This window comes from Blastomonas natatoria (genome assembly GCF_003201955.1).
Taxonomy (GTDB): Bacteria; Pseudomonadota; Alphaproteobacteria; order Sphingomonadales; family Sphingomonadaceae; genus Blastomonas; species Blastomonas natatoria.
Genome location: NZ_QJJM01000001.1, coordinates 165,981 through 221,939 on the forward strand (window position 1 = coordinate 165,981; position 55,959 = coordinate 221,939).

General features: G+C 64.3%; 55 protein-coding genes and 1 tRNA gene (2 of these 56 running past the window's edge). 37 read left to right on the plus strand and 19 right to left on the minus strand.

Annotation, left to right across the window (positions count from 1 at the left end; all coding sequences use genetic code 11):
* The 4 genes from C7451_RS00880 to C7451_RS00895 all read left to right on the plus strand — a co-directional run.
* Positions 1-871 carry the 3' end of an acyl-CoA dehydrogenase C-terminal domain-containing protein gene (locus C7451_RS00880; RefSeq protein WP_110297092.1) on the plus strand. It extends 932 nt beyond the left edge of the window, so 871 of the gene's 1,803 nt are visible here — the last part of the coding sequence; its start codon lies off the left edge, out of view; it ends in the stop codon at positions 869-871.
* 314 nt (positions 872-1,185) lie between these two features.
* On the plus strand, positions 1,186-1,461 hold the full coding sequence (locus tag C7451_RS00885) for a hypothetical protein (RefSeq protein ID WP_110297093.1): 276 nt from the start codon (positions 1,186-1,188) through the stop codon (positions 1,459-1,461).
* A 268-nt stretch (positions 1,462-1,729) separates the two neighbouring features.
* Complete coding sequence (locus tag C7451_RS00890; RefSeq protein WP_110297094.1) at positions 1,730-3,247, plus strand: methyl-accepting chemotaxis protein; 1,518 nt, start codon at positions 1,730-1,732, stop codon at positions 3,245-3,247.
* Between the two features lie 122 nt (positions 3,248-3,369).
* The gene (locus tag C7451_RS00895) at positions 3,370-4,590 is read left to right on the plus strand and encodes a GNAT family N-acetyltransferase (protein WP_110297095.1); all 1,221 of its coding nucleotides are present in this window, start codon (positions 3,370-3,372) and stop codon (positions 4,588-4,590) included.
* 16 nt (positions 4,591-4,606) lie between these two features.
* Here the strand turns inward: C7451_RS00895 and C7451_RS00900 are convergent, their stop codons facing one another.
* The 3 genes from C7451_RS00900 to C7451_RS00910 form a co-directional block, all read right to left on the minus strand.
* Positions 4,607-7,027 carry a YbcC family protein gene (locus tag C7451_RS00900; protein WP_208625120.1) on the minus strand — a complete coding sequence of 807 codons (2,421 nt, stop codon included), beginning with the start codon at positions 7,025-7,027 and terminating at the stop codon, positions 4,607-4,609.
* A 34-nt stretch (positions 7,028-7,061) separates the two neighbouring features.
* Positions 7,062-8,621 (minus strand): proton-conducting transporter transmembrane domain-containing protein, encoded by a 1,560-nt coding sequence (locus C7451_RS00905; protein ID WP_110297097.1) that lies wholly within the window; start codon positions 8,619-8,621, stop codon positions 7,062-7,064.
* A 113-nt stretch (positions 8,622-8,734) separates the two neighbouring features.
* The gene (locus C7451_RS00910; RefSeq protein WP_341866605.1) at positions 8,735-9,616 is read right to left on the minus strand and encodes a LysR family transcriptional regulator; all 882 of its coding nucleotides are present in this window, start codon (positions 9,614-9,616) and stop codon (positions 8,735-8,737) included.
* Between the two features lie 121 nt (positions 9,617-9,737).
* Here C7451_RS00910 and C7451_RS00915 point away from each other — a divergent pair, with 121 nt between their 5' ends.
* The 3 genes from C7451_RS00915 to C7451_RS00925 all read left to right on the plus strand — a co-directional run bounded on the left by C7451_RS00915 (position 9,738) and on the right by C7451_RS00925 (position 13,166).
* Positions 9,738-10,940, plus strand: coding sequence for a hypothetical protein (locus C7451_RS00915; RefSeq protein ID WP_110297098.1), 1,203 nt, complete (start codon positions 9,738-9,740; stop codon positions 10,938-10,940).
* A gap of 1 nt (position 10,941) precedes the next feature.
* On the plus strand, positions 10,942-11,322 hold the full coding sequence (locus C7451_RS00920; protein ID WP_110297099.1) for an ArsR/SmtB family transcription factor: 381 nt from the start codon (positions 10,942-10,944) through the stop codon (positions 11,320-11,322).
* Between the two features lie 164 nt (positions 11,323-11,486).
* Positions 11,487-13,166 carry a M20/M25/M40 family metallo-hydrolase gene (locus C7451_RS00925; RefSeq protein WP_110297100.1) on the plus strand — a complete coding sequence of 560 codons (1,680 nt, stop codon included), beginning with the start codon at positions 11,487-11,489 and terminating at the stop codon, positions 13,164-13,166.
* 12 nt (positions 13,167-13,178) lie between these two features.
* Here C7451_RS00925 and C7451_RS00930 read toward each other — a convergent pair whose 3' ends face one another.
* From C7451_RS00930 to C7451_RS19885, 5 genes are all read right to left on the minus strand, one after another.
* A complete protein-coding gene (locus C7451_RS00930) occupies positions 13,179-13,961 on the minus strand; it encodes an EAL domain-containing protein (protein WP_110297101.1) in 783 nt (260 codons plus the stop codon).
* A gap of 162 nt (positions 13,962-14,123) precedes the next feature.
* Entirely contained in the window at positions 14,124-14,756 is a 633-nt protein-coding gene (locus tag C7451_RS00935; RefSeq protein WP_110297102.1) for a Rossmann-fold NAD(P)-binding domain-containing protein, read from the minus strand.
* An 82-nt stretch (positions 14,757-14,838) separates the two neighbouring features.
* Positions 14,839-14,914: transfer RNA gene (locus tag C7451_RS00940), tRNA-Ala, on the minus strand.
* 130 nt (positions 14,915-15,044) lie between these two features.
* A complete protein-coding gene (locus tag C7451_RS00945; protein WP_110297103.1) occupies positions 15,045-15,359 on the minus strand; it encodes a TIGR02300 family protein in 315 nt (104 codons plus the stop codon).
* Positions 15,360-15,375: 16 nt separating this feature from the next.
* A complete protein-coding gene (locus C7451_RS19885; protein WP_167398385.1) occupies positions 15,376-15,540 on the minus strand; it encodes a hypothetical protein in 165 nt (54 codons plus the stop codon).
* An 8-nt stretch (positions 15,541-15,548) separates the two neighbouring features.
* On the opposite strand from C7451_RS19885, the gene aroA reads away from it, so the two are divergent.
* The 5 genes from aroA (at position 15,549) to C7451_RS00970 (ending at position 20,983) form a co-directional block, all read left to right on the plus strand.
* Positions 15,549-16,895 carry a 3-phosphoshikimate 1-carboxyvinyltransferase gene (gene aroA, locus C7451_RS00950; RefSeq protein WP_110297104.1) on the plus strand — a complete coding sequence of 449 codons (1,347 nt, stop codon included), beginning with the start codon at positions 15,549-15,551 and terminating at the stop codon, positions 16,893-16,895.
* On the plus strand, positions 16,892-17,833 hold the full coding sequence (bla, locus tag C7451_RS00955) for a subclass B3 metallo-beta-lactamase (protein ID WP_208625110.1): 942 nt from the start codon (positions 16,892-16,894) through the stop codon (positions 17,831-17,833). The genes aroA and bla overlap by 4 nt, the downstream gene beginning before the upstream one ends.
* Positions 17,830-18,471 carry a (d)CMP kinase gene (locus C7451_RS00960; protein ID WP_110297105.1) on the plus strand — a complete coding sequence of 214 codons (642 nt, stop codon included), beginning with the start codon at positions 17,830-17,832 and terminating at the stop codon, positions 18,469-18,471. Before bla ends, C7451_RS00960 begins: the two co-directional genes overlap by 4 nt.
* A 202-nt stretch (positions 18,472-18,673) precedes the next feature.
* Positions 18,674-20,386 (plus strand): 30S ribosomal protein S1, encoded by a 1,713-nt coding sequence (gene rpsA, locus C7451_RS00965; RefSeq protein ID WP_110297106.1) that lies wholly within the window; start codon positions 18,674-18,676, stop codon positions 20,384-20,386.
* A 315-nt stretch (positions 20,387-20,701) separates the two neighbouring features.
* Positions 20,702-20,983, plus strand: coding sequence for an integration host factor subunit beta (locus tag C7451_RS00970; protein ID WP_110297107.1), 282 nt, complete (start codon positions 20,702-20,704; stop codon positions 20,981-20,983).
* 420 nt (positions 20,984-21,403) lie between these two features.
* On the opposite strand, the gene C7451_RS00980 is transcribed toward C7451_RS00970, so the two are convergent.
* Positions 21,404-23,326, minus strand: coding sequence for a GGDEF domain-containing protein (locus C7451_RS00980; RefSeq protein WP_110297108.1), 1,923 nt, complete (start codon positions 23,324-23,326; stop codon positions 21,404-21,406).
* Positions 23,327-23,532: 206 nt separating this feature from the next.
* Here C7451_RS00980 and C7451_RS00985 point away from each other — a divergent pair, with 206 nt between their 5' ends.
* Together C7451_RS00985 and C7451_RS00990 are read left to right on the plus strand one after the other, a co-directional pair.
* Complete coding sequence (locus C7451_RS00985; protein WP_110297109.1) at positions 23,533-24,084, plus strand: hypothetical protein; 552 nt, start codon at positions 23,533-23,535, stop codon at positions 24,082-24,084.
* A 4-nt stretch (positions 24,085-24,088) separates the two neighbouring features.
* Complete coding sequence (locus C7451_RS00990) at positions 24,089-24,796, plus strand: COG3904 family protein (RefSeq protein WP_244181470.1); 708 nt, start codon at positions 24,089-24,091, stop codon at positions 24,794-24,796.
* Between the two features lie 15 nt (positions 24,797-24,811).
* On the opposite strand, the gene C7451_RS00995 is transcribed toward C7451_RS00990, so the two are convergent.
* Positions 24,812-25,666 (minus strand): class I SAM-dependent methyltransferase, encoded by an 855-nt coding sequence (locus C7451_RS00995; RefSeq protein WP_110297110.1) that lies wholly within the window; start codon positions 25,664-25,666, stop codon positions 24,812-24,814.
* 155 nt (positions 25,667-25,821) lie between these two features.
* Between C7451_RS00995 and C7451_RS01000 the strand changes: the two genes are divergently transcribed.
* Complete coding sequence (locus C7451_RS01000; RefSeq protein WP_110297111.1) at positions 25,822-26,055, plus strand: toxin-antitoxin system, antitoxin component, Xre family protein; 234 nt, start codon at positions 25,822-25,824, stop codon at positions 26,053-26,055.
* Positions 26,056-26,169: 114 nt separating this feature from the next.
* Here the strand turns inward: C7451_RS01000 and C7451_RS01005 are convergent, their stop codons facing one another.
* The 4 genes from C7451_RS01005 to C7451_RS01020 all read right to left on the minus strand — a co-directional run bounded on the left by C7451_RS01005 (position 26,170) and on the right by C7451_RS01020 (position 33,056).
* Positions 26,170-27,309, minus strand: a complete 1,140-nt coding sequence (locus tag C7451_RS01005) for a DUF4236 domain-containing protein (RefSeq protein WP_110297112.1) — start codon at positions 27,307-27,309, stop codon at positions 26,170-26,172.
* A gap of 179 nt (positions 27,310-27,488) precedes the next feature.
* Positions 27,489-30,761, minus strand: coding sequence for an error-prone DNA polymerase (locus tag C7451_RS01010; RefSeq protein ID WP_244181472.1), 3,273 nt, complete (start codon positions 30,759-30,761; stop codon positions 27,489-27,491).
* Positions 30,758-32,329: a Y-family DNA polymerase gene (locus tag C7451_RS01015; RefSeq protein WP_110297114.1), complete on the minus strand. Its 1,572-nt coding sequence runs from the start codon at positions 32,327-32,329 to the stop codon at positions 30,758-30,760. Before C7451_RS01015 ends, C7451_RS01010 begins: the two co-directional genes overlap by 4 nt.
* The gene (locus tag C7451_RS01020; protein ID WP_110297115.1) at positions 32,232-33,056 is read right to left on the minus strand and encodes an ImuA family protein; all 825 of its coding nucleotides are present in this window, start codon (positions 33,054-33,056) and stop codon (positions 32,232-32,234) included. Before C7451_RS01020 ends, C7451_RS01015 begins: the two co-directional genes overlap by 98 nt.
* Before the next feature lie 142 nt (positions 33,057-33,198).
* Between C7451_RS01020 and C7451_RS01025 the strand changes: the two genes are divergently transcribed.
* Positions 33,199-34,584, plus strand: coding sequence for a protein arginine N-methyltransferase (locus C7451_RS01025; RefSeq protein ID WP_110297116.1), 1,386 nt, complete (start codon positions 33,199-33,201; stop codon positions 34,582-34,584).
* Positions 34,585-34,927: 343 nt separating this feature from the next.
* Positions 34,928-35,167, plus strand: coding sequence for a hypothetical protein (locus C7451_RS01030; protein ID WP_146215264.1), 240 nt, complete (start codon positions 34,928-34,930; stop codon positions 35,165-35,167).
* Between the two features lie 65 nt (positions 35,168-35,232).
* Here C7451_RS01030 and C7451_RS01035 read toward each other — a convergent pair whose 3' ends face one another.
* Positions 35,233-35,835 (minus strand): HNH endonuclease, encoded by a 603-nt coding sequence (locus C7451_RS01035; protein ID WP_110297118.1) that lies wholly within the window; start codon positions 35,833-35,835, stop codon positions 35,233-35,235.
* Between the two features lie 196 nt (positions 35,836-36,031).
* On the opposite strand from C7451_RS01035, the gene gluQRS reads away from it, so the two are divergent.
* The 5 genes from gluQRS to egtD all read left to right on the plus strand — a co-directional run bounded on the left by gluQRS (position 36,032) and on the right by egtD (position 40,123).
* Positions 36,032-36,895: a tRNA glutamyl-Q(34) synthetase GluQRS gene (gene gluQRS, locus C7451_RS01040; protein WP_110297119.1), complete on the plus strand. Its 864-nt coding sequence runs from the start codon at positions 36,032-36,034 to the stop codon at positions 36,893-36,895.
* Entirely contained in the window at positions 36,892-37,113 is a 222-nt protein-coding gene (locus C7451_RS01045; RefSeq protein ID WP_060977271.1) for a hypothetical protein, read from the plus strand. Before gluQRS ends, C7451_RS01045 begins: the two co-directional genes overlap by 4 nt.
* A 25-nt stretch (positions 37,114-37,138) precedes the next feature.
* Positions 37,139-37,702, plus strand: coding sequence for a cob(I)yrinic acid a,c-diamide adenosyltransferase (locus tag C7451_RS01050; protein WP_110297120.1), 564 nt, complete (start codon positions 37,139-37,141; stop codon positions 37,700-37,702).
* Positions 37,703-37,833: 131 nt separating this feature from the next.
* Complete coding sequence (gene egtB, locus C7451_RS01055) at positions 37,834-39,114, plus strand: ergothioneine biosynthesis protein EgtB (protein ID WP_110297121.1); 1,281 nt, start codon at positions 37,834-37,836, stop codon at positions 39,112-39,114.
* Positions 39,115-39,139: 25 nt separating this feature from the next.
* Positions 39,140-40,123 (plus strand): L-histidine N(alpha)-methyltransferase, encoded by a 984-nt coding sequence (egtD, locus tag C7451_RS01060; protein WP_110297122.1) that lies wholly within the window; start codon positions 39,140-39,142, stop codon positions 40,121-40,123.
* Between the two features lie 13 nt (positions 40,124-40,136).
* Here egtD and C7451_RS01065 read toward each other — a convergent pair whose 3' ends face one another.
* Positions 40,137-41,558 (minus strand): M20/M25/M40 family metallo-hydrolase, encoded by a 1,422-nt coding sequence (locus C7451_RS01065; RefSeq protein WP_110297409.1) that lies wholly within the window; start codon positions 41,556-41,558, stop codon positions 40,137-40,139.
* Between the two features lie 91 nt (positions 41,559-41,649).
* Here C7451_RS01065 and ispG point away from each other — a divergent pair, with 91 nt between their 5' ends.
* The 6 genes from ispG to C7451_RS20365 are packed head-to-tail and all read left to right on the plus strand — an operon-like array spanning position 41,650 to position 44,531.
* Positions 41,650-42,801 (plus strand): flavodoxin-dependent (E)-4-hydroxy-3-methylbut-2-enyl-diphosphate synthase, encoded by a 1,152-nt coding sequence (gene ispG, locus C7451_RS01070; RefSeq protein WP_110297123.1) that lies wholly within the window; start codon positions 41,650-41,652, stop codon positions 42,799-42,801.
* Positions 42,802-42,804: 3 nt separating this feature from the next.
* Entirely contained in the window at positions 42,805-43,128 is a 324-nt protein-coding gene (locus C7451_RS01075; RefSeq protein WP_110297124.1) for a DMT family transporter, read from the plus strand.
* 11 nt (positions 43,129-43,139) lie between these two features.
* Complete coding sequence (locus C7451_RS01080; protein ID WP_110297410.1) at positions 43,140-43,619, plus strand: GNAT family N-acetyltransferase; 480 nt, start codon at positions 43,140-43,142, stop codon at positions 43,617-43,619.
* Positions 43,620-43,679: 60 nt separating this feature from the next.
* Positions 43,680-43,970 (plus strand): AbrB/MazE/SpoVT family DNA-binding domain-containing protein, encoded by a 291-nt coding sequence (locus C7451_RS01085; RefSeq protein WP_110297125.1) that lies wholly within the window; start codon positions 43,680-43,682, stop codon positions 43,968-43,970.
* Positions 43,967-44,347, plus strand: a complete 381-nt coding sequence (locus tag C7451_RS01090; protein WP_110297126.1) for a type II toxin-antitoxin system VapC family toxin — start codon at positions 43,967-43,969, stop codon at positions 44,345-44,347. Before C7451_RS01085 ends, C7451_RS01090 begins: the two co-directional genes overlap by 4 nt.
* A 52-nt stretch (positions 44,348-44,399) precedes the next feature.
* Positions 44,400-44,531, plus strand: coding sequence for a hypothetical protein (locus C7451_RS20365; protein ID WP_279629479.1), 132 nt, complete (start codon positions 44,400-44,402; stop codon positions 44,529-44,531).
* On the opposite strand, the gene C7451_RS01095 is transcribed toward C7451_RS20365, so the two are convergent.
* Both C7451_RS01095 and C7451_RS01100 read right to left on the minus strand, forming a co-directional pair.
* Positions 44,513-45,268 (minus strand): ParA family protein, encoded by a 756-nt coding sequence (locus C7451_RS01095; protein ID WP_110297127.1) that lies wholly within the window; start codon positions 45,266-45,268, stop codon positions 44,513-44,515. The two genes, C7451_RS20365 and C7451_RS01095, sit on opposite strands and share 19 nt — an antisense overlap.
* Position 45,269: 1 nt before the next feature.
* Positions 45,270-46,319 (minus strand): alpha/beta fold hydrolase, encoded by a 1,050-nt coding sequence (locus tag C7451_RS01100; protein WP_167398387.1) that lies wholly within the window; start codon positions 46,317-46,319, stop codon positions 45,270-45,272.
* 255 nt (positions 46,320-46,574) lie between these two features.
* Here C7451_RS01100 and C7451_RS01105 point away from each other — a divergent pair, with 255 nt between their 5' ends.
* Positions 46,575-48,722, plus strand: coding sequence for a TonB-dependent receptor (locus C7451_RS01105; RefSeq protein ID WP_244181474.1), 2,148 nt, complete (start codon positions 46,575-46,577; stop codon positions 48,720-48,722).
* Between the two features lie 27 nt (positions 48,723-48,749).
* On the opposite strand, the gene C7451_RS01110 is transcribed toward C7451_RS01105, so the two are convergent.
* Positions 48,750-49,568 (minus strand): universal stress protein, encoded by an 819-nt coding sequence (locus C7451_RS01110; protein ID WP_110297129.1) that lies wholly within the window; start codon positions 49,566-49,568, stop codon positions 48,750-48,752.
* 183 nt (positions 49,569-49,751) lie between these two features.
* Here C7451_RS01110 and C7451_RS01115 point away from each other — a divergent pair, with 183 nt between their 5' ends.
* The 8 genes from C7451_RS01115 to C7451_RS01150 all read left to right on the plus strand — a co-directional run.
* Positions 49,752-50,459 carry a CoA transferase subunit A gene (locus C7451_RS01115; protein ID WP_110297130.1) on the plus strand — a complete coding sequence of 236 codons (708 nt, stop codon included), beginning with the start codon at positions 49,752-49,754 and terminating at the stop codon, positions 50,457-50,459.
* A gap of 2 nt (positions 50,460-50,461) precedes the next feature.
* Positions 50,462-51,355, plus strand: a complete 894-nt coding sequence (locus C7451_RS01120) for an HAD family acid phosphatase (protein WP_110297131.1) — start codon at positions 50,462-50,464, stop codon at positions 51,353-51,355.
* Positions 51,352-51,804, plus strand: coding sequence for a hypothetical protein (locus C7451_RS01125; protein ID WP_208625111.1), 453 nt, complete (start codon positions 51,352-51,354; stop codon positions 51,802-51,804). Before C7451_RS01120 ends, C7451_RS01125 begins: the two co-directional genes overlap by 4 nt.
* On the plus strand, positions 51,804-52,454 hold the full coding sequence (locus tag C7451_RS01130) for a 3-oxoacid CoA-transferase subunit B (RefSeq protein WP_110297132.1): 651 nt from the start codon (positions 51,804-51,806) through the stop codon (positions 52,452-52,454). Before C7451_RS01125 ends, C7451_RS01130 begins: the two co-directional genes overlap by 1 nt.
* 7 nt (positions 52,455-52,461) lie before the next feature.
* Complete coding sequence (locus C7451_RS01135) at positions 52,462-53,367, plus strand: alpha/beta hydrolase (protein ID WP_110297133.1); 906 nt, start codon at positions 52,462-52,464, stop codon at positions 53,365-53,367.
* Entirely contained in the window at positions 53,367-54,053 is a 687-nt protein-coding gene (locus tag C7451_RS01140; RefSeq protein ID WP_110297134.1) for a glutathione S-transferase family protein, read from the plus strand. The genes C7451_RS01135 and C7451_RS01140 overlap by 1 nt, the downstream gene beginning before the upstream one ends.
* Positions 54,050-55,039: an NAD-dependent epimerase/dehydratase family protein gene (locus C7451_RS01145; protein WP_110297135.1), complete on the plus strand. Its 990-nt coding sequence runs from the start codon at positions 54,050-54,052 to the stop codon at positions 55,037-55,039. The genes C7451_RS01140 and C7451_RS01145 overlap by 4 nt, the downstream gene beginning before the upstream one ends.
* A gap of 143 nt (positions 55,040-55,182) precedes the next feature.
* Positions 55,183-55,959 carry the 5' portion of a serine hydrolase domain-containing protein gene (locus C7451_RS01150; protein ID WP_110297136.1) on the plus strand. Its footprint extends 534 nt past the window's final position, so 777 of the gene's 1,311 nt are visible here — the first part of the coding sequence; it begins with the start codon at positions 55,183-55,185; the stop codon falls past the right edge of the window.

Consider the following 55,959-nt stretch of genomic DNA (forward strand, 5'->3'; position numbering starts at 1 on the left):
CCAGAACGCCGTGCAGTACGCTGGCGACCGTCGCCAGGGCCGTGCGCTCACCGGTGCGCAGGATGCGAATGAAAAGGCCGACACGCTGTTCGTGCATCCCGATGTCCGCCGCATGCTGATGGAAGCCAAGGCGATCAACGAGGGTCTGCGCGCGCTGATCCTGTGGGGCGGCCTGCAGGTCGATCTGACGCACAAGGCGCAGACCGAGGAAGAGCGCGTTGCGGCGGATGACATCATCAGCCTGCTGACCCCGGTCATCAAGGGCTATGGCACCGACAAGGGCTATGAGATCGCCACCAACATGCAGCAGATCTATGGCGGCCATGGTTATATCGCCGAATGGGGGATGGAACAGTATGTGCGCGATGCGCGCATCGCCATGATCTATGAAGGCACCAACGGCGTGCAGGCGATGGACCTGGTCGGCCGCAAGCTGGCGCAGAACGGCGGTCGGGCGGTGCAGACCTTCTTCGCCATCCTCGACAGCGAATGCGCCGATGCCAAGGCTGACGAGCGCCTCGCCGATTTCGCCGGGCGTCTGGAAAAGGCGGCTGGCGAGCTCAAGGCTGCGACCATGTGGTTCATGCAGAACGGCATGATGAACCCCAACCATGTAGGGGCCGGCGCACACAGCTACATGCACATCATGGGCATCGTTGCGCTGGGCCTGATGTGGCTGCGCATGATGCGCGCCTCGATCGCTGCGCTGGAAGCTGGCAGCGGGAATGCGGTGTTCTACGAGACCAAGCTCAAGACCGCGCGCTATTTCGCCGAGCGGATTATGCCCGATGCCGGCGCGTTGCGTCGCAAGATCGAGGCAGGATCGGACGCGATCATGGCGCTGGAGCCGGAGCTTTTTGCCGCTGCCTGACGCGCTAGCCGCAATGCCAGATTGAAAAAGGGCGCCTTTTCGCGAGGAAAGGCGCCCTTTTCATGTCGATTTGCGACGAACGGAAAGACAAGTTCGTCGCTGGATTCGCGCTGCTTGTCGCTCGCTCCTCTGTCGACTTGCGGTATCATGAATTCATGGTGCGACAACTTGAGGGAACACAGCGATGCGCAAGTTGTCGGCTGGAAAGATACCGGAACAGGGTGGGCACATGCTCGTTGATGGTTCGGAGCAGCAAGACAACTCCAACGACATATCCCGAAACGGGATATCGCAAGACATTAGGAGTAAGATCCATGAAGAACTCGATTATCGGAACCCTGATCGCCGCAGGCGCACTGGCCGCAACCCCGGCCTTCGCGCAGGAAGCCATGCCCGAAACCCCCACGACAGATGCTCCGGCAGCAGAGGCACCGGCCACTGCGGAGCAGGCGCCGCCGGCGACCCTGGACTCCAATGGTGACGGCACCATGGATGCGTGGGATCGCAACAACGACGGCAAGGCTGACGCCTGGGACACCGATGGCGACGGCAAGCCGGACAAGGCCGATCCGATGGAAGCCGCCGAATAACACAGCCCCAAGGGTCGCACAGGAAGGCCGGGAGAGCGTTCTCCCGGCCTTTTTCAATATCTGCAAGATTTTGAAGGCTTGCCAGCGTCCTTGTTGGCGGTGTAAACAGCATAGCCTGCTCGAGACTGTCAACTCAGGCTGACAGATAGTGCGTTAAAGCTTGCTTGCCACCATTCTTGGGCTTTTTTGTTCGGCTTCAACGTCTGATTAACTTCGACATACTATTGCACAGCCTAAGTGTTGTTTACCTTTTTTAGGAGAAAAGGAAATGCAGACGGGCTTGCAGGAGAGACTTGAGTTTTACGAACTGGACCACACAGACAGTTCCACCTTCCGCAGGGTGAAGCGGTCGCTCGGTCGGCACGTCAACCGCGCACTCGAGAAATTCTATCGCAAGGTGGGCGGCATTTCCGAACTCAAGGGCTTTTTCAGCGACAGCTCGCGCCTGCAATACGCCAAGAACGCGCAGCACAGCCACTGGATGAAAATCTTCGGTGACGGCCTTACCGACGATTACATGAAGCGCGCTGTCGGCGTCGGGCAGGTCCATGCCCGGATCGGACTGGAGCCTAAATGGTATGTCGGCGGCTATGCCCTGATCCTCGAAGAGATGATCCACGGCATGATCTCGCCCGGCTATCTGCGCTTCATGCCCGGCAGGCGCAAGCTGGCCAAGGACGTTGCGGCCCTGGTCAAGGTTTCGCTTCTCGACATCGATGTCGCGCTTTCAACCTATTTCGTCGACGCCGAGGAAAAGGTGCGTGGCGTTGTGCTCGGTCAGATGGGCAGCGCGCTCAAGCGCATGGCCGAAGGCGACCTGACCACCCAGATGAGCGGGCTGCCGCCCGAATATGCGCAGGTCGAGAAGGATTTCAACGCCGCCACGGCCGCGCTGCGCGAGACGCTGCTGGCGGTGAGTTCCAGCGTCAGCGTGATCTCCTCGGGCAGCGGCGAAATCCGCACCGGCGCCGACGACCTGGCCTCCCGCACCGAAGAGCAGGCTGCCTCGCTGGAGGAAACCGCAGCCGCGATGCGCGCTGCCACCGAAATGGTGCAGGAAACCACCCGCAGCGCTGTCGCCGTCAATGCCGAAATGGCCAAGATGCAGGCCGAGGCCACCGAAGGCGGGGTGATCGTGGGCAAGGCCGTCAGCGCCATGGATTCGATCGAGAAATCGTCGAGCGAGATCGGCAAGATCATCACCGTGATCGATGGCATTGCGTTCCAGACCAACCTGCTGGCACTCAATGCCGGGGTGGAAGCGGCTCGCGCGGGCGATGCCGGCAAGGGCTTTGCCGTCGTGGCGCACGAGGTGCGGGCGCTGGCCCAGCGCTGCGCCGACGCCGCGCAGGAGATCAAGACGCTGATCAGCAACAGCACCGAACATGTCGACAATGGCGTGAAACTTGTCGGCGAAACCGGCACCATGCTGACCCGGATTGTCGAGAGGGTCGGCGAGGTGAGCGAGGTGATCACCCGCATCGCCTCGTCTGCAGAAAGCCAGTCGGCCAGCATGATCCAGGTCAATTCCGCAGTCGGCGACATGGACAAGATGACGCAGCAGAATGCGGCAATGGTCGAAGAGACCGCCGCTTCGGCGCGCAGCCTGGCCAACGAGGCCCAGGATCTGGCCGACAAGGTCTCGCGCTTCCAGCTCGGCCAGCAGGCCAGCGCCCCGATGGCGCGGATCGCCCATCGTCCCAGCCCGCGGAAGCCGGCGCGCGTGCCCATGGTTGCCGGCAATCTCGCGTTGCAGCAGGATGACGAGGATTGGTCGGAATTCTGACGGTCCACGGATGCACCGCCGCCATTGGGTCTGCGGCGGTGTAATTTTACTTGTCACGGGCGGGTTAACCGTCGCTTATCCTCTGCCTGCCATATCCGGGTGTCGCACAGGGAGAGAGCCACATGCTGCATGTCGATCATCGCAACCTGCGCGCCGGTGCCCTGGCGCTGGGAGCGATCGACTGCGTGCAGGTGGCGGGGGTCTCTCCGGAGACCGATCAGCTCGCCGCGTCCGCCCCGGACGGGCAAGGATTCCTGCGCGGCGCCTGGTTCTGCCGCGGTGAGCCCGAGGCCATCACTACCCTCGTCGCACGCCGGGGCGATGGCAGCCCGATTCTTGCACTGCCGATGCGGCATCTGGGCCCGGCAGGCTTGAGGGCCAGGTCGCTGGCGGGAAGCTACTGGCCGTATCGCAGCGCCGCGATAGACCCCAGCACCGGCGTGGGCGACATGCGCGCCGTGCTGGAGCACCCCGTCACTCAGGAGATGATCGGCCCGCTGCTGCGTCTCGGCCCGATCTATCACGATGATCGCCTGGCGCAGCTGATGATGGCGGCGGCCGATGCGATGGGCTGGCATGTCCTGATCCGCGACATGGGGCAAAGCTGGGTTCAGCATCTGCCGCCGCCTGGCTCGCCCGATGTCTGGCCCAGCAAGTCGCGGCGCAAGAAGGTCCGACGCCTTTCGGCCCGGCTGGAAGAGCAGGGCCCGCTTACAGTCCGGATCGTGCGCGGGGCTGACTGGTCGCGACAGATATTCCAGGACCTGGCGCGGATCGAGGAAAACAGCTGGGTAGGCAAGCGCACAGATCGCAGCGGCGCAAAGTTCCTGAATCCTCAGATGATGGCGCATTGGCAACGGGTCGTGGTCGATCCGGAACTTGCCGACATGCTGACAGCGACGCTGCTCTATGTCGCGGACCGGCCGATCGCCTTCTCGCTCGATCTGGTTGCTGGCACGGTGCAATATGGCATCGCGAGCAGCTATGACGAGGAATTTGCTGACCGCTCGCCTGGCCAGATCGTTACCGTCCATGCTGTCGATCATACGATGGCGCGCGGAGTGCGGCTGATCGACTGGGGGGCGGGGGATAGCGGCTACAAGCAGGAGCTTGGCGCCGTTCCCGGATCGCGGATCCAGGACATCCTGCTGGTGCGCGGGGCATCTGTCGCTGCTGCACTGCGCCCGCGCTGGGAGGAAACGGTCGGGTCGGGCACGTTGGCAATCGCCGCCGGGCTGGCGGATGCCGTCCGGGTTTCATCCATCCCGACGAGCCTGACCTTGCGCCGATTGCTGATGTCGGGCCTGGCCCTGTCCGCCGCCGCATCGCTGCTGGCGGAGTGACAGGGCGCAGGGTGCCTCAGGCCGCCAGGTCCTGCTCGATCATCGCCTGGCCCCGGCCATCCACCCGTTCCCAGCCCAGATTGCCGGTATAGCGCCAGGCCAGTTCGCCCGAGGCGCCCAGGGCGAACAGATGCAGCCAGCGATTGTCGAACAGCGCGCGCACGCCTGCATGCCGCTCGAGAATCGCGGTCATCGCCTCGACCGGGGCCTCGATGCAGACGCTCAGCCGGAGCGGCTCATGCACCAGTTCGCTGCCATCGTGCACCGACTGCCAGGGCAGGCCCGCGCGCAGCGTGCCGCCATTGCCCTCGACCACGCCGATCCCGCCGGTGACATTGTGGATAAGCTTGTTGCCGCCACCGAAGACATCGGGCGCGACCGAAGAGCCGTAATATTGCAGGCTGATCCAGCTGGCGACCACGACCGGTGCGGTCATGATCAGTTCCAGCACGCCAAAGCCCTGGTCCTGCTGCCATTCATAGTCATGCAGGAAGGCGCGACCCTCAAGGCTCTTGCCGCTGGTGCGGCTGCGCGGCGCGGCGATGAACGCCTTGCATCCCGCCAGCGCCCATTCGGGCCGGATTTCCGACCAGTCACGGCTGCGCTTGGCCACATCCGCTGCATTTTCGGCCCGCGGCAGGCGCAGCGCGCGTTCGCCCCGCGCGACCAGCCCGGCACTGGCCAGCCATGCCCGCGCCTGGGCAATCGCCCCGGCATGCTGCGGAGAGGGATGGTCGCCGTCGTAGATCAGCACGCTGTCGGTCGTGGTGTCGTGCAGACCAGCCAGGAACAGGGTGCTCGCGGGAACGATGATGCCGTTGCCAGCCAGGCCTCCGCGCACCGCAGGCTCATTCAGCAGGCCCGCAAGCAGCCGCGCGTTGACCTCGCCCGAATAACCGCCGCACGCGCCGCAATGCAAGGCGCTGGCATGGGGATTGTTGACCACATTGGCACCATGACCCACCAGCAGCACCAGCGGTGCGAAGTCCCGGGTGAGCGACATCGCGCGCAGGACGGCCGTTGCCGCATCGATCTTGTCCTGCAGGCTCAAGGCCGGGTCGGGTCGCGGCATGGGGTCGTTGGGAAGGCTGGTCTTCTTGAGCGCGAATGTGTCGCGCATCAGCTTGCCCAGATAGACGGGCCCTGCCGCCTCGACAAAGGCGAAGCTCGAGACCGCCGCCAGCTTGAACCGGCCCCAGGCGCGCTTTGCCCGCGACCGATAGCGTGCCGCCAGGTCATCCTGCACATGTTCGTGCCCGCCCGAGCAGGTGGTGAGCTTCGCATTGAGCAGCACGGGAAGCCTGTGCTCGGCCACGTCCGATGCAAAGCGCCTGTGCGATGCACCCAATCCGAAAAATCCTGCAAAGCCCAGTGTCCGGATCGCGGGATCGAGCGCCTCCAGCGACCTGCGGAATACCTCCGAGCGCACATCGATGCAGAATGCCGCCTGCAGCACAGCCGGGGCTTCGCTGCTGCTGCCGGTATCGGCCGCGAGCGTTTCTCCGATTGCGCGCTGGCCTGCGCGTTCGGCGGCTTCCTGAAGGATCGCATCGACGATCTGATCGGCATCGGGCGCGACAGGCGCAGCATGGGCAGCGACGAGCTCTTCCCATGCTCCGGCAATCTGGCTGCGATACTGGGCAAGCAGCGCGTCTTCCCACATCAGCCGGATGCACAGCAGATCGGTCAGCGTGGCATCGTGCTGTCCGGCAAGCTCGGCCTGCCACAAGCGGTAGCGGCCCAGCTGCGCCCAGCCGCCCAGCGTCATCAGCAGCGCGTGGAAATAGGTCGGCATGGCGGCTTCGGGCAGCATCATGCGGGCGACGCTGGCGGCCAGCGCATCGCTGGCGCTGTCAGGCGCATCCGCGACGAAGCGGGCAAAGCCTTCAAGGCCTGCAATCTCTGGCGTCAGGTCATGCGTCGCGACATCCTGCCAGGCCCGATAGGCCGATTTGCCGCGCGGTGCCGCCCAGAGCGCCTGGCCTTCATCGCTCCATGCCGCGATCCAGTGCCCCAGCCGCTCGGCGATGATACCGGGCCAGTCGATGCCGGAGACGCGCGCGGCGAGATCGGCAATGGTGGGCAAGGGATCCTTGCGGACATGGGGCCGCTGGCTCGCGAGCTTCAGCTCCGCAACACTGGCAGGGCAGGGAGTCAGGGTGCAGGCGGCAAGAGCGGCAGCAAGATCGCCTTCGGTGATCGCGCCGGAACCGATGCGTTCGCGATACCAGCTGCGCGGCATGGTCGCCGGGGCGTCGCTGACCCGCGCCAGCAAGGCTGCGGTCGTGGCAAGGTCGAGCTCTGCCTGACCCAGATAGGGGTTCACCGCCACGCTGGAGGCCAGCGGCCAGACCGGGGGAATGGCGCGCGCAGCGGCATCGGCAAGCGGGGCGACATTGATGGTGGAGCCCTTGGGCATGGACAGGGTTTCTTGCATCACGGCAAACTCCTTGTGGATCGGGTAGAGTGGCTCAGCGCGACCGCTTGAGTGTCCAGCCGCCGAGCAGGCGATCGAACACAGCGTTGGCGTACAGTCCGTTCGACAGATGGACCCTGAGGCCGGCAGCGGCGGGGTGATAGGCCCAGAGCGGGAACATGGACTGGGCGATCGCGACCAGGCCGAAGCTGACCACCGCCAGCATGATCAGCACCCATTCGAGCGGGCCAGGCGCCGGCGGCATGGGAAGGGTTCCGAGCAGCAGCGCATCGGCTGCATGATGGAGCGCGAAATAGCCAAGCGAGGCCGCGAGCGAATAGGCGACCATCCGGCGCATCAGCGCGACCGGCGCTGCGCCTGCCAGGCCCTGGGCCAGAAGATAGGCGACACCGAAGATCAGGATGGCGCCGAGTGCGATGGACTGCGGCGAGGTATCCTGGAAGCGGAAGGCAAAGCCGATGGCGACGTAGATGGCGAGCGCCGCGAGGAATGCCCCGGTCACCGCCTTGGCGCCGGGAATGGCGACCGGACCCGGCCGCCGCAGCGCTGCAATCCTTTCCACCGCGCCGCCCGAGGCGAGAAAGCTGTGCGCCTTGTACAGCGAGTGCGCGATGATGTGCAGCATCGCCAGAGGGAACAGCGCCAGGCCGCATTGCATGATCATGAAGCCCATCTGCGCAACGGTCGACCAGGCGAGCGAGGTCTTCACCGCAGGCTGGGTGAGCATCACCAGCCCGCCGAACATCGCCGTGAAGCCGCCGATCATGACCAGGCCGGCCATCACCGCTGGGGAGAGCAGCATGACATCGGCAAAGCGGATCAGGAGAAAGCCGCCGGCATTGATGACACCTGCGTGGAGCAGCGCCGAGACCGGGGTGGGCGCCTCCATGACCTCTGTCAGCCAGCCGTGCAGCGGGAATTGCGCGGACTTGATGACGGCTGCAAGGGCGAGGCCGAGCACGGCGAAGCGCAAGGCAGTGCTGCTTTCGCCGCCCTGTGCGGCTTGCAGGATCGTGGTGATGTCGCCCGTGGCATAGACGGCGAACAGCAGCGCGGCCGAGCCGATCAGCGCGAGGTCGGCAATGCGCGCGGTGATGTATTTCTTGCGTGCAGCGCGACGGGCAGCGGCGCGATCCGGATAGAAGAGCAGCAGACGATGCAGGCTGAAGCTGGTCGTGACCCAGAACAGCACCAGTTGCACCAGATTGCCCGCCAATGCGAACATCAGCACGCTGGCCAGGGTGAAGCTGAGCCATGCCTGAAACCGGGCGCGGCGTGGCTCGTCACCCAGATAGGTGCGCGAGTAGCGCAGCACGACCCAGCCGACAAAGGCGACGAGGATCGTGATCGGCAGGCTGACGGCGTCGAGTCTGAGCGAAAAGCCGAGAGTCTGCCAGACCAGCAGATCGGCGGTGACAGGTCCCGCCATGATCAGTTGCGCGAGCGCTGCGATTGCAAGCCCTAGACAGGCCAATATGCCTGCTTCCAGGATCGGCCCGGTCAGGCGGGCACGGTGGTCTCCGGCCAACAGGGCGGCAGCGCCCAGTGCGGTGAATGCAGCAATGCCGATTGCAAGGCCAAGGGCGATGTCCATCGTCTTTCCGTCTCCGTTCGGCCCCGGCGGGGCGTGCGTGACGCAGACCGATACGGTGATACGATCGATGTGGAAAATTCAATGAAAGGAAGATTTGGTTCTGAAATTTGGAACTAGGCGATTCTGGCGATCTCGAGCAGCTGGTCGACCAGAGGGTGCGGAAAGCGCCGGGACTGGGTCATCGCATAAAAGGATTCAGTCAGCCCGGGAATGGGCATGATGTCGTGGAGACTGCCAATGTTGATCTCGTCGCGCACGACGATCGGGGGTACCACGCCCACCCCGGTTCCAGCGCGCAACAGCAAGCGGAGCATGGCCATGTCATCGGCTTCAGCGACGATATTGGGGAGAATTCCGAGCCGGTCCACGAGCAGGTCGAAATCGGCACGAACCCCGGAATCCGTAGCGGGAACCACCAGTCGCATGGTCGTCAGCAATTCGCGCAGCGCGGTGCGGCTGACGTCGACTTTCTGCGGACCGATCAGGCTGACCGGGATCTGGTCAACCAGATGGGCGACCCAGTTCGTTCCGCTGTCGCGAAACGGCAGGCGGTTGGTCAGCAGCACATCCAGTTCGTGCGCCTCGAGCGCCTTGACCAGGTCACGCAGCGAGCCAGAACGGATGACGATGTGCACATCGTCCCTGCCGACCATCGGAGCCAGAAACCGCATCTGAAAGTTGCGCGAGAGGGTCGATAGCGCACCGACGCGCAGGTGCCGTCGGCTGTTGCCGCTGCCTCCCGCAAAGGTCGCCATCATCTCGTTTGCGGTCTCGAACATGGTATCGGCATAGTTCAGCGCCACACGGCCCGCCTCGGTCAGCTCCAGCCTCCGCCCGCGCCGTTCAAACAGTTGATGTCCAATGCTTTCTTCAAGCAATTTGATCTGTGTGGAGAGCGCCGACTGCGACACGTTGAGCCGTCGCGCGGCATTGGTCAGGTTCCCGTCATGCGCCACCGCGTGAAAATATCGCAGGTGCTTGAAATTGAGGTGCAAGATGGCGGCTCCATGCGCTTGTTCATCAAATTCGAACGTTATGGCAATTTTATTGAATTTCCGTGATGAACGCAATCGGTTTAGTCGGTTGGCTGTCACCTCCCGCAAAGGTCAGCCTCCCATGGAAACGCGTCCCGAACAGCCTGATCTCCCCACTCACTTGCATCAGGTTGCGCGCGGGGGCGGTGCCCCTGACCGGATCCCCGCAGTTCAGTCCGGTCAGGGGCATATCGCACAGCGTCCGTCGCTCAGTCTGGTCGGGACATCGCAACTGGTACTGGCCGATCACGCCGATCTGCCCCCCGCCGACTGGCAGGACGCGCTCGATCGCCTCACCGATTGGCTCAAGCTGGACCTGCGGCATGTACCCTTGCGCCCGGCCGGGGCCTTGCGCCAGGTTGCCTCCTGGGCTTCGAACCAGCGCGCAGAGCCGCGTCCGGTGCAGTTCATACCGTGGCAGAATGTGTCCCCGGTGGCCTTTCAGGCAGGCGGCGATGCAGGGTTTCCGCGGGCCGACTGGGTGGCGAGCTATCTGCACGACCAGGGCACCGGCAAGCCGATCAAGGCCAGCACCCTGGACGTGATGCTGATGTCGCCGCATCCCGCCACCTGCCCGATCGATGAAGACTGTGCTGCCCCGCTGCCCCGCTCCGCGACCATGGAGGCGATGCTGCAGGCGGCGCAGGCCGAAGGGCGCAAGCGGGTCTGCATCATAGTGGATGCGCGCCGTCGCAATGCCTTGATCCGTCAGATGCTGGTGACGGGCCGTGCCGCTGCGCGCGACCAGCAGGAGATCGAAATCCTGCCGATCGAGGACGCCCTGTGCCATCTCGTGCGCCATGCCGCGCGCTGGGACGCGATCATCGTGCTGCCGGACCTGCGCAGCCTTGTCTTTGCGATGCTGGCCGAAACGACGGGAATCTGGGCGCCCTGGCCGATGCTGTGGCACCGGCGCGGCGTCAGCGCGATTACCGGCGAAGTGCTGGACGAGGCCGATAGCTCGCTTCCGCTCAACGCACCGCTGCTCGTCCAGGCGCTCGCACTGGCAGCGCAGCATGCAGGCCTGACCCATGTCGCCCAGCGGCTGATGCAGGGGGCTGCGCGTATCTGGGACAGCGGCATCATCACCCCCGGTCGGGGCTCGGTCGCTCCCTATGTCACCGAAGTGACTGACGCCGAATTCGTCCACCAGCTCTGCCGTGGCGCAGAGCAGCGTTCGCGCAAGGGCTCTACCTGGCGTGCCATTCCTGCTGCCTCGGTTTCCCCGTCACCCCGCAAGTCCCGACCCGCCCTTCGGCTCGTCGCCGCCAATGGAGAACAATAACATGCCCAGCCGCAAGATCGTCGCCAATGAACTCGCAACCGTGCTGCGCCAGATTTCGCATCCCGATCGGATTCGCCTCATCCAGAAGCTGCGCATCGGCGACCAGACGGTCAATGAAATGGCCGCCGCGCTCGACATCACGCCGACCCGGCTGTCCCAGCATCTGGCGGTGCTGCGCGCGCTGGGGCTGGTCGAGATCGAGAGCTTTGCGCAAAGCCGCGTTTATCGGCTGACCCAGCCGCAGCTGGCGCTCTGGCTGATCGATGGCATCGATTTCATCGCGCACCGCATCGGCAAGGTCAGCGACAGCGACGTGCAGCGCGCCAAGCAATTGTGGGAGGAGGATGCGCTCGAGCCGGTGGACACGGCCGAGGCCGCCTGATTCCCGCCTGACCGGACACGAGACCTGCGCTGCATGGCGGCGGCGCAGTCGCCTTTACGCAGTCAGTCGGACCATTTCACGGCACGCAATTCACGGAAGGTCTTCAGCATGAACCCTGTTCGCTTTTGGTTTTACCAGAAGCAACCAGGGTCTAAGACGGGGTAATGCTGAAGAAAATCCTGCTTGCCGCTGCCGCCAATGCTGTGCTCGTCGCGCCGCTCCACGCGCAACCCGCCATGCCGATCGAAGCCGACCGTCTGGTCGAAACCGTTCGTACGCTCGCTTCGGACACCTTCGAGGGCCGGGCGCCCGGAACCCGGGGCGAGGAGCGGACGCTGGGCTATCTGATCGCACGGTTCGAGGCTCTGGGGCTGGAGCCTGCGGGTCCCGACGGCCAGTGGCTGCAGAAGGTGCCGCTGCTGCACACCAGGCTGCAGACACCGCGCCAGCTCGCCTTCGCCACGCCCGGCGGGGCGATTGCAGCAAGGCCTGCCGAAGACATCTATCTGTCGACCATCCGCCCGGAAGACAGCGCCAGTGTTGCAGGAGCGCCGCTGGTGTTTGTCGGTTATGGCGTGAAGGCGCCCGAACGCGGCTGGGATGATTTCAAGGGGGCCGATCTCAAGGGCAAGGTTGCGGTCTTCCTGATCAACGATCCCGATTTCGTCGCCAGCCCGGGCGAGCCTGCCGCTGGCAAGTTCGGCGACCGCACGATGACCTATTATGGCCGCTGGACCTACAAGTTCGAGGAGGCCGCGCGCCAGGGTGCTGTCGCAGCGCTGATCGTGCACAATGCGGCGGGCGTCGGTTATGGCTGGAATGTCGTCATCAGCCCCGGCGGCGAGAATTACGACATTGTCCGTGCGCCCGAGGCGCTGACGAGCCTCAAGCTGCAGGGCTGGCTATCGGCCGACATGTCTGTCCGGCTGTTCGCAGCAGCAGGGCTGGACCTCGCGAAGCTGGAAGTGGAGGCGCGCTCGCCCCAGTTCCAGCCGATCGAACTCAAGGGCGTCACGCTGAATGCCGATATCCCGGTGCAGCCCGAGGTGGTGACCAGCCACAACGTGCTGGCGAAGATTCCGGGCACCATGCGGCCGGACGAGGTGGTGATGTTCGGGGCGCACTGGGATGCCTATGGCGAAGGCAAGCCGGACGCGCAGGGGCGGATCTATCGGTCCGGAGCGAATGACGATGCCCTGGGAATTGCAGGCATGCTCGAGATAGCGCGCGCGATGAAGACCGCGCCTGCTCCGCAGCGCACGGTGGTTTTCGGGGCCTGGACGGCGGAAGAGCGCGGACTGCTGGGGTCGGAATATTATGCCGCCAACCCGGTCTATCCGATGGAGCGGACCGTGGCCAATCTGGGCCTCGACATCCTGCAGACCGCAGGCGCTGCGAAGGATGTCGTGCTGGTGGGCAAGGGGCAGAATACGCTGGAGGATGACATGGCCCGGGTGGCCGCCACCCAGGGCCGTACGGTGACTCCAGAAAGCCTGCCCGAGCGCGGGCTGTTCTACCGCGCTGACCATTTCTCGTTCGCCAAGCGCGGCGTGCCGGTCATGCTGCTCATGGGCATAGCGGGGGCGTCGAACCTCAAGCAGGGGGGCGTCGCGGCTGGCCAGGCGTGGATCGATGCCTATACCGGCCAGTGCTATCACCAGGCCTGTGATGCGTGGGGGCCGGACTGGAACCTTGACGGTGCGGTTCAGGATATCGCGCTGACCGGCATCATCGGCGCGGACCTTGCGAATTCGGATCGCTGGCCGCAATGGAAACCGGGGTCCGAATTCAAGGCGATCAGGGAGAAAAGCCTGCAGGATGCTGCAGGCTTGCGCCGGAAATAGTGGCGCCAGCGATCAGCAGGCGGCGCGCAGCGAAGGTTGCGTGTCTTCGGGCCAGTTGACAGGCGAGACCGCAGCAAGAGCTGGCCTGGCAAACAGATATCCCTGCATCAGGCCGACGCCCATGTCAGCCAGAGCCTGATATTCGCCCAGTGTCTCGATCCCCTCGCAAACGACCTCGACGCCCAGGTCGGCCATGATGTCGAGCGTGCCCTTGAGGATGCTGCGTCGCGCGCGGTCGGTATCGATGTTCCGGATCAGGTCCATGTCGATCTTGACGATATCCGGCTGGAACTTGGCGAGCAGACCAAGGCCGGCATAGCCTGAACCGAAATCGTCGATCGCGGTCTTGAAGCCCATCGCGCGATACGACCGCAGGATGTTGAGCAGATGGTTGGTGTCCAGCTTTTCCGTCTCGGTAAACTCGAAGATGATGCGGTTGAGCGGAAAGGCGTGTTTCATCGCCGTCGTCAGGGTCAGGCGGATGCAGGCGCGCGGCTCGTAGACGGCATTGGGAAGGAAATTGATCGACAGGTTCGTGCCACTTTCGGCAAATCCCAGCGAGGCAGCCAGTTCAATCGCCTTGACGCGGCACTGCTGGTCGAAAACATAGCGGCTTTCGTCGGACACATGGCCCAGCACCTGGTCTGCGCCTTCACCCTTGGATCCGCGCACCAGCGCCTCATGCGCAAAGACGTTGCCGGTGCGGGCATCAATGATCGGCTGGAAGGCCATGGTGATGGGCAGAGCGAATTCTGCGCCCTCACGGCACCCGCTGCACGGGGTATTTGAAGCCATGGACTGATCTCCGCCGGAAGCAGCGTTTCATCCTCGTGAAGAAAGGTGAATATATGGTTGATCCTGGACATGATGTGGGGCGGGCGGATGGGAATTCCGACAGCGCAGCCCGGTTGGTGCCCACGAACGGAAGTTGCACTGCACCGCCGACAGCGGTCTGCCTCAGGCCAGCGCGGCGGCAGAAACGATGTGACGGCCTGGGGCTGCCGTCACCGCAGCCTCGATCAGCGCACTGGCAATGTTCTCGGCCGGACTGATCCGCCAGGCGCGCGGCAGCACCGGACCCAACAGTGTCAGGACTGCATCCGACAGCCGCTCCATCGCGCGAAACTCCTGCCGCTGGCCGCCTATCAGGCCGGGCCGCACGACTGTGTAGCTCGGATAATCGAGCGCTCCGATACTGGCTTCGACCTCTCCCTTGGTCCGATTGTACAGCAGACGCGAGCCGGCATCCGCGCCGATGGCCGAGACCAGCGCAAACGCCCGGGCACCATGGGCGCGCGCGTGCGTCGCGATCATCAGCGGATAATCGTGATCGATCCGGTGGAAAGCTTCAGCCGAACCCGCCTTGGCCCGCGTCGTGCCAAGCGCGCAGATCACCATGTCGCAGCGCCACCAATCGGCATCTGCAGGCAGCGCCTCATAATCGACGATCGGGTTGACGAGCTTCGAATGCGGCGCAAGTGCCGAGCGAGTGGGGGCAATCACCTGCGCCACGCGCGGGTCGTGCAGCGCCAGGGAAAGCGTAATGCGCCCCACAAGACCGGTCGCGCCTGCTATCAGGATCGTGCTCATGGATGGTCCTCCAGCACGGCGCAGCGACGGGCACCGTCGCCGCCAAGTCTGACGCCAGATAACTTGCGCTGTCGAGGAAAAATGGTGGAGCCTAGCGGGATCGAACCGCTGACCTCTACACTGCCAGTGTAGCGCTCTCCCAGCTGAGCTAAGGCCCCATCATGGTCGACTGACAGGGCCGATTTGAGGCCCCGGCGTCGGGAAGGACCGCCCTTTAGTCGAGCGATCCGGAGGTGGCAAGGGGCAATTTTGCCCCCTGCTCATATTTCGTATCCGGTTCGGAAAGGCTCAGCTTTCCTCGTCGTCGTCGTCGGCCGCAGCGACGCCCAGATCGTCGTCTCCGCCAAGGTCGACATCGTTGTCGGGCGAATCGCCGTCCTCGTCGATGTCCAGATCCTCATCGGCCAGATCGACATCCTCCTTCTCGATGACCTTCTTCTTCTCTTCCTCGAAGGGCAGCGGCTGCTTGGACTTCAGCACCGGCTCGGGCGTCCAGCTGTTGCCGCAGTTGATGCAGGATACGGGGTCGTCCTTGCCAAGGTCGTAAAAGCGGGTGCCGCATTTCGGGCAGCTGTGCTTGGCGCCCCATTCAGGCTTGATCATGAAAAATGCCTCGGTTTCAGCTCAATCGGGTGATCGATGTGGAGAAGGTTGCACGCTTCCGCAAGGCGGCGCGCACGCCACCGGCCGGAAAATTGGCGTGCGCCTTGCCATAGCTTTGTGCCGCTGTCAAAAGCTGCGTCGCTTTTACTCCCCCGGCAGCCTTGCCCAAACGGATATGCACTGACCATCATGGCCCATCATGCAGACGAGGCCGCGCGCCCGCGCCGCTTTTCCGCCGCTTCCGCGCTGAGGGGCGCGATCCGCGTTCCCGGTGACAAGTCGATTTCGCACCGCGCCCTGATGCTGTCGGCGCTGTGCGTGGGCGAGAGCCGCATCTCCGGCCTGCTCGAGGGCGAGGACGTTCTCGCCACCGCGGCTGCGATGCGGGCGATGGGCGCGACGATCAAGCGTGGCGACGATGGCGTGTGGACCGTGCACGGTGTCGGCGTCGGCGGGCTGATGCAGCCGGAACAGGCGCTCGACATGGGCAATAGCGGCACCTCGACCCGCCTGCTGATGGGGCTGGTCGCCAGCCACCCGATCACCGCGATGTTCACCGGCGATGCATCCTTGAGCCGCCGGCCGATGGCGCGCGTCACCGATCCGCTCGGCGAAATGGGCGCGGAGTTTGGCGCCAGCCCCGGCGGCACGCTGCCGCTGATGGTGCGCGGCCTGCAACCGGCGGTGCCAATCACCTACCGGCTTCCTGTTGCTTCGGCCCAGGTGAAGTCGGCGATCCTGCTGGCCGCACTCAACACGCCGGGTACGACAACGGTGATCGAGCCGATTCCGACGCGCGACCATAGCGAAAGGATGCTCGCAGGGTTCGGCGCGCCGCTCACAGTCGAGACCGATCCGGACGGGGTGCGGCATATCTCTATCACCGGCCCCTGTGACCTCAGGGCGCAGGATATCATCGTGCCGGGCGATCCCTCGTCCGCCGCGTTCTTCATTGTAGCCGCGCTCATCGTGCCCGGATCGGACCTTGTAATCGAGAATGTCGGCATGAACGTTACCCGTTCCGGGATCGTCACCGTGCTGGAACAGATGGGCGGGCAGATCGAGAGGTTGAACGAACGCACCGTCGGCGGCGAACCGGTCGCGGACCTGCGCGTGCGGGCCAGCGCGCTCAAGGGCATTGCCGTCGATCCGGCGATCGTGCCGAGCATGGTCGACGAGTTTCCCGTGTTCTTCATCGCTGCGGCGATGGCTCAAGGCACGACCGTCACCAGCGGGCTCGACGAGCTGCGCGTCAAGGAATCGGATCGCCTGGCGACCATGGCGCGCGGGCTGGAGGCGATCGGCGTCGTGGTCGAGGAGCGTGAGGATGGCCTCGTCATCACCGGCAGTGGCGGTGCGATGCTCCCCGGCGGCGGACCTGTGGCCACGTTGCTCGATCACCGTATCGCGATGAGCTTTGCGGTTGCCGGGCTGGTCAGCACCTCTGGCGTCGAGGTGGACGACACTCGTCCGATCGCCACAAGCTTCCCCGACTTTCTGGCCCTGCTTGACCAAGTGCGGGGGGCGGGGCTGTGATCGGTCGGCTGGCCCTCGCGTTTCTGGCGGCCTTGCCGCTCGCAGGTTGTGCGTCGATCAGCGCGCCCGGGGCGCCGCTGGCAAGCGATGCGCAGATCGCGAAGGCCGAGCGCCAGCCGATCGACGAGACCGGGATCGCCATGCGCTGGAACGAACGGCTCGCGCCGTTCACGATCATCGACAATGTGCATTATGTCGGCACTTACGGGCTTGGCGTATTCCTGGTGACCACGCCCGAGGGGCATGTGCTCATCGATGGTGCGCTGGCGCAATCTGTGCCGCAGATCCTCGAGAATATCCGCGCCCTCGGGTTCGATCCTGCAGACGTGAAATATCTGCTTAACACTCATGGCCATTATGACCATGCTGCAGGTTTGGCCGGATTGAAGCGCGCGAGCGGTGCGGTGATGGTCTCGAGCGTTGCAGACAAGCCCTATCTGGAAGCAGGGCGTGTCGATCACGGTCCGACCAGGGATGCGCCATTTCCCCCGGTGCGGGTGGATCGCACCGTCGGCGATGGCGATACGATCACGCTGGGTGGGACGACGCTGACCGCCCATCTGACCCCCGGACACTCGCCGGGCTGCACCTCCTGGAGCCTCATGGCACGCGATTCCAGTGGGGCGCCGCGCAAGGTCTTCCTGCATTGCAGCGCGTCGCTCGGTGGCCAGTCGCTGGTGCCTCCCGCCTATCCGGGCATGGCCGATAACTACCGCGCCAGCTTTGCCAAGGTGCGCGGCATGCAGGCGGATGTATTTCTGGCCAACCACGACATATTCTTCGATCTCCACGCCAAGCGCGCCCGACAGCTGGCAGGCGAGAGGGATGCGTTTGTCGATCCGTCAGAGCTGCAGCGGTTCAATACTGCCATGGAGCAGGGCTTTCTGAGCGCCCTCGCAAAGCAGCAGGCGGCAGCAGAGATGAGCAAGCGACCATGATCATTGCAGTGGATGGCCCGACGGCCAGCGGCAAGGGCACGATCGCCAGGGCGCTGGCCAGGCATTTCGGCCTGCCGCATCTCGATACCGGGCTACTCTATCGCGCGGTCGGCGTGATGGCGGTCCGGCTGGGGGGCGATCCCGACAATCCTGATGAGGCGCTCGCCGGTTGCGCCTTCGACGACGCGCTGCTGGGCGACGAGCATCTGCGCAGCGAGATGGCTGGCGGGCTCGCCAGCCGCGCCTCGCGCCACCCTGCGGTGCGTGCAGCACTGCTTGAGCGCCAGCGTGCGTTCGCCTCTCAACCGGGCGGCGCGGTGCTCGACGGGCGCGACATTGGCACCGTGATTGCACCCGAGGCCAAAGCCAAGCTGTTCGTCACCGCCAGCGTCGCTGCGCGTGCGGCGCGTCGCTATCACGAGATGCTGAGCCGGGGCGAGCAGGTGACGCTGGAAGAGATCGCGGCGGACCTTGCCGCCCGCGATGCGCGCGATTCCGGCCGTGCGGTCGCGCCGCTCAAGCCCGCCGATGACGCGCTCTTGCTAGATACCAGCGATTTGACTATAGGGCAGGCCGTTCAAAGGGCCATAGAGCTGGTGAACAGCAGGACAGAAGGCGGCATATCCGCCCGACCTTAGATGTTTCGATCATCGTGAACATCGCACGCGCCGCAAGCGGTCCGGGCGAGCGTTCGCGCTTTTCGCACATCTGCTGCTGGCACACGCAAACATGCGCTTTTCGGGCGCTTTCTGCGGCATTCGGCCCGGAGGGCAGGTTCAGCCAAGACCGCCGGAGACAACCGGCTGGCCGGACAAAACTGTGTTAAGGAACGTTGGATTTATGGCCTCTACGGCATTTCCCAGCCGCGATGATTTTGCGGCACTTCTCGACGAATCGCTGGGCGGCGCTGCTGCCGTTGACGGCGGATTCGAAGGCCGCGTCGTCAAGGGCACGGTCACTGCAATCGAAAACGACAAGGCCGTCATCGACGTCGGTCTGAAGTCGGAAGGCCGCGTGGCGCTGCGCGAGTTCGCCGCCCCCGGTCAGGACCATGGCCTGAAGGTCGGTGACGAAGTCGAAGTCTATGTCGACCGGATCGAGAATGCCGATGGCGAAGCGATGCTGTCGCGCGACCGCGCGCGCCGCGAAGCCGCATGGGACAAGCTGGAAAATGAATTCGGCGAAGGCAAGCGCGTCGAAGGCGTGATTTTCGGCCGCGTCAAGGGCGGCTTCACCGTCGATCTGGACGGCGCCGTCGCGTTCCTGCCCGGCAGCCAGGTCGATATCCGCCCCGTGCGCGACGTCACCCCGCTGATGGACATCCCGCAGCCCTTCCAGATCCTCAAGATGGACCGTCGCCGCGGCAATATCGTCGTCTCGCGTCGCGCCGTTCTGGAAGAAACCCGTGCCGAACAGCGCACCGGCCTCATCCAGTCGCTCGCCGAAGGCCAGATCATCGACGGCGTCGTCAAGAACATCACCGATTACGGTGCGTTCGTTGACCTGGGCGGCATCGACGGCCTGCTGCACGTCACCGACATCAGCTACAAGCGCATCAACCACCCGAGCGAAGCGATCACCATCGGCGAGACCGTCAAGGTGCAAATCATCCGTATCAACCAGGATACGCAGCGCATCTCGCTGGGCATGAAGCAGCTCGAAAGCGATCCGTGGGAAGGCGCCAGCGTCAAGTATCCGGTCGGCGCGAAGCTCTCGGGTGCCGTCACCAACATCACCGAATATGGTGCGTTCGTCGAACTGGAGCCGGGCATTGAAGGCCTGGTCCACGTGTCGGAAATGTCGTGGACCAAGAAGAACGTCCATCCCGGCAAGATCGTCTCGACCAGCCAGGAAGTCGATGTCATCGTTCTGGAAGTCGATGCCGAAAAGCGCCGCATCTCGCTGGGCCTCAAGCAGGCACAGTCGAACCCCTGGGAATCGTTCGCAGACAAGCACCCGGTGGGCAGCGTCGTCGAAGGCGAAGTCAAGAACGCGACCGAATTCGGTCTGTTCATCGGCCTGGATGGCGATGTCGACGGCATGGTCCACATGTCGGATATCGCCTGGGGCATTTCGGGTGAAGACGCGCTCAACCTGCACCTCAAGGGCGAGCAGGTGAAGGCGATCGTTCTCGACGTCGATGTCGAGAAGGAGCGCATTTCGCTCGGCATGAAGCAGCTCGAAAAGGGTGCTCCGGCCGTGGGCGGTTCGGACAGCTCGAACCTGCGCAAGAACGAAGTCGTCACCGTCACCGTGCTCGAAGTGCGCGACGGCGGCCTGGAAGTCCAGGTCGGCGAAGATGGTGCCACCGGCTTCATCAAGCGCAACGATCTGGGCCGCGACCGCGACGAACAGCGTCCCGACCGTTTCCAGGTCGGCCAGAAGCTCGATGCGATGGTCACCGGCTTCGACCGCTCGCGCAAGCCGACCTTCTCGGTCAAGGCACACCAGCTGGCCGAAGAAAAGCAGGCCGTGGCGCAGTACGGTTCGTCCGATTCGGGCGCATCGCTGGGCGACATCCTGGGCGCAGCGCTCAAGCAGCGCGAAGACTGATCGCAACGTTCCACCCGTGCGCATGTGCGGGTGACGTTTCAAAAAGGGGCATCGGCTATCAGCCGGTGCCCTTTTTTGTACGCTCCGGCGCCAATAAGGCCGTCAGCAAAAGAACAGCGTTGAAACCAATCGCGATTTCTGACAGCATTTCAGTGCTTGATTTCTGGCAACAGCGATCGGGCACTTGCACCTGCGTTGTCCTTTAGGGGCTGGCGCGTTGGCTTGTCGGGGGGCTGGTCAATTGATTGTGGGATGCGGTGTGAGGGACGCCGCGTTCTGGCATCCCGTCGTGTAATCGATTGCAGGAGATTGGCCATGATACGATCGGAACTGCTGCAGCTTCTGGAGCAGGAAAATCCGGGGCTTCGATCGGACGAGATCGAGAAGATCCTCGATATATTCTTCGACAATATCATCGCACGGCTTGCCGAGGGTGGGCGGGTAGAGTTGCGAGGGTTTGGCGCCTTTTCCACCCGGGCGCGCGAGCCGCGCAAGGGGCGCAATCCGCGCACGGGCGAGGCGGTCGATGTTCCTGCCAAGCGGGTGCCCTATTTCAAGCCGGGCAAGGAAATGCGCGCGAGGCTCAACGCCGATTGATCGCCTTGAGCAACAGGCTTGCCGGGCCGAACAAACCCGGCCTATAGACGCAGCCGTTCGTGCGGGCGTGGCGGAATGGTAGACGCAACGGACTTGAAGATGACATGAGTGCGCGCGGGGAAACCCGCGACGTAGAACTGCTCAAATTCGGGGAACCCTTTGAAATGGCAATCCCGAGCCAAGCCGGGCCTTCATGGCCGGGAAGGTGTAGAGACTAGACGGGCAGCACCTAAACTCCGTGCGTTTCCCTGAAACGGGATGCAGGGCGGGGCACGGTGAAGGGATAGTCCAGACCCCGAACGCGATCCCATCGGGGCGCGGCGGCGAAAGCCGTAGCGGGTAAGAAAATCCGTCGGGCTTTGCCCGTGGGGGTTCGAGTCCCCCCGCCCGCACCATCGGCAGCGAAACCGGCGTGCAGCCTCAGGCTGCGTCGCGGCAGCTGATCGCGCAGTTGCGACCCGATTCCTTGGCCAGATAGAGCGCCCGATCGGCTCTGGCATAAAGTGCCTTGGCGCTGTCACTGGGGGACCAGAGTGCAACGCCCAGACTTGCCGTGATATGCAACGTGACATTGCCATGCACCTGGAAGGGTTGCCGGGCGATCGCGGCGCGGATCCGCTCGGCTATCGCATCGGCGATTACCGGACGCGCACGATCGAGGATGATCATGAATTCCTCGCCGCCCATCCGGCCCAGTGCATCGCCGGGGCGCAACATCGCCTGGATGCGGTTGGCCAGCGCCCGCAGCGCATCATCGCCAGCGACATGCCCGAAGCGGTCGTTGATCGATTTGAACCGGTCGATGTCGAGCACCAGCACCGCCAGCGCACCGCCGGGCCCCATGCGTTCAAGCCGTGTCTCGAGTTCGGCGAGAATCTTGCGGCGATTGGCGACGCCCGTCAGCGGATCGAGCTCCGAAAGAATGCGCAGCTTCTCATTGGCATCGTTCAGCGCCCGGGTGCGTTCGGCAACGCGCTGCTCAAGCTCGGCATGCGAAGTACGGATCGCGCTGGCCAGCGTTTCGAAACGTGAAACAAGCTGTTTGACCTCGGTGCCGGAGCGGTCCTCTGCGGGCAGCTGCAGCATCGAATCGCTGACGAGTTCGCGGGTGATGCGTTCGGCTTCCGGCGTCATCCGGCGCAGCGGCCTTGCCACCAGATGGCGCAGGACCAGGACCACGATGGCGAGGCATCCCGAGAGCGCGATCACGGCCATGGCCGCAATGCGGGGAATCGGCCGCAAGGCCTGGGTCAGAATCTGCGCTTCCGGCTTGAGGGCCAGCGCATACCAGTCCACGCCCGGCACGCGATGCAGGGAGACAAAGGCGTCGAGCGCATCTGCCCTGCCGACATAGCCCTGCCGTCCGTGCTCGCGCACCAGGCTCCACAAGGCGACCAGATCGGGGCGCTCGCTGCTCGTCATGTCGATATACTGGCCGGTGCTCTGCCGGTTCTGCCGGGTATAGTCGGGGTGATAGACCAGCCGCCCCTCGCGCGAAACCAGGATGACGCGTTCATCCGGCGATCCGGCAAAATGCCCTGCCGGGGCAATTTCGTCCAACGGCATGGATGTGCCGAAGGTTCCTGCGTGCCGGCCACCCACATCCACAGGCGTCATGCAGCCGGTTGTCCAGACTTCCTGATCCTTCAGCGAGATGAGCGACTGCAGCCCGGTGCAGCGCATCGCGCGTGCCGGATTGGCAGCGGGTGTCGAGATCGTGGCGAACTCTCGGTCCTGAAAGGCAAAATCGGCAGGTGCCTTGCGACGATAATATTCCAGCCGGTCGGCGCGTTCCGGTGCGAAGATGACGATGCCATTGGCCGGTGTGAAATAGTACAGGCTTTCGAGGTCGAACTGGCTGCCTTCGCTGAGCCTGCGAATGGCATGGGTGGCGGCGATGATATCCTGCACCGCCGCATCGTCGCGCTCGATGGCAGCCGGGATGAACGCGCCCATGCCATGCACCATGCCGATTGCCGTCTGGCCGCCGGTGAACATCATATCGGTGCTGCGCCGGCTGCCGTCGGCCTGGCGCGGATACAGTGCCGCGAACTCGCGGCGCGCTTCTGCGATGCTTCGACTGGCGCGTTCCTGGCGGAAAAGCTGCAAGGCACGCGCCTGGGTCCGCTCGATGCGGTCGATCCGCTGCCGAAGCTCGCCGACCACGCTCGCATTGCGCTGATCGAGCCGGGTCAGCGATTCGTCGATCGCTCGGGCGCGTTCCTGCCAGAAGGCGATTAGGGCGGTGGCGGCGATCATCAGGGTAAAGCCGACCGCAAGGCTCAACGCAGTGCGCGCACTGACCGACAGCGAACGAAACCATGGTGACAGGCGAGCAGGCATGGCGCCTTGTGAAAGATTTTGGTTAAAATCCGGCAAATGCAGCAATTTATGATCTTTTCTGACGGGATTGTCCTATCGCAAGCTTCTGTTCGGGCCGTAGGACCTGCCCGTATCGGCTGTGATGCTGGTCATGGTTTGACCGGGAATTGCCGCTACGGTATCGTGCAGACGGGTCGTTGGCGGTTCCCTGGAGGAGAGGCTTGACGATGGAAAGCAGACGCATCACATCATGCGCGCAGGCGATAGCATGGACCACGGTACTGGCGATGGCTCTGCCCATCCCGGCACAGGCGCAGTTCGGCAGCCTGCTCCGCTCGCGCCCCAGCAGCAGCGGCAAGACCGCAACCGGATGCGATGACAGCGCGGGCAAGGCCGTCGGCCGCTCGGTGATCGGCGGCATGCTGGGTGGCATGGCGCGCCGGGCCGGTGTCGCCAGTTTTCTGCCCGTGCCCGAGGTTGCAGGGCTGCTCACCGATGCCATCGCCTGCAAGCTGGAACCCGAAGAGCAGAAGCAGGCCGCCGATGCGACGCTGGAGGCGACGCGCGGCGAGGAGGTGGGCAGCACCTCGACCTGGACCAGCGACAAGCGCAAGGATGTGTCGGGCAGCTCGACCGTGGTCGGCAAGACGCAGCTTGCCGATGGTTCGACCTGCATGAACGTCAACGATGTCATCATCGTCGAGGGCGAGGAGACCACCGTGTCCAAGCGCATGTGCAAGAAGCCGGGCGCGGCGCGCTATGAAATCGCGCAGGCCTGATTGCATGCGCGCAGCCCATAAACTGCTGCTGGGTCTGGCGGCGGTCGCGCTGCTGTGCGGCCAGTTGCCCGCGCCGATGGACCCGGCCAATCCCAGCTGCCCGAAAGCGCCGGACTGGTCGAACAACAAGATCATGGCGCTGAAGGTGGTCAGGAAGGGCGATGCCAGGGTGCTGCTCGCCGAAGGCCCGGTCGATCAGACGCTGCCCGACCGGCTGAAACAGGCGCTGACCGACAATCCCGACATCAGCGAGATCTGGCTGCGCTCGCCCGGCGGCAACGCGCGCGCGGGCAATGCGGCGGGGCGGCTGATCCGGGCGACGCCCGGGCTGGTGACGCGCATTCCGGCGGGCTGGACCTGCTTTTCGGCGTGCAATTTCGTGTTCATGGGCGGCCAGCTGCGCGTGGTCGAGCCGGGCGGCAATTTCATGGTGCACATGTTCACCATGACCGGCGACCGTGACGCGATCGACCAGTCGGTGGCGCTGGGCACCGAGACCACAGTCGAACTGATCGGCGATATCGAGCAGGAAAGCGCTCTGCTCGCCAGCGAGGACAATGACTTCCTCATCCGCATGGGCGTCTCGCGCAAGCTGCTGACCGACATCATGTACAAGCAGAAGGCGGTGACCAGCGGCGGCGATCAATCGACCCGGCGCTGCCTGACTCAGGACGAGGTGTTCAAGTACAACGTCGCGAACGTGCAGGAGTGAGGTGCGGCGCGCCATTCACGCCACCGCGCTGAGCAGCCACACCTTGTTCTTCATCATCACGCCTTCGCCGTCGCGATAATGGCGCGTGAACAGGCTGAGCAAATCGTTGCGCGCGGCCTCCAGCACCTCCGGCCCGGCTTCGGCGAGCGCGCGGCCGATCGCCATGCTGGCGAGCGCGAAATCCGCCGCATCCTCAGGGAGCGCGCCGGGGCCGCCGATCGCCTGTTCGCCCTGATAAGTCTCCACCTCGGGCGCGGAAAACCCGGCGTGCGCCAGGATATCGCGGACATAGTCGAGATCGGCAAAGGCGAACGGGCCGGGCGTGCGCGGGTCGGGCGAGGGGATGTCGATATGCGCGCGCGCGACGCCCATCAGCTCCATCATCCACGGATTGTCGCGCGGCGGACCCCAGACCGCCAGGTCCATCCGCCCGCCGGGCTTTAGCACGCCATGCAGATTGGCAAAGGCGGCATGGGGATCGGCAAAGAACATCGACCCGAAGCGCGAGACCAGCCGGTCATAAGGCGCATCTTCCGGCGTTACCGTCGCCGCATCGGCGCAGAGGAAGCGGACATTCGCCTGCCCCTCGGCGCGCCGCGATGCCTCTGCGATCAGGTCGGGCGAAATATCGATCCCCAGCACCGTGCCGTCAGGCCCGACCGCCTCGGCCAGCGCGAGCGAGGTCAACCCCCCGCCGCACCCCAGATCGATCACCCGCTCGCCGGGGGTAACGCCCGCATGCGCCAGCAACGCATCCCCGATAGGCGCGATCATCCCCTCGAACCGGTCAATATGGCTGAGCCACTTGCGCCCCTGCTCGCCTGCCCAATCCTCACCCTTGAGCTGTTCCGGCGCGGCGGCGGTGGTCATGGCGGGTCTCTCCTCATGGTTGTGCGGGAGAGGGTAGGGGGTGGCGAGGCGAGGTCAATGGGGAAGGTGGGGCGTCTGGCTGGTCAAGCGCTCGACGCACTCCGGAAGCCGATAAAGGGTTGATGCGGCGTTCGACTGCCCTCATTATCGCAGCCATGGCAACTGCCCCTGAGCCAAAACCCGTGCCCCGCGCGCTGATCGAGAAGATCGGCATGCTCTCGCGCGCCCGGCAGAGCGAAGTCGAGGATTTCGTCGATTTCATCGCGATGCGTGACGCGGCCTCAGCCGATACTGAGCGCGAGCTGTCGCGCATGGTCACCGCTGCGAGCGGTCCTACCTTTGCTGCGGTGTGGGACAATCCGGAAGACGACGTCTACGATGCTCTCTGAGCCAGCGGATATCGCCTTCGGCGCTGTCGTTCTGGTTCCTTTCCCGTTCACCGATCAGGCAACATTCACGCGGCGTCCCGCTGTCGTGATCAGTTCGGCGACATTGCAAATCGATCACGTCAACGTTGGCAAATCTTGGCTCTGCGATCGTGACCCATTGGCTGTCGCCAACGCGGCTATCGCTCGTGCAAATGGCGCGGTCACACCATTCCGTGAAACTTGCAGAAGTTCATTCAAGCCATTGGAACTGGTCAGGTAAATGCTTTCGTATAAACAAACTGGAATCTGAAAATTGTTCGCAAAGCGTCGATCTGGGCCGCCGCTTTTGTTTGGATGCTTCCATGTATGCGCTATGATCTTGGTATCAGAAGGGACCGTACCCTCTTCGATAAAGTGGGATTCCTGAGCGCGGATGGAGAGACTGTCGTAAGCCACTGCTCCGACTTTATCGCGTTCTACAACGAGCAAAAAATCGGGGAGAAAATAGAGCGTTTCTTTCCCGCTCTGGATGGCTGGCGGCGTGATATTGCTCGCGACCACTCGTGGAAGAGAATAGTCGAAGGTGGTGGGGCGTTTGTCCAAAATGTGGCCGGCCCCAGCATTCCTCTTCCATGCGTGGATGTCCCGCACAGTCCCACCAGCATCGACATGCCATTTCCCTATGCATGCCATCAGCGTATCAAAGGAGGAGGTTAGAGCTTCATAAGCCAAGCGCGCTTCGTCTTCTAATTCATACATGAGGACCGATGTTCGCTTAAACGAGTCTAACCAATTACCAAAAAAGAACGCAGCGCCGAAAAGTATCATCCCGATGATCAATCCGGTCCCGCCGCCGACGATGGTGGCAAGGACTGCAAGGGCTCCGCTGCTCCAGCCCAATACCGCGCGCATAGACGTCGAATTTTGCTTCGCATTGAGTTCGGACAGGATTTCTGCAAATCGAGCATCTTCCATTTCCATGACATCTCGAGATGATATCCGCACCATTTCGACGCTTTGTTCGGTATAAGTTTGAATTTTTGGCGACGAAGGTCCGATCGATGATGGATTGTTTTTGTGGTTTGTTTTACTCCTGCCCGAAATGCTGGAGCGATAGTAGAGGCCGCCTCGGCCTGCATGAATGTAATGACCACGCGGGCCTGTGCCGATGCGGAGCCCCTTTATTCCAGCAGATACACCTATTCCACTTTTCGATAAATTGAACCGAAATGGACCGGCGCTCACTGATTTCCGTATGTAGAACGGCATTTTCATTCCCGTTAGGTTGCGTACGGATCATCAACCAAAAGAAAGATATGATCAATCTGAGAATATCCTTGAATCGGTGCTTTTCCCATTATTCGAATGAAAACCTCTTGATGTCAGTTCAACGCTCCAAAATCTAGGAATTGTGCGGTTCGCGTGGTCAATTCTCCACCGCCTCTGGTGCCTCCTCAATGAAAATCCCGCGACTTGGGCAGCACTCTCGCATCCCTCGGATGCCGTGACGGCACTGGCCGCACCACCTCGTCCGCGCGCGCCAGCGGGGGCGTCAGCGCGCCATCCCCCCGCGCCTCGGTGAGCGTCGCGAGCAAATCCGTGCGGTCCACCACTCGGCTCGCCATCAGATGCACCACGCCTTCGGGGCTGCGCTGGAGCACGCCTTCGACCTGCATCAGGCGGCTCGCCATCACCGCGCGGCGGTAGCGTTCGAACAGGCGGGCCCAGAGGACGACGTTGGTGATCCCCGTGTCGTCCTCGATCGTCACGAAGATCGCGTTGCCCTTGCCGGGGCGCTGGCGGACGAGGACGACGCCGGCGGTGCGCACCCGCGCGCCGGCCTTGGCGTTGGTCGTGTCCTCGCAGCTCAGCACGCCTTCCTCGCGCAGCCGCGCACGCAAAAACGCCATCGGATGGTCCTTCAGCGACAGGCGCAGCACCTGGTAATCGGTGACGACCTCTTCGGCTGCGGGCATTGGCGGCAGCTGCATGTCGGGCTCCGCGCCCAGCTCGCGCGCGCGTGCCGCGGCGAACAGCGGCAGCTCGGTCGAGGGCGTGCGGCGCACCTCCCACAAGGCCTGTCGCCGCGAGAGGCCGAGCGACCCGAACGCATCGGCATCAGCGAGCAGGCGCAGCGCCGCGCTCGGCAGGTCGGCACGCCGGGCCAGCCGCTCGATCGAGACGAACCGCCCGGCGGCGCGCCGCGCCTGCACCAGCGCCTCGGCCCAGGCCTGCCGGAAGCCATCCATCTGGCGAAAGCCCAGCCGCAGCGCCAGTCGTCCGCGCAGGTCGCGCTCCAGCCGATTGTCCCAATGGCTGGCGTTGATGTCGATCGGGCGCACCTCGACCTGATGCTCGCGCACGTCGCGCACGATCTGCGCGGGCGCATAGAAGCCCATGGGCTGCGAATTGAGCAGCGCGCAGGCGAACACCGCCGGGTGGTGGCACTTGATCCAGGACGAGACATAGACCAGCCGCGCGAAGGACAGGGCGTGGCTTTCGGGAAAGCCATAGCTGCCGAACCCCTCGATTTGGCGAAAGCAGCGCTCGGCAAACTCGGCGGCATAGCCGCGCGCGGTCATGCCCTCGACCAGCTTGGTGCGGAAATTGTGCATCGTGCCGACATTGCGGAATGTCGCCATCGCGCGGCGCAGCTGGTTGGCCTCCGATGGCGTGAAATCCGCCGCGACGATCGCGAGCTTCATCGCCTGTTCCTGGAACAGCGGCACGCCATAGGTCTGGCCGAGCAGGTTCTTGAGCTCATCGGGATCGTGCGGCGGCGCAGGCGAGGGGTATTCGACCGGCTCGATCCCGGAACGGCGGCGCAGATAGGGATGGACCATGTCGCCCTCGATCGGCCCGGGGCGGACAATCGCGACCTGCACGGTGAGGTCATACAGGCAGCGCGGGCGAAGGCGCGGCAGCATGTTCATCTGCGCGCGGCTTTCCACCTGGAACACGCCGATGCTGTCGCCCCGGCAGAGCATGTCATAGACCTGCGGATCGTCGGCATCGAGATCGACGGTCAGGTCATGCTCGCCCAGACCATGCTCGCGCATCAGCGCAAAGGCCTTGCGGATGCAGGTGAGCATGCCCAAGGCCAGCACGTCGACCTTCATCAGGCCCAAGGCGTCGATATCGTCCTTGTCCCATTCGATGAAGGTGCGGTCCTCCATCGCGGCATTGTGGATCGGCACGGTCTCGTCGAGCCGGTCTTCGGTCAGCACGAACCCGCCGACATGCTGCGACAGGTGGCGGGGAAAGTGCAGAATCTGGTCGACCAGATCGCGCAGGCGCACGATATCGGGATTGTCGGGATCGAACCCGGCTTCCTCGTAACGCTTCTCCGCCATCGAGGACGAGAAGCTCCCCCAGATGGTGCTCGAAAGCCGCGCGGTGACATCCTCGGAAAAGCCGAGCACCTTGCCGACCTCGCGCACCGCGCTGCGCGGGCGATAATGGATGACCGTCGCGGCAATCCCCGCGCGGTGGCGGCCATAACGGGCATAGATATATTGCATCACCTCCTCGCGCCGCTCGTGCTCGAAATCGACATCGATATCGGGCGGCTCGGCGCGCTCTTCGGAGACGAAGCGCGAGAAGAGCAGGTCGTGGGTCACCGGATCGACCGAGGTGACGCCGAGCAGGAAGCAGACGATGGAATTGGCGGCCGAGCCGCGCCCCTGGCACAAGATCGGCGGCTCGCGGCTGCGGGCGAAGCGCACGAGGTCATGCACGGTGAGAAAATAGCAGGCGTATTTCTGTTTCGCGATGAGGGTGAATTCCTCGTCGAGCAGCGCGCGAACTTTGAGCGGCAGCTCCGCGCCATAACGTTCATGCGCGGCTTGCGTCACCATATGCTCGAGCCAGGCCTGCGGCTCCCAGCCTTCGGGAACGGGTTCGAGCGGGTACTGGTAGCGCAAGTCGTCGAGGGTGAAGCTCACCCGTTCCATCAGACGCAGCGGCTGGTTGATCGCATCGGGGCAATCGGCGAACAGCCGCGCCATTTCCGCCGCCGGCTTGATATGCCGCTCGGCATTGGCCTCGAGCAATCGCCCGGCCTCGGCGATCGTCCTGCCCGCGCCGATGCACGTCAGCACATCGTGCAGCGGGCGCTGCGCCGGTTCGGCATAAAGCGCGTCATTGGTGGCGAGCAGCGGCACGCCGGTGTCTTCGGCGAGCTTCATCAGTCGGGCGAGGCGGCGGCGGTCCGCACCCTGGCGCGGCATGGTCGCCCCGATCCACACCCGCCCCGGCACGGCGTCTGACAGCGCGTGCAGCAGCGGCGCGTCGCCGGGCGATGCCATCACGATCAGCAGCAGGTCGTCGATGAACTCGAGCAGATCGGGCAGGTGCAGCACGCAATCGCCCTTGGCCGCGCGCAGGTTGCCGGTGGTGAGCAGCCGCGTCAGCCGCCCCCAGCCGTGCCGCGTCGCGGGATAGGCGATGATGTCGGGGGTCTCGTCCGCAAACACCAGCCGCGCGCCGACCAGCAGGCGCAGCGCGGGCGGGTTTGCGCCGATCTCCGCCGCTGCCTTGTGCGCATCGCGCAGCGCCATATGCGCGCGCACCACGCCCGCGACGCTGTTGCGATCGGCAATCCCGATCCCGGCCAGCCCCAGTTCGAGCGCGCGTGCGACCATGTCCGCCGGGTGCGAGGCTCCGCGCAGGAACGAATAGTTGGTCGCGCAAACCAGCTCGGCAAAGGGGGCAGGGGCATCCGTCACGCAAATAGCCCGTGCACATACCAGCGCGGATCGGGCCGTTCGCTGTCATACAGGCCGTGGCGGAAGATCCAGAAGCGGCGGCCGCGCGCGTCTTCCACGCGGTAATAATCGCGCGTCAGCCCGCTCTTGCCCGGAGCATGCTTCCACCACGGCGCGGCGATCCGCTCGGGCCCCTCGAAGCGCACGACATGATGCTGCTGGCGCTTCCAGCGAAAGCGGTGCGGCGGCCCGTCGGGCACCTCGGCGATCACCTCGATCGGCTGGGGCGGGTCGAACAGATGGATCGGGCGGCTCGGCGGCTCGCCCGTCTGCGGCGCTGCCCAGGGTTCGGGCGCGGGCAGATCGACTGCGGGCAGAGTGAGCGCCGCCTGTTCTGGAATGTGCGTGTCGCGCGGCTGGAAGCGGCGGATCGCGCCGCGCCCCAGCCGGCTGCTCAACCGGTCGATCAGCGCGGCAAACGCCTCTTCGCTGACTGCGCCGCCTTCCAGCTGCAATTGCGATGGCGCCATCGGCTCGATGCGCGGCACGATCAGCCGGATCATGTCGAAGCCGAAGCCGGGATCGATCGGGTCGCTGAGCGCGTCCAATCGCTCGTGCAGCAGCCGCATCAGCACCTCGCCGTCGCGCATCGGCAGGCTGGTCTCGGCGGCCAGATCGAAGGTGCGGCCATCGCTGCGATAGAAGCGCGCGGCGAAATGGCGCCCGCCCATGCCGCGCTGTTCGAGCGCCTCGGCGGCTTGTCCTGCAAGGTTGGCGAGCGCCGCCATCGCCGCTTCGGTGCGCGCGATCGGTTCGGCAAAGCGCGTCTCGAAGCGCAGGGCGGGCGGGCTGCGGCGCGGGACGATGCGGCTGTCGGCGCTGCCCAGCAGCCGATCCAATCGCTCCACCAGATCCTCGCCAAAGCGCGCGGCAAGCGGCGCGCTGGGCCGCATCGCAAGGTCTCCGATGGTCTTGAGGCCTGCGCGGATCAGCGCGGTCTGCACTTCCTCCTCGATGCGCAGCGCCGCGACCGGCAGGCGGCGTAGCACGACATCGCCGTCCTCGGGCCGCGCGAAGCTCAATCCCGGCGCGAACCGGGCAAGCGCCTGCGCTGCCTCGGGCGTGTCGCCGCAACCGCTGCGGACATGGTCGGAAAAGCGCGCCAGGCTGTCCTCTGCCGCCGCGACCAGCGCAGCTTCCCCGCCGAACAGATGCGTGCAGCCGGTAATGTCGAGCACCAGCATGTCGGGCGGGTCGGTCGCGACCAGCGGCGTGAAGCGGTCGCAATGATCGGCCAGCCGCTCCAGCCATTGAAGGTCAGCCAGCGGATCGTGCGGCTCGACGCCGAGTTGCGGCACCTGCGCGCGCGCATCGGCCAGCATCATGCCGGGGGTCAGGCCCTGGGCATGCGCTTCCGGACATATCGCGGCGATGCGCATCGCGCCGCGCACCTTCTCCACCAGCACCAGCGGCGCGCTGTCATCACCCGCGCTATCCGGTGCGTTGCAGCCCGGTCGTGCGCGCCGGTCGACCGGCAGAAAGGGGAAGAACAGCGCCAGATAGCGCCGCTGCGCCTCCGGTTCCGGCACCGCCGACGGGCGGGGCCTCTGCAAGACAGGCTTGTTCACGGTTCCACTCCACGCGCCACGCGCCGCCCGCCGGGCGTCCGCGCTGGCGCAACAGTTCTATTCGCCAGGCGGGATAGCCGGGCGCATTGGCTTCCATCGGCAGCGAGGGGGCGGCGCTCACCTGCCAGCGGGTCTGCGCCGCGCTGGGCGCGGGCGTGGCGGCGATGCGCAGTGCGATCACGGTGACGCCCGAGCTTTCCGCAGCGAGCGCCAGTCTGCGGCTCGCGGTCAGATCGAACGCGCGCGGGTTCCGCCACAGCTCGACCACCGCCACGCCGACATCGCCGCAGCGGGTAACATCGGCGGCGGCGCGCAGCACCGCCAGCGCATCGGGCAGCGTGCCCAGGATGACCTGCGCAGGCGAAAGCCCTATCTCGACCAGCCCCGGCGCGTGCAACTGCCCACCGCGCCTTTCCGCCTCGCCCTCGCGCAGCCAGACCAGCGTTCCTCCGAGTCTGAGCGCCAGCGCCGCTGCAAATCCGGTGGCGCACCCGGCATCGTCCGCCTCGAACGCGAAGATTTCGTGCAGCCGCGCGCGCATCAGCCCGCCGCCCAGCGCCGCATCGACCCCCGCATGCCCGGTGCGCGCCATCCCCGCCGGTTCGCCGCCGGATTCGCCCGCGCACGCGCGTTCCAGCCCGGCAATATGGGCTTTCAGGGACTCGAGGGAATCGCGGGCAGGGGACATATGTTCTTATTATGTTCCATTTTGCGGAACGTCAAATGCCTGTTCGGCGGGCCGATATGCCAATCCGGGACCGGTGACGCTTTGTTAACCCTTCGCGTTAATAGTCTGTTGAACTGAGTTAACGCCCATTGGGGGGAACAGCATGACCGATACCGCACCCGACATCGCCCTGGCCCGCGCGCTGCTGCACGAGGCGATGGAACTCCAGGCAGCGGGCAATCTGGCGGCTGCCGAAGAGCGCTACCGCCTGGTCATCGACCATGATTACCGCACGGCCGAAGTCCTCCCGATCCTCGCCGGCATCCTGGGGCTGCGCGGCGCGACTGAAGAGGCGCTCGAGCTGTGGGACACGCTGCTTGCGATCGATCCCGACCATGCGGTTGCCCATCATGAAAAGGGGCTGATCTACAGCCGCACCGGACGGGCCGACCTCGCCATCACCGCGATGCAGGCGGCCTGCGCTGCCGATCCGGCCAATCCGGTCGCGGCCAACAATCTTGCGGTCATGCTGTCGGATGCCGGGCGCAAGATCGAGGCGCTCGACCAGTTCCGCCGCGCCCAGGCGCTGCAACCGGGCAATATCCATATCGAACACCAGATCCGCCGTCTCTCCGCCGAGATGGTGCCCTTCTGGCATATCCCGATGCTCAACGACGTGCGCCGCAACGATGCGTTCGAGGCGGCGATCATCGCTGCGCTGGCCGAGACCGGCCCGCAAGCCCGCGTGCTCGACATCGGCACCGGCAGCGGCCTGCTTTCGATGATGGCCGCACGCGCCGGGGCGCAATCGGTTACCGCGTGCGAGATGGTGCCGATCATCGCCGACATGGCGCGGCAGATCATCGCCGATAACGGCTATTTGGACCGCATCACCGTCCACACCGCGCCCTCGACCGAGCTCAAGGTCGGCGAGCATCTCGACGAGCGCGCGGACATCCTGGTCTCCGAAATCCTCTCGTCGGATCTGCTCACCGAGCATGTCATCGACACGTTCGAGGATGCGCATGCGCGGCTGCTCAAGCCCGATGCCATCGTCATCCCGCGCGCCGCCTCGGCCATCGGCTGTCTGGTCGAAAGCCAGGTGCTCGCCGATTATGTCTTCGTCGATCAGGTCTCGGGCTTCGACATCTCGCGCTTCGGCGCGCTCGCCTCGCCCAGGCTGCCGATCCACGGCACGATGACCGACTGGAAGCGCCTGTCCGACGATGTCGAACTGGTGCATATCGACCTCACCCGGACCCAGCACCAGAGCGACCTGCACCTGTTGCAGATCAACGTGCTGGAAGACGGCATCGCCAGCGGCATCGTCCAGTGGATGCATGTCGATCTGGCCGAGGGCATCAGCTTCGACAACCATCCCGACGGCTATACCGATGGCGGCTGGCTGCAGATGCTGCACAATTTTCCCGAACCCGTCGCGGTGCGCGCAGGCGACGTGCTCAACGTCGCGGTGGGCCATGACCGCGTGACGCTGATCGTCCGCCCGCTCGAGGTGATCGCGGCGGCCGAGCAGGTGAAGGTGGCTTGATTTCACTCTCTCCCCTTGAGGGGAGAGAAAGGAAGGCTTGGCAGCTTGTCTGCCTAGCTGCAGTTGAGAGGGGCCGAGGGTTCGCGCAAGCCCCCCTCCCAACCCTCCCCCCTAAAGGGGAGAGGGCTTTCCAGCACCAAGCCTAACCACATCCGCTCATCCTGAGCCGCGGGCTTCAGCCCGCGTCGTCGAAGGACCCGCGCCCACGTTGGCCGTATAGCGGGGCCTTCGACAGGCTCAGGCTGAGCGGAGGTGGGGTGCAGTCATGCTACTCTGATGAGAAATCAATTATTCTGTAGAACACCCGCTTGCGGATGGGTGCAATTGAATTACCATCGTTATCATGTCCATCCTCGCCCAAGCAATGTTGGCCATATTCATCGCTGCAGTGATTGTGGCGGTAGGCGCATGGGCATATGGCACACGATACTGGCTTCCGATGTGGGCGACAGGTTTTCGCAAGACAGAATGGCGCAACGTTTACATGCGGCGCGCCATCAAAGGATATTCAGGCTTTATTTTGGCCGTAGGCATCGGCTTTGCCGCTGGTGGCATTGCGGAATATTGGGGAGGCGGTTGGTAGCTGCGCGCCGCCGAGCAATTCGCTTTTGCCTAACGCAAAATTTGGCAGCTCCCTTAACTCCCCCCTCAAGCCTCCAGCTCGACATCCCAATACAGCCAGTCGTGCCAGCTCTCATGCAGGTAATTCGGCGGAAACGCTCTCCCACGTTCCTGCAATTGCCAGCTGGTCGGGCGGATCGGCTGGACCATCAGGCGCATGTTCGCTTGCGCCGGCGTGCGTCCGCCCTTGCGCATGTTGCACGGCGCGCAGGCGGTGGCGACATTCTGCCAGGTGGTCTTGCCGCCCAGGCGGCGCGGAACCACATGATCGAAAGTGAGGTTGTGCGGCGATCCGCAATATTGGCAGTGGAAGCGGTCGCGCAGGAACAGGTTGAAGCGGGTGAAGGCGGGATATTCGGACGGCTTCACATATTGCTTGAGCGCGATCACCGACGGGATCTTCATCTGGATCGTCGGGGAGTGCACCTCGCGCTCATAGGTCTCGATCACATCGACCCGGTCGAGGAAAATCGCCTTGATCGCGGTCTGCCACGGCCAGAGGCTCAAGGGATAATAGCTCAGGGGCGTATAATCGGCGTTCAACACGAGGGCGGGGCAACTGTCGGGATGCCGGGCCAGATCCGGCTGCGGATCGCGTACCGCCCGTTCGATCAAGTCGGGATGAAACATGGTCGGCTCAAACCTTCTCCCATTCGTCCGCTGAAGTTCCTATAGACCCAAGTGCGTGACAGCCCCGTGACAATGTTCGATGTGTTCGATTTACGGTTAATCAGCATGACCGCGCGGCCAAGGTCAAGGGGGCGTTTCCACAATATATGGTGATAAGTCCGCACATTGCACCCCAGGCAGAGGGCTGCGCACAGTGATGCGCACCCGTTTTGCGCCCAGCCCCAATGGCGCGCTGCATCTGGGCCATGCCTATGCGGCGTGCCAGGCGCACGACCTCGCCCGGCAGCTGGGCGGCGAATTTCTGCTGCGGATCGAGGACATTGATGGCGTGCGCTCCCGGCCCGAACTGGTCGAAGCGATTTTCGCCGATCTCAGCTGGCTCGGCCTGAACTGGGGTGGCGACGTGCTGTTCCAGTCGTCGCGGCTCGCCGCTTATGACACGGCGCTGGCGGAGCTGAAGGCGCGGGGCCTTGCCTATCCCTGTTTCTGCACGCGCAGCCAGATCGCGGCGGCAGGCGCGCAGCCGGGGCCCGAGGGGCTGGTCTATCCCGGCACCTGCCGCGCGCTGTCCGCCGAGGAGCGCGCCGATCGCATGACGAACGAGCCGCACGCCTGGCGGCTCGACGTAACCAAAGCGCAAGCACAAACCGGCGCGCTCGTCTGGTACGACATGGCTGCGGGCGAGCAGGCGGCGCGGCCCGAGCTGTTCGGCGATGTTGTGCTTGCGCGCAAGGATGCGCCCGCCAGCTATCATCTCGCCGTGACGCTCGACGATGCGCACCAGCAGATCAGCCATGTCGTGCGCGGGCGCGACCTCTTCCTGGCGACGCATGTCCACCGGCTGCTCCAGGCGCTGCTCGGTCTGCCGGTGCCGCTCTATCGCCATCACCGGCTGCTTGCTGGAGCAGACGGACGGAAACTGGCGAAAAGCGAGGGCGCGGCGGCGCTGGCCCTGTTGCGCGAGCAGGGGGTGGACGGCCCGAGCCTCTTGGAAAATTTGCGAAAAGGCGTTCTTCCGTCTGGCATTTGCTGGGCAGAGCCCTCATATAGCGTGCCATGAACGTCATCATCATCCTGGCGATTGTCGCTCTGGCAATCATGGTTCTGGTCAGCCTCGTGCGTGGCCTTGTCGCCTTCATCCAGATGACCGAGGAAGACCTCAAAAACCCCGGGGTCGGCCGCAGCCATCAGATGCAGAACAAGATGATGTTCGCGCGCGTCAAATATCAGGCGATGGCGATCGCCGCGGTCGCCGTGCTGCTGCTGGTCAACCGCTAAGCCCTGAGGGCGGCGGGGGCACATTATGGTCAAGCTCAACAAGATCTACACGCGCACCGGTGACGACGGCACGTCCGGGCTGGTGGATGGCTCGCGCGTGGCTAAGCACAGCGCGCGCATGGCCGCGATCGGCGATATCGACGAGCTGAACAGCGCGCTGGGCCTTGCCGTTGTCGCGCTGGGCGAAAGCGAATTCGCCGCGGATCTGGTGCGCGTGCAGAACGACCTGTTCGATCTCGGCGCCGATATCGCGACGCCGGGCGAGGATTTCACCCCGTCCGAAATGGTGCTGCGTATCGTGCACAGCCAGGTCCAGTGGCTCGAGGATCGGATTGATGCAATCAATGATGCTCTGCCGCCCCTCAGAAGCTTTATCCTGCCTGGTGGAAGCCCTGCTGCAGCGGCCGTGCATCTCGCCCGCGCCATCGCGCGCCGCGCCGAGCGGACGCTGGTGGCGGCATCGCACGAGGGATCGATCAACCCTGAGGCGCGTATCTATGTGAACCGGCTGTCGGACTTCCTGTTCGTCCTCGCGCGCCGGATCAACAATGGCAACGACCCGCTCTGGGTGCCGGGTGCGTCGCGATAAGGCGTTGTCACACCCGTGCACTGGACGGGTGACTACAAATCGTCACCCCCGCAAAGGCGGGGGCCCGCTTTTCGGCTTCGGACAGGATAGCGGGATTCCAGCTTTCGCGGGAATGACGGATAGGGGGTATAATGATCATCGCCAGCGCTACGTCCTCTCCCGCACGCGCAGCTTCTCGAGAAGCCGACCTCGCCCATCGCTTTACCCAGGTACGCACCCTTACACTTGATCTCGTCGCGCCGCTGTCCGACGCCGACGCTACCGTCCAGTCGATGGACGATGCCTCGCCCGCGAAATGGCATCTGGCCCATAGCAGCTGGTTCTTCGAGACCTTCGTGCTGCGCGATCATGTCGTTGGTTACGAACCGTTCGACGCGGACTACGCCTTTCTTTTCAACAGCTATTACGAGGCCGAGGGCGCGCGCCATGCGCGGCCCAGGCGCGGGATGCTCACCCGACCTTCGCTCGATGACATCCGCGCCTATCGCGCGCATGTCGATGCAGCGGTACAGGTGGCGCTTCCCGGCTTGAGTAACGATGCGCTCGATCTGGTCGAACTCGGGCTGAACCATGAGCAGCAGCACCAGGAGCTCTTGCTGACCGATATCCTGCACCTGTTCGCGCAGAACCCGCTGCACCCGGCGGTCTGGCCTGCCGTGCCGCTTGGCTCGGTCGAGGCTGCGCCGCTTGAATGGATCGAGGGGCCGACGGGACAGGTCGAGATCGGCCATGCCGGCAAGGGCTTCGCGTTCGATTGCGAAGGCCCGCGCCATGCGGTGCTGCTCACCCCCTATGCGCTCGCCAACCGCCCGGTGAACAATGCCGAATGGGCCGCGTTCATCGCTGATGGCGGGTACAGTGATCCGCGCCACTGGCTGTCCGACGGCTGGGCCTGGGTGAAGGCGGAAGGCATCACCGCGCCGCTCTACTGGCAGCAGGATGACGATGGCGGCTGGATGCAGTTCGGGCTCGATGGCTTGCGAGCACTCGATCCTGCCGCGCCGGTCACGCATATCAGCCTCTACGAGGCCGATGCCTATGCGAGCTGGGCCAGCGCGCGGCTGCCGACCGAGCAGGAATGGGAGGCGATTGCCGCTGCGCATGATCCCGCCTCGGGCAATCAGCTCGACCGCGCTGGCCCAGTACGCCCGCGCGCCGATGCCGCATCGGCGATGTTTGGCAATGTCTGGCAATGGACGGGCAGCGCCTATCGGCCCTATCCCGGCTTCAGGGCCGCCGAGGGCGCGGTCGGTGAATATAACGGCAAGTTCATGTCGGGCCAGTTCGTGCTGCGCGGGTCAAGCTGTGCAACCCCGCGCGGTTCCGTGCGTCCCAGTTATCGCAACTTCTTCTATCCCCATCAGCGCTGGCAATTTACCGGCCTCAGGCTGGCCAGAGACCTGAGACAATAACCGCAGGAGAGCCCCATTGGCCACGATGATCGACGTGCCCGAAGCCAAGCCCCAAGCCGCCCAGGGTGATGCCGATCCGGCGTTCCGCGCCGATGTGTTGGCCTGCTTCCGCGACACTCGCCGCGCGATCCCGGCGCGCTGGTTCTACGACAAGGCCGGATCGGAACTGTTCGAGCAGATTACCGACCTGCCCGAATATTACCCCACCCGCACCGAAACCGAGCTGCTCGCGCGCTATTGCGGCGAGGTGGCCCAGCAGGGCGGGGCTGGACGTACCGTCGTGGAGTTCGGCTCGGGGTCCTCGGTCAAGACCCCGCACCTGCTGCGCGCCATACAGGGCAAGCACTATGTGCCGATCGACATTTCGGGCGAATTCCTGCGCGAATCGGCTGCGGCGCTTGCGCGCGATTTTTCCGGTCTCGCCGTTCACCCGCTCGAAGGCGATTTCATGCGGCCGCTGCAACTCCCCGAAGCGGTGGCAGGCGAACCCAAGCTCGGCTTCTTCCCCGGTTCAACCATCGGCAACATGGTCGCGCGGACCTCGCTCGACCTGCTCCGCTCGATGCGCGAGACGCTGGGCGTCGGCTCTCTGCTGCTGATCGGCATGGACCGGATCAAGTCGCCCGATATCCTGATCCCCGCCTATGACGATGCGCAAGGCGTGACCGCGCGGTTCAACCTCAACCTGCTTCACCGCATCAACCGCGAGATCGACGGCACGATCCCGGTCGATCGCTTCCGCCATGTCGCGCGCTGGAACGACAGCTATGCGCGGATCGAAATGCATCTTGAGGCGCAAGAGGATCTGAGCTTCACCGTGCTGGGTGAACGCTTCTCGATGCGCAAGGGCGAGACGATCCACACCGAAAACAGCCATAAATACGGCCCGCGTGACGCAAGACTGCTGCTGCGCGCCGGCGGCTGGACGGTGCGGCACGAATGGACCGATCCGGACGACTGGTTCGCGCTGATCTTGGCCGAGGCGGTCCCGTTCCAGACCGCCCCGTGAACCGCTGGGCAGATCAGCCTGCCAGCTTCTTCATCACCAGATACCAATGGTCGAGGCCCTTGTAGAAATCCTCGACCCGGATACGCTCGTTGAGGCCATGCGCGAAAATGTCCGCGCTGCGCATGGCCGCGTTGCCGATGCCGACCGTGTTCATGCCGAGCGCGCGATAATGCATGCCGTCGGTGCCGCCCGACGACAGCTCGGGCACGATCGGCAGGCCCGGATAGCGCGCATCGAGGCTGGCCATGATCGCGGCGCGCACCTCGGGAGTCAGCGTGGATTCGGGGCTTTCGACGACATCGGTCATCAGCTTGAACTTGACGCCGTCATTGCCGATCGCCTTGGCGAGCGCCGCCTGCGTGGCCGCTGCGCCGCCTTCACCTGGCATGATCCGGCAGTTCACGGTGGCGGTCGCCGATTGCGGCAGCGCGTTTTCGGCATGGCCGCCGCGCAGCATCGTCGCGACACACGTGGTGCGCATCTGGGTCGAGATGCCCGGATCGGCGAGCAGCCTGGCGCGCGGTGCGGGGTCTTCGGGATTGGCGGCAAAGGCCTGCATCGCCTGGCCCATCTCGCCGGGGGTCAGCTTGCCCATCGCGCCGAAATAGCTCCGCACCAGCGGGCTTGCATTGACCGGAAACTGATAGGCCTGGATCTTGCCGAGCGCCTGGGCAAGCTCGTAGATCGCGTTGTCCACGCGTGGGCGCGAACTATGGCCGCCCGGATTGGTCACGGTCAGCTCGAACGTCGCGAAGGTCTTCTCGCCCGCCTGCACCTGATACATGACCGGCTTGAAATCCTCGGTCATCGCGACGCCCCCGGCATCGCCGTTCAGCACCAAAGCGGGCTTGATCGTTTCCGCCACCATCTTCGCCTGGGCGCGGGTGGAGATCATGCCGGTCTCTTCGTCGCCCGAGAACACCAGATAAAGGTCGCGCTTTGGCGCCCAGCCTTCCTTCTTCAGCCGGATGAAATTGTGCGCCAGCGTCGCGACGCCATATTTGTTGTCGAGCGATCCGCGACCGAAGAAATAGCCGTTTTCTTCCACCAGCTTGAACGGAGGCCGCTCCCAATCCTCGGGCAGCGCCTCGACCACGTCCATATGGCCGAGGAACACGATCGGCCCGGCCTTGGGCTTGCCCTTGGCGGCATAGCGGACGACCAGGCCCTGGGTCGGTTCGCCTTCGCTGTCATAATCGGTGATGGTGATGTCGCTTTCGGCAAACCCTGCCTTGAGCAGCTGATCCTTCAGGTAGCCGGTCATCACGCCCATCTGCTTGTGGCCGCGCGCGGTGCGGATGCCGATTATGTCGCTATAAAGCTGGCGCGCGGCGAGTTCGCTGGGCGTGCGCTGCGGGGCAGGGGCCTGAGCTGGCGCCGGGAGGGCCAGCGTGGCCAGGCCAGTCGCCAATGCGAGTTTGATCATCGTTTTCATGCTGTTCAGCGTCCCCTTTTCTATCACCCGCACATCTCGCCAAAGCCGGTCGAAGCGACTATAGCGTTCGCATACTCTTGGAGAACAATTCATGTCGGCCCACAACCCTTCTTTGCGACCCTGGCGCGATATCGATCGGCGCAAGTGCCGCCAGATCATGGTCGGCAAGGTGCCGGTGGGCGGCGATGCGCCGGTCAGCGTACAGACGATGACCAATACGCTGACCTCTGACGCCAAGGCGACGATCGACCAGATCCGCCGCTGCGAGGAGGCGGGGGTCGACATCATCCGCGTCTCGTGCCCCGATGTCGAGTCGACCGCTGCGATGAAGCAGATCGTCCGCGCCTCGCGCGTGCCGATCGTCGCGGACATCCATTTCCACTACAAGCGCGCGCTCGAAGCCGCCGATGCGGGCGCGGCGTGCCTGCGCATCAACCCGGGCAATATCGGATCGTCCGAGCGCGTGCGCGAGGTGGTCAATGCGGCCAAGGCCAATGGCTGCGCCATCCGCATCGGGGTGAATGCCGGAAGTCTCGAGAAGGACCTGCTCGAAAAATATGGCGAGCCGTGTCCCGAGGCATTGGTCGAAAGCGCGCTCGACCATATCAAGCTGCTGCAGGACCATGATTTCCACGAATTCAAGGTCGCGGTGAAGGCTAGCGACGTGTTCCTCGCGGTCGCGGCGTACCAGCAACTCGCCGATGCGGTCGATTGCCCGTTGCACCTGGGCATTACCGAGGCGGGCGGGCTGATCGGCGGCACGGTGAAGAGCGCGATCGGCATCGGCAACCTGCTCTGGGCCGGTATCGGCGATACCATCCGCGTATCGCTCTCCGCCGAGCCCGAGGAAGAGGTGCGCGTCGGCTTCGAGATTCTGAAATCGCTCGGCATCCGTACGCGCGGCGTCCGCATTGTCAGCTGCCCCAGCTGCGCCCGCCAGGGCTTCGACGTGATCCGCACCGTGCAGAAGCTCGAGGAGCGGTTGCAGCATATCAACACGCCGCTGTCGCTTTCGGTGCTGGGCTGTGTCGTCAACGGACCCGGCGAGGCGCGCGAGACCGATATCGGGCTCACCGGCGGCGGCAAGGGCAAGCATATGGTGTACCTGTCCGGCATCACCGACCATACGGTCGAGGATGAGGACATGGTCGACCATATCGTCAGGCTGGTTGAGGCCAAGGCCGCAGAGATCGAGGCCGAAGCAAGCGATGCTGGGACGGCCGAACCGGTCGCTGCCGAATAAGCCATGGGACCATGGCTGACCCTGGTTGCAGCCGGCCTGTTCGAGGTCGGCTTCACCACCTGTCTGCGCTATGCGGACGGGTTCCGTAACATGGCCTGGACCGCAGGCTTCATCGTCTGCGTGATCCTGAGCTTCACGCTGCTCGACAAGGCGGCCAAGGCCATCCCGCTGGGCACAGCCTATGCCGTCTGGGTCGGCATTGGCGCAGTCGGGACGCTGGCCGTCGGCGTCGCCACGGGGGATGAAACTCTGGGCCTGGTCCGGCTGGCACTGGTCATCGGGCTGATCGGCTGCGTGGTCGGCCTCAAATTTGCCGGACAGCATTAGGAATGACGACAATGACCGTTACGATCCGCCCCGCACGGCCGGGGGACGAAGCCGCTATCCTGCGCATGGTTGTCGCGCTGGCGGTGTACGAGCGCGAGCCCGATGCGGTGAAAGCGACAGAGGACTCTCTCCGTGCAACCCTGTTCGGCGAGAACGCCCAGGTTTTTGCCCATATTGCCGAGCTGGATGGCGCGCCGGTGGGGCTGGCGCTGTGGTTCCTCACCTATTCGACCTGGACGGGCCGCCCCTCGCTGTATCTCGAAGACCTGTTCGTTGCCGAATCCGCGCGCGGGACCGGGGCAGGGCGGGCGTTGCTGACTGCGCTGGCGAAGGAAGCCCGGGCGCGCGGCTGTGCGCGGATGGACTGGGCGGTGCTCGACTGGAACGAGAAAGCGCGCGAATTCTACCGCCATATCGGGGCGCACCATTCGAAGGGCTGGGAACCCTGGCGGATCGAGGGCGAAGCGCTGGAGCGTCTGGCGGCGGGCTGATCGTGGGTTGCTTGAGCCACCTTAGGTCCTGTGGTAATCTTGGGGCCCAAGGAGCCTCGCATGACCTATTCGGCAAAGATCATCAAAGGCGGAAAGATCGTTATTCCCGCAGAATTGCGACGCGAACTGGGTTTTGCGGATGGCGACCGACTGGTGTTCGAACGAGAGGGCGAGTCGCTCGTCATCAAGAGCTACTCGCAGGTGGTCCGCGAGGTGCAGGAAGCCTTTCGTCCCTTCAAGCCGCAGGATGGAAGCAGTGTCGTCGATGCGTTTATCGCCGAACGCCGCAAGGAAGCGCAGCGGGAGGAGGAGCGGAGCGCAGCAACGACGGTTCGCGGGGCGCGTGCGTGAGCTTCGTTCTCGATGCGTCAGTGGTGCTGGCTATCGTCTTTGAAGAATCGCCTGACGTTATTGATCCCAGCAATCTGCCCGGCGGACGACTCTCCAACGTCAACTATTGCGAAGTTCTGACGCGCTGCCTGGAGCGCGGCATGGATGCCGATTTCACCGAACGGCAGATCGCTCGGCTGAAGATCGAGACACTGCCCTTTACAGCAGCCGATGCTCGGGCGGCAGCAGAATTGCGCGAGCCGACGCGCCATCGCGGCCTCTCGCTTGGCGACCGCGCCTGCCTGGCGCTGGCCCGGCGCGAGGGATTGCCGGTGCTCACCGCCGACCGCCAGTGGCAAGGTCTGGATGTCGGCGTGGACATCCGTGTGATCCGCTGAGGCTCGCCGCCGCATTAACGCGATTTTAGCAATCGGGGCGCATCGTGCCGCCATGCGCAAAGCAGTTGCCCTTACCGCCCGTCCGTCGCAGATCGAAGCCCCCTGGGCCGTCGTGCTACGCTTCGTGCTCGTGTCAGGCTGTGCCAGCGCGCTGATCCTGGCGCGTTATCCGCTGCCCTTCTGACTGGCGAGCTTGCGCTCGATCCCCTGCCACAGTTTCGCATAGGCCTGAGCCGCCGGGCTTTTCGCGTCGAACGCGCCCACCGGCAGCCTTTCTTCCGCCATGCGCTCGACCGAACTGGCCATCGGGATGACCGGCCAGTCGGGATAGGTCTCCAGAGCCTGCTTGTGTAGCGCCCGCCGGCGATCGACCATCACGAACACCGGCAGCATCGGTGCATGGCGACCCGATCGGCCGTCGAGATAATTCTGCACCTCGGCAAAGGCCCGTTGCGACAGCGGCGAGGGGATGATCGGCACGATGACCAGGTCCGCCGCGCGCAGCACCTGGTCGGACGTCTCGCTGAGGCCCGGCGGGCAGTCGAGGATGATCCGGTCATAATGCTTGCCCAGCCCATCGATCAGCTTTTTCAAGCGCTTGGCCTTGCCTATCTCGAACAGCATGCGGTCGAGCCCGCGCAGCGAATGATCGGCGGCGAGCAGATCGAGTCCCGGAATACGCGACGGGCGCACCAGCTTTTCGGGCGAGACGTCGCGCGCGAAGATGGAGCGCGCTTCATCCTTCACCGTCCTGTCATCCCCGATCAGATGGCTCGCCGCGCCCTGCGGGTCGAGGTCCCACAGCAGCGTCCGCCGGGAGGACAGGACTGCCGAGCACCAGGCCAGGTTGACCGCGCTGGTCGTCTTGCCCACGCCGCCTTTCAGGTTGTAGACGGCCACGCTGTGCATCCGGTCCCCCATGTTACCGCTCCTGTTGCGCTGCCCCATTGCTGGTCGGCCCCTCGGCAACATCCGCTGCCGCACGGCTAGACCCGGATTGTGTCGTGGCTGTTGCAGCCTGGTTCAGTCCCGCCTTTTCCAGCCAGGCCCTAAAGTCGGAAACGGTCCGCTCGGGGTCCTCCTCCATCGGGATATGGCCCAGATCGTCATAGGTGACCAATGTGTCGTTGGGCAGCTGGCGCGCGAACCAGGTTGCGTTGGGAAGCGGGATCAGCGTGTCTTTCTTTCCCCACAGGATCAGCGAGGGCATGGTCAGCCCTGCAAATTCGACAGCATCGGCCGGTTTGCGGGGGAAGTCGCCGCGCGCCACGGTCGCCTCGCGGTTGCCTGGATGGCGGAGCAGCTTCCAGTACAGATCAACCATTTCGGGCGTCACCTTTGACGGGTCTGCGACGCTCTGCTGCAGGCTCTGCTCGATGATGCTGCGCGGGGTGAATATCTTCAGAATGGGTCGCACGGCCGCGCTCTGCGCCAGGCGGAATCCGATCGGAATTTTCGTTGGCTTGGCTTCGGGTGCGCCCGAGCTGTCGACCAGCACCAGCCCGGCGACCCGCTGCGGATATGTCAGTGCGATATTCCAGGCGACCCAGCCGCCCATGGAATTGCCCGCGACGACATAGCGGTTGATGCCCAGCGCGTTCATGACTTCGGCCCCCGTGTCGCGGAAAGCCTCGGTGCTGTAGTCGCCCTTGATCTGCGCCCCGGTGAGGCCGTGGCCGGGCTGGTCGTAGCGGACCACCCGATAATCGCGTTTCAGATCGTCGACCCAGCCCTGCCAGGTGTGCAGCGAAGCGTTGGAACCATGGATCAGAAGGATCGCCGGTGCATCGCGCGGGCCTTCGTCGCGGATATGCACGCTCTGGCCATTGGGCAATTCAATGAAGCGGGAGGGCGGCTGGCCATATTGCGCTTGCAACTCGCTCGGCTCGATATCCGGCGCATAGCCCCAGATCGCAACCCCGGCGATCGCGACAATCAACAGAATGAACAACCATTTCAGGACTTTCAGCATTCCGGTTCCATCTCCACCTCGACCGGCGCTTTTCGCATCTTTGCCCGGCAAGGCATTACTGCACCGCTCATCGCCGCCCGCAAGCAAAATTGCTCTCGAGCCAGACGCTGGATGACCACCATTGTTGCCCATTTGTCACGCCAGCCGAAATTGCGGCGTATGATCATTTGCAAGTTGCAGGTGATAACGCCTCGCATTAATTGCCCACGCCAAGGCTGGGCTGCGACCGCAAATGCCGATAGTGGAGTTATCAAGATGGGAATGCCTGTGACCTTGCGCTGGACTGCTGGTGCGAGCTTTGCTGCCATGGTCATGGTCAGCCTGACCGGGCCGGCCTGGGCCGCTGCTGCAGAAGAAGCCGAGGCTGAAGCTGAGGTCGACGATCAGCGCGAGATCATCGTGACTGGGCGCAACGAGGGCTATCTCGCGCTCGATATCGTGCGTGCCGCCAAGACTCCGACGCCGCTGGTCGATATCCCGCAGGCAATTTCGGTCTATACCCGCGAACAGATCGAGGATCAGGCGCTGCAGGATCTTGCCGACGTGCTGCGCTACACGCCCGGCGTCTCGTCGAACCAGGGCGAGGGGCATCGCGACCAGATCTCGATACGTGGCCAGGACACCACCGCCGACTTTTTCGTCGATGGCATCCGCGATGACGTGCAATATTATCGTCCTCTCTACAATCTGGAGCGTGTTGAGGTTCTGAAAGGCTCGAACGCCCTGCTGTTCGGACGCGGGGGTGGCGGCGGCGTGGTCAATCGCGTCACCAAGACCCCGGTTCTGGGCGAGACGTTCATCGCCGGGTCGGCCTCGGTCGATACGTTCGGCGCCTTTGCGCTGACCAGCGATATCAATGCCGCGCTCGGCAGCGCCGCCGGTTTGCGCCTCAATGCGATGTACGAGGAATTCGACAATCATCGCGATTTCTTCGGTGGCAACCGTATCGCCATCAACCCGACCATCGGCGCTGCGCTGGGGGAAATGACCCGGCTGCTATTCTCCTACGAATATGTCGACGACGACCGAATCGTCGATCGCGGCATTCCTTCGACCACCGGCGGCACCATCGCCGATCCGGCGCGGCCGGTGCGCGGCTTCTATCGCACCTTTTTCGGCTCGCCCCAGCTCAATACCACGACGCTGACGGCGCATATATTGCGCGGACGGTTGGAGCACGGCTTTACCGACAGTCTGCGCGCCGACCTGACGGTGCAATATGCCGATTACGACAAGGCCTATACCAACGTTTTTGCGGCCGCGAGCAATCTGGCGGCTGGCCGTGTTACCCTCGATTCCTATCGCGACGCGCAGCAGCGCGAGAATGTGTTCGTGCAGGGCAACCTGGTCTGGACCGGCCAGACCGGCCTGCTCAGCCACACGCTGCTCGCCGGCTTCGAATATGGCGACCAGCAATCGGCCAACCAACGGCAGAACGGTCGCTTCGCGGCCAGCGGCAGCAACATCGTAACCTTTACCTTTACCGATCCCCTGGTTGTCCCGGCGATCACTTTCCCGGTGAACAACCGCAATACGCGTTCGCAGGTGAACGTCGCCTCGGTCTATCTGCAGGACCAGATCGGCATCGGCGATCATTTCGATATCGTGCTCGGCGCGCGCTACGACCGGTTCGAGATCGACGTGAATGACATTGTCGCCAACCGGCTGCTTTCGCGCACCGACAGTGAATGGTCACCTCGGCTCGGCCTGATCTTCAAGCCGATGGAAGCCATGTCCCTCTATGCGAGCTATACCAAGACCTTCCTGCCGCGCTCGGGCGACCAGTTCCTTTCCCTCACCCCGGCTCAGGCAACGCTCGCGCCCGAAGCGTTCGACAATTACGAATTCGGGGCGAAATGGGACATTGCTGAGAATCTGCGGGTCTCGGCCGCGATCTTCCAGCTCGACCGTGAGAATGGCGTGGTCGTCGATCCGGCCAATCCGGCCAATTCGATCCTGACCGGCAGCCGCACGCGCGGCTTCGAGGCGCAATTCACCGGCCAGATCCTTCCCGGCTGGCAGATCAACGCAGGCTATAGCTATCTCGATGCAGACGAGCGTGGCCGCGTCGTTGCAGGTGCGCTCGCCAACCGCTCGATCGGCCAGGTGCCGCGCCATATGGCGAGCCTGTGGAACCGCTATGATATCGACGATCGGCTCGGCATCGGCCTGGGCGTCACCCACCAGGCGAGCCAGTTTGCCAGCATCTCGAACACGGTCCGCATGCCGGCCTTTACCCGCGTCGATGCTGCACTGTTCCTCAAGCTGACCGACCGGATCGAGGCGCAGCTGAACGTCGAGAACCTGTTCGACACGCGCTATTTTCCCGCCTCGCACAATGACAACAACATCACCACCGGCGAGCCGATCAACGCGCGCTTTACCGTCCGCGCGCGCTTCTGACGCGCGCGGCGGCGGCTGGCTGGCGCATCAATGCGCCAGCAGCAGCGGGATGTTCGAATCCTTCAGGAAATAGCGCGTCACGCCGCCGAGCAGCACCTCGCGCAGGCGGCTGTGCCCGAATGCGCCCATCACGAGCAGGTCCGCGCCGATCTCGCCTGCGACATTCTCGATGATCTCCTCGATCGAGAGCAGGCCGCGCTCGCGTTCGATCAGCTCGCTGCAGACACCATGGCGGGAGAGATATTCGCATGCCTCGGTCGAAGGAAAGCCACCCGATTTCTTCGGTTCAACGACTGTCACCAGATGCACCGATTCCGCGTTCTTCAGCAGCGGCAGCGCCTGGCGGACGGCATTGGCCGCTTCATGGCTGCCGTCCCAGGCGATCAGAATCTTGCCGCCGGTATGCAGTGACTTGAGCGTCGTCGGCACGGCCAGCACTGGACAGCGCGTCTCCACCGCGACATCGGCGATCGAGAGCAGCGGGTGCGGCCGCACGTTCCGCTCGGAATTGTCGAGCGACAGCACGATGACATCGGCAAGGCGCGAAGCGCTGATCACCGCCTGGGTGACGTCGCCGTCATAGGCCGTCCAGTCCCAGGGAAGGCCTTCGATGTTCATCTGCGCCTCGACGATCGCGCGCACCTTGTCCTCATCGGCGCGCAGTTGCTCCAGCATGCCTGCGGGCACATAACTGCCCCCCATCGGGTCCATCACGATGAAGCCGGACAAGGGGGTCGCCTGCAGAAAGGTGATATGGCCGCCCTGCGATCGCGCCAGATCCAGCGCAACCTGCAAGCGGGATTCGAATGCCTTGCCGCCATCGGCATAAACCAGAATGGATTTCATCACGCGCTCTCCTCTTTTGACGTAACCAAGTTACGCCGAAAGCGAAGGCAAGTGCATTGATTCAAATCAAGCGACGCTGGAAAAGCCCGGGCCTTGCCGCTAGGGCGTGGCTGGGCGCACGAATCACGCAATCCTGCCATTCGGCAGCCGATCTGAGACCCTTTTGACTGGGAGATATCCGTCATGCAGAAAATCTATCCCGATGCCGCATCCGCTCTGGAAGGTCTGCTGTTCGACGGGATGCAGATTTGCGCGGGCGGCTTCGGCCTGTGCGGGATCCCCGAGCGGCTGATCGACGCGATCCGCGATGCCGGAACCAGGGACCTCACTATCGCCTCCAACAATGCCGGGATCGACGGCGAGGGACTGGGCAAGCTGCTGCGCACCCGCCAGGTCAAGAAGATGATCTCGAGCTATGTCGGCGAGAACAAGGAGTTCGAACGGCAGTATCTGGCAGGCGAACTCGAGGTCGAATTCTGCCCACAGGGCACGCTCGCTGAACGCTGCCGCGCGGGCGGTGCGGGCATTCCCGGCTTCTACACCAGGACCGGCGTTGGCACCCAGGTCGCCGAGGGCAAGGAGCACAAGGAGTTCGACGGCCAGACCTATATACTGGAGCGCGGCATCTACGCCGATCTGTGCATCATCAAGGGCTGGAAGGCCGATAAATCGGGCAACCTGATCTTCCGCAAGACCGCGCGCAACTTCAACCAGCCGATGGCGACCGCAGGCAAGATCTGCGTCGCCGAGGTCGAGGAGATTGTCGAGACCGGCAGCCTTGATCCCGATGCCATCCATTTGCCCGGCATCTATGTGAAGCGCCTGATCTGCGGCGCGCCGTACGACAAGAAGATCGAATTCCGCACCGTGCGCGAACGGGCCGAAGCGTGAGAATGCGAAAGGCCAACGGTGCTGGCAAGGCCGGCGCAGCCCTGGCCGCATTGGCGCTTTCGGCCTGCACCACCACGATCGTCGAGGCGCCCGCCGCACCTCCGCTGCCCGCTGCTCCGGCGCAAGCCGTGATGGTCCCGCCGGTGCCGATGGGCCAGCAATGGCTTTACGGTTCGGCCGAAGGCGCGATCGCGGTGCGCCAGACATATGGCACGCTCACCGCCTATGCGCTCGCCAAGGCCAAGGCGCGGCCCGCCGACAGCGTCATCATCGACGAGACGACCGGCAAGCCGTTCGCGTGCGGCAACAAACCGCTCGCCGCCGTGTTCGATGCCGACGAAACGCTGATCTGGAATATCGGCCCGATGCGCTGGTTCGCGATGACCGGCAAGGAATTCGATGCGAAGACCTGGGGCCAGTGGGAAAAGACCGGCACCGGCAAGGCCGTGGCGATGCCCGGCGCGGTCGAGGCGATGCAGGCGCTGCGTGCGGCGGGCATCACCCCGATCGCCAATACCAACCGCTCTTCCGCCAATGCCAAGGGGAGCGAGGACACGCTTGCCGCCGCCGGTCTCGGCAATTTCAAGCATGGCGACACGCTGTTCCTGATGGGCGACGATGCCACGGGCTCCAGCAAGGACCAGCGCCGCGCGACCATCGCCGCGCGCTGGTGCGTCATCGCGATGGCGGGCGACCAGCTCGGCGATTTCCGCAACGGCTTCAACAAGCCCGAGCTGCCCCCGCTCCAGCGGCGCGCACTCGCCATGGCCGCGCCTTATGACAGGCTCTGGGGACAGGGCTGGTTCCTGTTCGCCAACCCGGTCTACGGTCCGTCGATTCGGGGGGGCTTCGACGACATCTTCCCGCCCGAAACACACTGGCAGCCGCAGCCGTGATCCGGCAAGGCCAGGGCAATCGCTGGCTGGTTATCGGCGGCTGTCTCAGCCTGTGCGCGGCCTTGTTGCATCTGGTCGTCATTGCCGGTGGCCCCGACTGGTACCGTTTTTTCGGCGCGGGCGAAGACATGGCGCGGATGGCAGAGCGCGGGCTCTGGCAACCTGCGTTGCTGACCATCGGGATTGCTACTGTCCTCGCGATCTGGGCCTGGTACGCCTTTGCCGGAGCAGGGCGTTTGCCGAAACTGCCGCTGATGCGTACCGCCCTGGTGCTGATCAGCGCGATCTATCTGGCGCGGGGCCTGTTAATCATTCCGATCCTGATCGAACCTCCCGCGCGTACCCCCTTTAACATCTGGTCCTCGCTCATCGTGCTGGTCTACGGCCTAGTTTATGCCGTCGGCACCTGGGCGGTGTGGCCAGCTCTTTCAAAGAAGGAAGCCCTGTAATGCCCCAGGAAACCAAAGGCTGGACCCGTGACGAGATGGCGGCGCGCGCCGCAAAGGAACTCAAGGACGGCTATTATGTCAACCTGGGCATCGGCATCCCGACCCTGGTTGCCAACCATGTTCCGCAAGGCATCGAAGTGACGCTGCAGTCGGAAAACGGCATGCTCGGCATCGGCCCGTTCCCGCTCGATGGCGAGGAGGATGCGGACCTTATCAATGCGGGCAAGCAGACGATCAGCGAGCTTGCCTCGTCGAGCTATTTCAGCTCGTCGGACAGTTTCGCGATGATCCGCGGCGGGCATATCGATCTCACCGTGCTCGGCGCGATGGAGGTCGCACAGAACGGCGACATCGCCAACTGGATGATCCCCGGCAAGATGATCAAGGGCATGGGCGGCGCGATGGATCTGGTCGCAGGCGTCAAGAAGATCATCGTGGTGATGGAACATACCAGCAAGAACGGCGACCCCAAGTTCATCCCGGCCTGCACGCTGCCGCTCACCGGCAAGAACGTGGTCGACATGATCATCACCGATCTGGCGGTGTTCCAGCGGCCCGACCATGACAGCCCTTTCAGGCTGATCGAACTGGCCCCTGGCGTCACCGCAGACGAGGTCGCCTCCAAGACCACCGCGCATTACGTCAGCTGAGCCTCGCATGAAGCGCGGCACAAAGCTGGGCCTTGGCGTGGTGTTCGCAGCGGTGGCAGGGCTGGGCCTTGTCGCCGCGACGACTTCGCCGCCGCTGCTGCTGAGCCAGCTCGATGCCGTGATGGGCGGAGGCAAGGGTGCACGGCTGGTAACGCAGGGCGTGCGCTTCGGCAGCCATGGGCAGACGCTCGATGTCTGGCGTGCCGAAGGCGCATCGAACGACGACAAGCGCCCGGTACTGATCTTCTGGCATGGCGGGGGCTGGGTGAAGGGCGCGAGAGCGGACTATGCCTTTGCCGGACGCGCCCTTGCGCGCCAGGGCTTTGTCGTCGTCATTCCTGATTACCGCAAGGTGCCGGAGGTCCGCTTCCCTGCGTTCGTCCAGGACGGGGCGGAAGCCGTCGCCTGGGTGCGCGACAATATCGCGCGCTATGGCGGCGATCCGCAGCGCATCGCCTTTTCCGGGCATTCGGCGGGCGCGCATACGGCGGTGCTGCTTGCGCTCGATCCGCGCTGGCTCAAGGCCGCCGATGTCGATCCGGGCATCGTCAAGGCGGTGGTGGGCCTGAGCGGGCCGTATGATTTCCATCCCTTCACCACCAGGCGTTCGATCGATGCGATGGCGCAATATCCGGACTCCAAGGTGACCCAGCCGATCGAGCAGGCGCGCGCCGATGCGCCGCCGATGCTGTTGGTGACCAGCACCAGGGACGAAACTGTGCGTCCCCGCAACGCGATCAACCTGAGCAGGCGGCTCAAGTCGCTGGGCGCGCCGGCGGAGCTGATCAACTATCGCGGGCTTGACCATGAAGAGGTGGTGATGGCCCTTTCGGTCCCGTTCCGCAGCAAGGGTCCGGTACTGCAAGACAGCATCGCGTTCCTGAATCGCCATCTGGGCAAGGAGCAGGATTGATGAGTTACACTCTCTTCACCGCCAACCGGAATTATTCGAGCTGGTCGCTGCGTCCCTGGCTGCTGATGAAGGCGCTCGACATTCCGTTCGAGGACCGGCTGGTTCCGTTCGCCGGGCCCGACAATTCCGAGGAATTCCGCGGCTTCGCCCCCAACGGCAAGGTGCCGTGTCTGCACGATGGTGATGTGGTTGTCTGGGATTCGCTGGCGATCGTCGAATATCTCGCCGAACGGCATCCGGGCGTCTGGCCAGCCGATCGGAACGCGCGCGCCTGGGCGCGCTGTGCGGCGGCGGAGATGCATTCGGGCTTTTCGCCCCTGCGCAATATCTGCCCGATGAGCGTGGGTGTGCGCGCAGAATTGATCGCGGTACCGCCTGCGCTGCAGAATGATATCGACCGGATCGCGGAACTGTTTGCCGAAGGGCTGGACCGGTTCGGCGGCCCCTGGCTGGCGGGTGAGAGCTTCACGGCTGTCGATGCGTTCTTCGCGCCGGTTGCTTATCGCGTTCGCAGCTTCGACCTCAAGATCGGACCCAAGGCGCAGGCCTGGGTCGAGCGCATCCTCGCGCATCCGGCAATGCTCGACTGGGAGGCGCAGGCGCTGGCCGAAACCTGGCGCGACGATGCGCATGAGGACGAAATCGCAGGCGTCGCAACGATCCGCGAGGATCATCGCGCCGCATGAGCCAGCCGCATCGTGTCCTGCTCACCGGGGCATCGGGCTGGCTCGGACGCTTTCTGGCCCCGATGCTGCGCGAAGCGGGGCACAAGGTCATCGGGCTCGATGTCGTCGCCGACGCCGATACCGATATCATCGCATCGGTCGCTGATCGCGCCAGTATCGAGCGCGCCTTTGCCGATCACCAGCCCAGTTGCGTCATCCATTCAGGCGCACTGCACAAGCCCGATATCGTGCGCTATCCCGCGCAGAGCTTCGTTGATGTCAATGTCACCGGTACGCTCAACCTGCTCGAAGCGGCGGTTGCGGCGGGGCACAAGCGCTTCATCTTCACCTCGACCACATCGCTGATGATCCGCGCCGATGTCCGTGCCGGAGCGGCTGGCGGTGCGCGTGCGGCTTTCTGGCTCGACGAGGATTTCGGGCCATTGCGTCCGCGCAATATCTATGGCGTCACCAAGCTGGCAGCGGAGGATCTGTGCCGGCTCCATGCCGACCTGCATGGCATCGAGACACTGGTGATGCGCACCGGACGGTTCTTTCCCGAGGATGACGATACCGACGGCTCGCTGCCCGGCCCTAACCTCAAGGCGAACGAGTTTCTCAACCGGCGGCTGACGGTCGAAGATGCGGCGCGCGCGCATATCGCTGCGCTGCATGCACCGGCGGGATTGGGCTTCCAGACCTTCGTGCTTTCCGCCCCGCCGCCGTTCGAGCGTGATGATGCAGCCGCGCTGGTGCAGGACGCGGCCGCCGTCATTGCGCGCTATCATCCGGATGCGGCAGAGCTCTATGCGCAACACGGCTGGCAGCTGCCGCAGGTGATCGACCGGGTGTACGATCCCGCCAGGGCCGAGCGGCTTCTGGGCTTCAGGCCTGCCATCGATTTTGCCGCGATCCTGCACGCGCTGCGATCTTTTGGTCCGCTGCCCTTCCAGCACGACCCGAGCTATGTCTCCCCCATCGTCGCGGCAGGGGCAGAGCCGGTTTAGCCGCCAGTCTGACGCGCTGCGGCGACCAGCCGAATCGTCGCTGGCTTGTGCTTAAGCATTTTACAGGGCACAACGGGTAAAGTGGCCGAGATGCTGGCAATAAGGCATTGCAGCCGGGGCGCAATTTACACATCGGAGACAGCATGAAGCACTGGCTGCGCAGTCCTGTTCTATGGACCGCAAGCGGCATTGCCGCAGGAGCCTTGCTCGTCGGCATGAGCGTTTCGCGCGGGGGTGGGGTGGTGACCGGCTCTCCGGCCATCGCGGCTCAGGCCAGTCCGGCGTTGATCGACGATGCCAATCTGCCGCTCACACCGGATCGCTGGCAGGGCAAGGTGGATTACGCTGCTCTCGATGCGCGGATTGCCCGCATGATGCACGACCCCGAAATGGTGGGGCTCGCTGTCGCTGCGGTCGAGAACGGGCGGCTGACTTTCGTCAACGGCTATGGCTTTGCCGATCGCGAGGCGGGCCTGCCAGTGACGCCGCAGACCGTTTTCCGCTGGGCCTCCGTGTCCAAGGGCGTGGCGGGTACGCTCGCCTATCAGCTCGCGCAGCAGGGCAAGCTGAGCCTGTCGGCACCGCTATCGTCGTTCAACACCACGCTCAAGCTGGCGGACGGGGCAGAACGCCGGCTCGCGATCCCCGATCTGCTGGCGCACCGCCTGGGGCTGTCGCGCAACGCCTATGATGGCAAGCTGGAATCGGGCGAACCGGCGCCGATGCTGCGCAACATGCTCTCCACCGTGCCGCAGCAGTGCATGCCGGGCGATTGCCACAGCTACCAGAACGTGGCCTATGACGCGTTCAGCGAGATCGTCGCTCACGCAACCAGCATGTCCTATGACCGGGCGGTCGAGCGGATGCTGTTCGAGCCGCTCGGCATGAAGAGCGCGGGGCTCGGCATGGCGAACCTGACC

What these genes read in the sequence shown, in the direction of transcription:
- C7451_RS00885 (WP_110297093.1), top strand. Translation starts at nt 1,186, where the DNA reads ATGAAGAACTCGATTATCGGAACCCTGATCGCCGCAGGCGCACTGGCC.
- C7451_RS00890 (WP_110297094.1), top strand. Translation starts at nt 1,730, where the DNA reads ATGCAGACGGGCTTGCAGGAGAGACTTGAGTTTTACGAACTGGACCAC.
- C7451_RS00895 (WP_110297095.1), top strand. Translation starts at nt 3,370, where the DNA reads ATGCTGCATGTCGATCATCGCAACCTGCGCGCCGGTGCCCTGGCGCTG.
- C7451_RS00900 (WP_208625120.1), bottom strand. Translation starts at nt 7,027, where the DNA reads ATGCAAGAAACCCTGTCCATGCCCAAGGGCTCCACCATCAATGTCGCC.
- C7451_RS00905 (WP_110297097.1), bottom strand. Translation starts at nt 8,621, where the DNA reads ATGGACATCGCCCTTGGCCTTGCAATCGGCATTGCTGCATTCACCGCA.
- C7451_RS00915 (WP_110297098.1), top strand. Translation starts at nt 9,738, where the DNA reads ATGGAAACGCGTCCCGAACAGCCTGATCTCCCCACTCACTTGCATCAG.
- C7451_RS00920 (WP_110297099.1), top strand. Translation starts at nt 10,942, where the DNA reads ATGCCCAGCCGCAAGATCGTCGCCAATGAACTCGCAACCGTGCTGCGC.
- C7451_RS00925 (WP_110297100.1), top strand. Translation starts at nt 11,487, where the DNA reads ATGCTGAAGAAAATCCTGCTTGCCGCTGCCGCCAATGCTGTGCTCGTC.
- C7451_RS00930 (WP_110297101.1), bottom strand. Translation starts at nt 13,961, where the DNA reads ATGGCTTCAAATACCCCGTGCAGCGGGTGCCGTGAGGGCGCAGAATTC.
- C7451_RS00935 (WP_110297102.1), bottom strand. Translation starts at nt 14,756, where the DNA reads ATGAGCACGATCCTGATAGCAGGCGCGACCGGTCTTGTGGGGCGCATT.
- C7451_RS00945 (WP_110297103.1), bottom strand. Translation starts at nt 15,359, where the DNA reads ATGATCAAGCCTGAATGGGGCGCCAAGCACAGCTGCCCGAAATGCGGC.
- aroA (WP_110297104.1), top strand. Translation starts at nt 15,549, where the DNA reads ATGGCCCATCATGCAGACGAGGCCGCGCGCCCGCGCCGCTTTTCCGCC.
- C7451_RS00960 (WP_110297105.1), top strand. Translation starts at nt 17,830, where the DNA reads ATGATCATTGCAGTGGATGGCCCGACGGCCAGCGGCAAGGGCACGATC.
- rpsA (WP_110297106.1), top strand. Translation starts at nt 18,674, where the DNA reads ATGGCCTCTACGGCATTTCCCAGCCGCGATGATTTTGCGGCACTTCTC.
- C7451_RS00970 (WP_110297107.1), top strand. Translation starts at nt 20,702, where the DNA reads ATGATACGATCGGAACTGCTGCAGCTTCTGGAGCAGGAAAATCCGGGG.
- C7451_RS00980 (WP_110297108.1), bottom strand. Translation starts at nt 23,326, where the DNA reads ATGCCTGCTCGCCTGTCACCATGGTTTCGTTCGCTGTCGGTCAGTGCG.
- C7451_RS00985 (WP_110297109.1), top strand. Translation starts at nt 23,533, where the DNA reads ATGGAAAGCAGACGCATCACATCATGCGCGCAGGCGATAGCATGGACC.
- C7451_RS00990 (WP_244181470.1), top strand. Translation starts at nt 24,089, where the DNA reads ATGCGCGCAGCCCATAAACTGCTGCTGGGTCTGGCGGCGGTCGCGCTG.
- C7451_RS00995 (WP_110297110.1), bottom strand. Translation starts at nt 25,666, where the DNA reads ATGACCACCGCCGCCGCGCCGGAACAGCTCAAGGGTGAGGATTGGGCA.
- C7451_RS01000 (WP_110297111.1), top strand. Translation starts at nt 25,822, where the DNA reads ATGGCAACTGCCCCTGAGCCAAAACCCGTGCCCCGCGCGCTGATCGAG.
- C7451_RS01005 (WP_110297112.1), bottom strand. Translation starts at nt 27,309, where the DNA reads ATGAAAATGCCGTTCTACATACGGAAATCAGTGAGCGCCGGTCCATTT.
- C7451_RS01020 (WP_110297115.1), bottom strand. Translation starts at nt 33,056, where the DNA reads ATGTCCCCTGCCCGCGATTCCCTCGAGTCCCTGAAAGCCCATATTGCC.
- C7451_RS01025 (WP_110297116.1), top strand. Translation starts at nt 33,199, where the DNA reads ATGACCGATACCGCACCCGACATCGCCCTGGCCCGCGCGCTGCTGCAC.
- C7451_RS01030 (WP_146215264.1), top strand. Translation starts at nt 34,928, where the DNA reads ATGTCCATCCTCGCCCAAGCAATGTTGGCCATATTCATCGCTGCAGTG.
- C7451_RS01035 (WP_110297118.1), bottom strand. Translation starts at nt 35,835, where the DNA reads ATGTTTCATCCCGACTTGATCGAACGGGCGGTACGCGATCCGCAGCCG.
- gluQRS (WP_110297119.1), top strand. Translation starts at nt 36,032, where the DNA reads ATGCGCACCCGTTTTGCGCCCAGCCCCAATGGCGCGCTGCATCTGGGC.
- C7451_RS01045 (WP_060977271.1), top strand. Translation starts at nt 36,892, where the DNA reads ATGAACGTCATCATCATCCTGGCGATTGTCGCTCTGGCAATCATGGTT.
- C7451_RS01050 (WP_110297120.1), top strand. Translation starts at nt 37,139, where the DNA reads ATGGTCAAGCTCAACAAGATCTACACGCGCACCGGTGACGACGGCACG.
- egtB (WP_110297121.1), top strand. Translation starts at nt 37,834, where the DNA reads ATGATCATCGCCAGCGCTACGTCCTCTCCCGCACGCGCAGCTTCTCGA.
- egtD (WP_110297122.1), top strand. Translation starts at nt 39,140, where the DNA reads ATGATCGACGTGCCCGAAGCCAAGCCCCAAGCCGCCCAGGGTGATGCC.
- C7451_RS01065 (WP_110297409.1), bottom strand. Translation starts at nt 41,558, where the DNA reads ATGAAAACGATGATCAAACTCGCATTGGCGACTGGCCTGGCCACGCTG.
- ispG (WP_110297123.1), top strand. Translation starts at nt 41,650, where the DNA reads ATGTCGGCCCACAACCCTTCTTTGCGACCCTGGCGCGATATCGATCGG.
- C7451_RS01075 (WP_110297124.1), top strand. Translation starts at nt 42,805, where the DNA reads ATGGGACCATGGCTGACCCTGGTTGCAGCCGGCCTGTTCGAGGTCGGC.
- C7451_RS01080 (WP_110297410.1), top strand. Translation starts at nt 43,140, where the DNA reads ATGACCGTTACGATCCGCCCCGCACGGCCGGGGGACGAAGCCGCTATC.
- C7451_RS01085 (WP_110297125.1), top strand. Translation starts at nt 43,680, where the DNA reads ATGACCTATTCGGCAAAGATCATCAAAGGCGGAAAGATCGTTATTCCC.
- C7451_RS20365 (WP_279629479.1), top strand. Translation starts at nt 44,400, where the DNA reads ATGCGCAAAGCAGTTGCCCTTACCGCCCGTCCGTCGCAGATCGAAGCC.
- C7451_RS01095 (WP_110297127.1), bottom strand. Translation starts at nt 45,268, where the DNA reads ATGGGGGACCGGATGCACAGCGTGGCCGTCTACAACCTGAAAGGCGGC.
- C7451_RS01100 (WP_167398387.1), bottom strand. Translation starts at nt 46,319, where the DNA reads ATGCTGAAAGTCCTGAAATGGTTGTTCATTCTGTTGATTGTCGCGATC.
- C7451_RS01105 (WP_244181474.1), top strand. Translation starts at nt 46,575, where the DNA reads ATGGGAATGCCTGTGACCTTGCGCTGGACTGCTGGTGCGAGCTTTGCT.
- C7451_RS01110 (WP_110297129.1), bottom strand. Translation starts at nt 49,568, where the DNA reads ATGAAATCCATTCTGGTTTATGCCGATGGCGGCAAGGCATTCGAATCC.
- C7451_RS01115 (WP_110297130.1), top strand. Translation starts at nt 49,752, where the DNA reads ATGCAGAAAATCTATCCCGATGCCGCATCCGCTCTGGAAGGTCTGCTG.
- C7451_RS01120 (WP_110297131.1), top strand. Translation starts at nt 50,462, where the DNA reads ATGCGAAAGGCCAACGGTGCTGGCAAGGCCGGCGCAGCCCTGGCCGCA.
- C7451_RS01130 (WP_110297132.1), top strand. Translation starts at nt 51,804, where the DNA reads ATGCCCCAGGAAACCAAAGGCTGGACCCGTGACGAGATGGCGGCGCGC.
- C7451_RS01135 (WP_110297133.1), top strand. Translation starts at nt 52,462, where the DNA reads ATGAAGCGCGGCACAAAGCTGGGCCTTGGCGTGGTGTTCGCAGCGGTG.
- C7451_RS01140 (WP_110297134.1), top strand. Translation starts at nt 53,367, where the DNA reads ATGAGTTACACTCTCTTCACCGCCAACCGGAATTATTCGAGCTGGTCG.
- C7451_RS01145 (WP_110297135.1), top strand. Translation starts at nt 54,050, where the DNA reads ATGAGCCAGCCGCATCGTGTCCTGCTCACCGGGGCATCGGGCTGGCTC.